The 56,687-nt window shown below is 50.4% G+C and carries 61 protein-coding genes, 2 pseudogenes and 1 riboswitch (1 of these 64 running past the window's edge); of the genes and pseudogenes, 20 read left to right on the top strand and 43 right to left on the bottom strand.

Features of this window, described 5'->3' with window-relative positions; genetic code table 11:
* The 17 genes from abc-f to E2980_RS16045 form a co-directional block, all read right to left on the bottom strand.
* Positions 1 to 1,275, bottom strand: the 5' portion of a protein-coding gene (gene abc-f / locus E2980_RS16120) for a ribosomal protection-like ABC-F family protein (protein WP_135153197.1). Its footprint begins 648 nt before the window's first position; only the first 1,275 of its 1,923 coding nucleotides appear in the window; its start codon is at positions 1,273 to 1,275; its stop codon lies beyond the left edge, outside the window.
* A gap of 95 nt (positions 1,276 to 1,370) precedes the next feature.
* Positions 1,371 to 1,514: a hypothetical protein gene (locus tag E2980_RS24295; RefSeq protein WP_167747153.1), complete on the bottom strand. Its 144-nt coding sequence runs from the start codon at positions 1,512 to 1,514 to the stop codon at positions 1,371 to 1,373.
* A 76-nt stretch (positions 1,515 to 1,590) separates the two neighbouring features.
* Positions 1,591 to 2,319, bottom strand: coding sequence for a 7-carboxy-7-deazaguanine synthase QueE (gene queE, locus E2980_RS16115; protein WP_135153196.1), 729 nt, complete (start codon positions 2,317 to 2,319; stop codon positions 1,591 to 1,593).
* A complete protein-coding gene (locus E2980_RS16110) occupies positions 2,309 to 2,755 on the bottom strand; it encodes a 6-carboxytetrahydropterin synthase (RefSeq protein WP_135153195.1) in 447 nt (148 codons plus the stop codon). Before E2980_RS16110 ends, queE begins: the two co-directional genes overlap by 11 nt.
* A complete protein-coding gene (gene queC / locus E2980_RS16105) occupies positions 2,752 to 3,417 on the bottom strand; it encodes a 7-cyano-7-deazaguanine synthase QueC (RefSeq protein ID WP_135153194.1) in 666 nt (221 codons plus the stop codon). Before queC ends, E2980_RS16110 begins: the two co-directional genes overlap by 4 nt.
* A 64-nt stretch (positions 3,418 to 3,481) precedes the next feature.
* A riboswitch (PreQ1 riboswitch) is annotated at positions 3,482 to 3,526 on the bottom strand.
* 86 nt (positions 3,527 to 3,612) lie between these two features.
* Positions 3,613 to 3,990, bottom strand: a complete 378-nt coding sequence (locus E2980_RS16100; protein WP_135153193.1) for an ArsR/SmtB family transcription factor — start codon at positions 3,988 to 3,990, stop codon at positions 3,613 to 3,615.
* Positions 3,977 to 4,405, bottom strand: coding sequence for an SRPBCC family protein (locus E2980_RS16095; RefSeq protein WP_135153192.1), 429 nt, complete (start codon positions 4,403 to 4,405; stop codon positions 3,977 to 3,979). Before E2980_RS16095 ends, E2980_RS16100 begins: the two co-directional genes overlap by 14 nt.
* Positions 4,406 to 4,599: 194 nt before the next feature.
* Positions 4,600 to 5,211, bottom strand: coding sequence for a flavin reductase family protein (locus E2980_RS16090; protein WP_135153209.1), 612 nt, complete (start codon positions 5,209 to 5,211; stop codon positions 4,600 to 4,602).
* On the bottom strand, positions 5,208 to 5,825 hold the full coding sequence (locus E2980_RS16085; RefSeq protein WP_135153191.1) for an alpha/beta hydrolase: 618 nt from the start codon (positions 5,823 to 5,825) through the stop codon (positions 5,208 to 5,210). Before E2980_RS16085 ends, E2980_RS16090 begins: the two co-directional genes overlap by 4 nt.
* Entirely contained in the window at positions 5,822 to 6,772 is a 951-nt protein-coding gene (locus tag E2980_RS16080) for a ring-cleaving dioxygenase (RefSeq protein ID WP_135153190.1), read from the bottom strand. The genes E2980_RS16085 and E2980_RS16080 overlap by 4 nt, the downstream gene beginning before the upstream one ends.
* 100 nt (positions 6,773 to 6,872) lie before the next feature.
* On the bottom strand, positions 6,873 to 7,316 hold the full coding sequence (locus E2980_RS16075; RefSeq protein WP_240703055.1) for a MarR family winged helix-turn-helix transcriptional regulator: 444 nt from the start codon (positions 7,314 to 7,316) through the stop codon (positions 6,873 to 6,875).
* 145 nt (positions 7,317 to 7,461) lie between these two features.
* The gene (locus tag E2980_RS16070; RefSeq protein ID WP_135153189.1) at positions 7,462 to 7,833 is read right to left on the bottom strand and encodes a DoxX family protein; all 372 of its coding nucleotides are present in this window, start codon (positions 7,831 to 7,833) and stop codon (positions 7,462 to 7,464) included.
* A 103-nt stretch (positions 7,834 to 7,936) separates the two neighbouring features.
* Positions 7,937 to 8,380 (bottom strand): Rrf2 family transcriptional regulator, encoded by a 444-nt coding sequence (locus E2980_RS16065; protein ID WP_135153188.1) that lies wholly within the window; start codon positions 8,378 to 8,380, stop codon positions 7,937 to 7,939.
* Positions 8,381 to 8,477: 97 nt separating this feature from the next.
* Positions 8,478 to 8,927: a Dps family protein gene (locus E2980_RS16060; RefSeq protein WP_135153187.1), complete on the bottom strand. Its 450-nt coding sequence runs from the start codon at positions 8,925 to 8,927 to the stop codon at positions 8,478 to 8,480.
* Between the two features lie 606 nt (positions 8,928 to 9,533).
* The gene (locus E2980_RS16055; RefSeq protein ID WP_135153186.1) at positions 9,534 to 10,025 is read right to left on the bottom strand and encodes a hypothetical protein; all 492 of its coding nucleotides are present in this window, start codon (positions 10,023 to 10,025) and stop codon (positions 9,534 to 9,536) included.
* 108 nt (positions 10,026 to 10,133) lie between these two features.
* Entirely contained in the window at positions 10,134 to 11,357 is a 1,224-nt protein-coding gene (locus tag E2980_RS16050; RefSeq protein ID WP_135153185.1) for an MFS transporter, read from the bottom strand.
* Positions 11,358 to 11,415: 58 nt separating this feature from the next.
* On the bottom strand, positions 11,416 to 12,306 hold the full coding sequence (locus E2980_RS16045; RefSeq protein ID WP_135153184.1) for a DMT family transporter: 891 nt from the start codon (positions 12,304 to 12,306) through the stop codon (positions 11,416 to 11,418).
* A 160-nt stretch (positions 12,307 to 12,466) separates the two neighbouring features.
* Between E2980_RS16045 and pepT the strand changes: the two genes are divergently transcribed.
* Complete coding sequence (gene pepT, locus E2980_RS16040; RefSeq protein ID WP_135153183.1) at positions 12,467 to 13,708, top strand: peptidase T; 1,242 nt, start codon at positions 12,467 to 12,469, stop codon at positions 13,706 to 13,708.
* Here pepT and E2980_RS16035 read toward each other — a convergent pair.
* From E2980_RS16035 to E2980_RS16025, 3 genes are all read right to left on the bottom strand, one after another.
* Entirely contained in the window at positions 13,674 to 14,003 is a 330-nt protein-coding gene (locus E2980_RS16035; RefSeq protein ID WP_135153182.1) for an MGMT family protein, read from the bottom strand. The two genes, pepT and E2980_RS16035, sit on opposite strands and share 35 nt — an antisense overlap.
* 21 nt (positions 14,004 to 14,024) lie before the next feature.
* Positions 14,025 to 14,657 carry a hypothetical protein gene (locus E2980_RS16030; RefSeq protein ID WP_135153181.1) on the bottom strand — a complete coding sequence of 211 codons (633 nt, stop codon included), beginning with the start codon at positions 14,655 to 14,657 and terminating at the stop codon, positions 14,025 to 14,027.
* 96 nt (positions 14,658 to 14,753) lie between these two features.
* Complete coding sequence (locus E2980_RS16025; protein WP_420808654.1) at positions 14,754 to 15,683, bottom strand: MBL fold metallo-hydrolase; 930 nt, start codon at positions 15,681 to 15,683, stop codon at positions 14,754 to 14,756.
* A 612-nt stretch (positions 15,684 to 16,295) separates the two neighbouring features.
* On the opposite strand from E2980_RS16025, the gene E2980_RS16020 reads away from it, so the two are divergent.
* A complete protein-coding gene (locus tag E2980_RS16020; RefSeq protein WP_135153180.1) occupies positions 16,296 to 16,514 on the top strand; it encodes a hypothetical protein in 219 nt (72 codons plus the stop codon).
* Here E2980_RS16020 and E2980_RS16015 read toward each other — a convergent pair.
* The 8 genes from E2980_RS16015 to E2980_RS15980 all read right to left on the bottom strand — a co-directional run bounded on the left by E2980_RS16015 (position 16,511) and on the right by E2980_RS15980 (position 24,848).
* Complete coding sequence (locus E2980_RS16015) at positions 16,511 to 17,755, bottom strand: alpha/beta hydrolase (protein ID WP_135153179.1); 1,245 nt, start codon at positions 17,753 to 17,755, stop codon at positions 16,511 to 16,513. The two genes, E2980_RS16020 and E2980_RS16015, sit on opposite strands and share 4 nt — an antisense overlap.
* Positions 17,756 to 17,927: 172 nt before the next feature.
* Complete coding sequence (locus tag E2980_RS16010) at positions 17,928 to 18,944, bottom strand: HD-GYP domain-containing protein (RefSeq protein ID WP_135153178.1); 1,017 nt, start codon at positions 18,942 to 18,944, stop codon at positions 17,928 to 17,930.
* Between the two features lie 92 nt (positions 18,945 to 19,036).
* Complete coding sequence (locus E2980_RS16005) at positions 19,037 to 19,957, bottom strand: polysaccharide deacetylase family protein (protein WP_135153177.1); 921 nt, start codon at positions 19,955 to 19,957, stop codon at positions 19,037 to 19,039.
* Entirely contained in the window at positions 19,947 to 21,233 is a 1,287-nt protein-coding gene (locus tag E2980_RS16000; protein WP_135153176.1) for an MFS transporter, read from the bottom strand. The genes E2980_RS16005 and E2980_RS16000 overlap by 11 nt, the downstream gene beginning before the upstream one ends.
* 293 nt (positions 21,234 to 21,526) lie before the next feature.
* Positions 21,527 to 22,324, bottom strand: a complete 798-nt coding sequence (locus E2980_RS15995; protein WP_135153175.1) for a hypothetical protein — start codon at positions 22,322 to 22,324, stop codon at positions 21,527 to 21,529.
* A 1-nt stretch (position 22,325) separates the two neighbouring features.
* Complete coding sequence (locus E2980_RS15990; protein WP_240703056.1) at positions 22,326 to 22,904, bottom strand: RNA polymerase sigma factor; 579 nt, start codon at positions 22,902 to 22,904, stop codon at positions 22,326 to 22,328.
* Between the two features lie 49 nt (positions 22,905 to 22,953).
* Complete coding sequence (locus E2980_RS15985; protein ID WP_135153206.1) at positions 22,954 to 23,661, bottom strand: DNA alkylation repair protein; 708 nt, start codon at positions 23,659 to 23,661, stop codon at positions 22,954 to 22,956.
* A 23-nt stretch (positions 23,662 to 23,684) separates the two neighbouring features.
* Positions 23,685 to 24,848 (bottom strand): iron-containing alcohol dehydrogenase, encoded by a 1,164-nt coding sequence (locus E2980_RS15980; RefSeq protein ID WP_135153173.1) that lies wholly within the window; start codon positions 24,846 to 24,848, stop codon positions 23,685 to 23,687.
* 161 nt (positions 24,849 to 25,009) lie between these two features.
* On the opposite strand from E2980_RS15980, the gene E2980_RS15975 reads away from it, so the two are divergent.
* Positions 25,010 to 25,654 (top strand): LysE family translocator, encoded by a 645-nt coding sequence (locus tag E2980_RS15975; protein ID WP_135153205.1) that lies wholly within the window; start codon positions 25,010 to 25,012, stop codon positions 25,652 to 25,654.
* A 288-nt stretch (positions 25,655 to 25,942) separates the two neighbouring features.
* On the opposite strand, the gene E2980_RS15970 is transcribed toward E2980_RS15975, so the two are convergent.
* From E2980_RS15970 to E2980_RS15950, 5 genes are all read right to left on the bottom strand, one after another.
* Positions 25,943 to 27,700 carry an ABC transporter ATP-binding protein gene (locus tag E2980_RS15970; RefSeq protein ID WP_135153172.1) on the bottom strand — a complete coding sequence of 586 codons (1,758 nt, stop codon included), beginning with the start codon at positions 27,698 to 27,700 and terminating at the stop codon, positions 25,943 to 25,945.
* Between the two features lie 34 nt (positions 27,701 to 27,734).
* Entirely contained in the window at positions 27,735 to 29,477 is a 1,743-nt protein-coding gene (locus E2980_RS15965; protein WP_135153171.1) for an ABC transporter ATP-binding protein, read from the bottom strand.
* Positions 29,478 to 29,746: 269 nt separating this feature from the next.
* On the bottom strand, positions 29,747 to 30,046 hold the full coding sequence (locus E2980_RS15960) for a DUF6509 family protein (protein WP_135153170.1): 300 nt from the start codon (positions 30,044 to 30,046) through the stop codon (positions 29,747 to 29,749).
* Between the two features lie 516 nt (positions 30,047 to 30,562).
* On the bottom strand, positions 30,563 to 31,444 hold the full coding sequence (locus E2980_RS15955; RefSeq protein ID WP_135153169.1) for a carbon-nitrogen hydrolase family protein: 882 nt from the start codon (positions 31,442 to 31,444) through the stop codon (positions 30,563 to 30,565).
* A gap of 16 nt (positions 31,445 to 31,460) precedes the next feature.
* Positions 31,461 to 32,999 carry a bifunctional GNAT family N-acetyltransferase/carbon-nitrogen hydrolase family protein gene (locus E2980_RS15950; RefSeq protein WP_135153168.1) on the bottom strand — a complete coding sequence of 513 codons (1,539 nt, stop codon included), beginning with the start codon at positions 32,997 to 32,999 and terminating at the stop codon, positions 31,461 to 31,463.
* 225 nt (positions 33,000 to 33,224) lie between these two features.
* Here E2980_RS15950 and E2980_RS15945 point away from each other — a divergent pair, with 225 nt between their 5' ends.
* From E2980_RS15945 to E2980_RS24745, 3 genes are all read left to right on the top strand, one after another.
* Positions 33,225 to 33,755 (top strand): MerR family transcriptional regulator, encoded by a 531-nt coding sequence (locus E2980_RS15945; RefSeq protein WP_135153167.1) that lies wholly within the window; start codon positions 33,225 to 33,227, stop codon positions 33,753 to 33,755.
* A gap of 172 nt (positions 33,756 to 33,927) precedes the next feature.
* Positions 33,928 to 34,878 carry a polysaccharide deacetylase family protein gene (locus tag E2980_RS15940; RefSeq protein ID WP_240703054.1) on the top strand — a complete coding sequence of 317 codons (951 nt, stop codon included), beginning with the start codon at positions 33,928 to 33,930 and terminating at the stop codon, positions 34,876 to 34,878.
* A gap of 704 nt (positions 34,879 to 35,582) precedes the next feature.
* Entirely contained in the window at positions 35,583 to 36,047 is a 465-nt protein-coding gene (locus E2980_RS24745) for a phosphotransferase (RefSeq protein ID WP_240703053.1), read from the top strand.
* 235 nt (positions 36,048 to 36,282) lie between these two features.
* Here the strand turns inward: E2980_RS24745 and E2980_RS15930 are convergent, their stop codons facing one another.
* Positions 36,283 to 36,888, bottom strand: a complete 606-nt coding sequence (locus E2980_RS15930; RefSeq protein ID WP_240703052.1) for a class I SAM-dependent methyltransferase — start codon at positions 36,886 to 36,888, stop codon at positions 36,283 to 36,285.
* A gap of 550 nt (positions 36,889 to 37,438) precedes the next feature.
* On the opposite strand from E2980_RS15930, the gene E2980_RS15925 reads away from it, so the two are divergent.
* Complete coding sequence (locus E2980_RS15925) at positions 37,439 to 38,245, top strand: DUF3221 domain-containing protein (protein WP_135153166.1); 807 nt, start codon at positions 37,439 to 37,441, stop codon at positions 38,243 to 38,245.
* Between the two features lie 91 nt (positions 38,246 to 38,336).
* On the opposite strand, the gene E2980_RS15920 is transcribed toward E2980_RS15925, so the two are convergent.
* On the bottom strand, positions 38,337 to 39,173 hold the full coding sequence (locus tag E2980_RS15920; RefSeq protein ID WP_205699983.1) for a BclA C-terminal domain-containing protein: 837 nt from the start codon (positions 39,171 to 39,173) through the stop codon (positions 38,337 to 38,339).
* 299 nt (positions 39,174 to 39,472) lie between these two features.
* Between E2980_RS15920 and E2980_RS15915 the strand changes: the two genes are divergently transcribed.
* The 3 genes from E2980_RS15915 to E2980_RS15905 all read left to right on the top strand — a co-directional run bounded on the left by E2980_RS15915 (position 39,473) and on the right by E2980_RS15905 (position 42,161).
* Positions 39,473 to 40,192, top strand: coding sequence for an AAA family ATPase (locus E2980_RS15915; RefSeq protein WP_135153164.1), 720 nt, complete (start codon positions 39,473 to 39,475; stop codon positions 40,190 to 40,192).
* A 195-nt stretch (positions 40,193 to 40,387) separates the two neighbouring features.
* Entirely contained in the window at positions 40,388 to 41,578 is a 1,191-nt protein-coding gene (locus E2980_RS15910) for an MFS transporter (RefSeq protein WP_240703051.1), read from the top strand.
* Between the two features lie 13 nt (positions 41,579 to 41,591).
* Positions 41,592 to 42,161 (top strand): GNAT family N-acetyltransferase, encoded by a 570-nt coding sequence (locus tag E2980_RS15905; protein ID WP_135153162.1) that lies wholly within the window; start codon positions 41,592 to 41,594, stop codon positions 42,159 to 42,161.
* A 278-nt stretch (positions 42,162 to 42,439) separates the two neighbouring features.
* Here the strand turns inward: E2980_RS15905 and E2980_RS15900 are convergent, their stop codons facing one another.
* Positions 42,440 to 43,552, bottom strand: a complete 1,113-nt coding sequence (locus tag E2980_RS15900; RefSeq protein ID WP_135153202.1) for an RNA-guided endonuclease TnpB family protein — start codon at positions 43,550 to 43,552, stop codon at positions 42,440 to 42,442.
* Between the two features lie 127 nt (positions 43,553 to 43,679).
* Here E2980_RS15900 and E2980_RS15895 point away from each other — a divergent pair, with 127 nt between their 5' ends.
* Both E2980_RS15895 and E2980_RS15890 read left to right on the top strand, forming a co-directional pair.
* Positions 43,680 to 44,210, top strand: coding sequence for a GNAT family N-acetyltransferase (locus E2980_RS15895; protein WP_135153161.1), 531 nt, complete (start codon positions 43,680 to 43,682; stop codon positions 44,208 to 44,210).
* A 14-nt stretch (positions 44,211 to 44,224) separates the two neighbouring features.
* Entirely contained in the window at positions 44,225 to 45,034 is an 810-nt protein-coding gene (locus E2980_RS15890) for a serine/threonine protein kinase (RefSeq protein ID WP_167747151.1), read from the top strand.
* Between the two features lie 38 nt (positions 45,035 to 45,072).
* On the opposite strand, the gene E2980_RS15885 is transcribed toward E2980_RS15890, so the two are convergent.
* Positions 45,073 to 45,255 (bottom strand): hypothetical protein, encoded by a 183-nt coding sequence (locus tag E2980_RS15885; protein WP_135153159.1) that lies wholly within the window; start codon positions 45,253 to 45,255, stop codon positions 45,073 to 45,075.
* Between the two features lie 82 nt (positions 45,256 to 45,337).
* Positions 45,338 to 45,451 (bottom strand): annotated as a pseudogene (locus tag E2980_RS24740) (DMT family transporter); the annotation flags it as partial.
* A 92-nt stretch (positions 45,452 to 45,543) separates the two neighbouring features.
* Between E2980_RS24740 and E2980_RS15880 the strand changes: the two are divergent.
* Genes E2980_RS15880 through E2980_RS15870 form a run of 3 tightly spaced genes read left to right on the top strand, consistent with a single transcriptional unit; the run spans position 45,544 to position 47,191 of the window.
* Complete coding sequence (locus E2980_RS15880) at positions 45,544 to 45,969, top strand: DMT family transporter (protein ID WP_135153158.1); 426 nt, start codon at positions 45,544 to 45,546, stop codon at positions 45,967 to 45,969.
* A gap of 18 nt (positions 45,970 to 45,987) precedes the next feature.
* Entirely contained in the window at positions 45,988 to 46,686 is a 699-nt protein-coding gene (locus E2980_RS15875) for a Crp/Fnr family transcriptional regulator (RefSeq protein ID WP_135153157.1), read from the top strand.
* Between the two features lie 25 nt (positions 46,687 to 46,711).
* Positions 46,712 to 47,191, top strand: coding sequence for a DMT family transporter (locus E2980_RS15870; RefSeq protein ID WP_135153156.1), 480 nt, complete (start codon positions 46,712 to 46,714; stop codon positions 47,189 to 47,191).
* Here the strand turns inward: E2980_RS15870 and E2980_RS15865 are convergent.
* A complete protein-coding gene (locus E2980_RS15865; RefSeq protein WP_135153201.1) occupies positions 47,155 to 48,942 on the bottom strand; it encodes a DNA/RNA non-specific endonuclease in 1,788 nt (595 codons plus the stop codon). The two genes, E2980_RS15870 and E2980_RS15865, sit on opposite strands and share 37 nt — an antisense overlap.
* Before the next feature lie 210 nt (positions 48,943 to 49,152).
* Here E2980_RS15865 and E2980_RS15860 point away from each other — a divergent pair, with 210 nt between their 5' ends.
* Positions 49,153 to 49,629 (top strand): YqeG family HAD IIIA-type phosphatase, encoded by a 477-nt coding sequence (locus tag E2980_RS15860; RefSeq protein ID WP_135153155.1) that lies wholly within the window; start codon positions 49,153 to 49,155, stop codon positions 49,627 to 49,629.
* A 47-nt stretch (positions 49,630 to 49,676) separates the two neighbouring features.
* Here E2980_RS15860 and E2980_RS15855 read toward each other — a convergent pair whose 3' ends face one another.
* The gene (locus E2980_RS15855; protein WP_135153154.1) at positions 49,677 to 50,657 is read right to left on the bottom strand and encodes a BadF/BadG/BcrA/BcrD ATPase family protein; all 981 of its coding nucleotides are present in this window, start codon (positions 50,655 to 50,657) and stop codon (positions 49,677 to 49,679) included.
* Between the two features lie 113 nt (positions 50,658 to 50,770).
* Between E2980_RS15855 and E2980_RS15850 the strand changes: the two are divergent.
* Positions 50,771 to 50,887, top strand: a pseudogene (locus E2980_RS15850) (SDR family oxidoreductase); the annotation flags it as partial.
* A gap of 48 nt (positions 50,888 to 50,935) precedes the next feature.
* Here the strand turns inward: E2980_RS15850 and E2980_RS15845 are convergent.
* The 3 genes from E2980_RS15845 to E2980_RS15835 form a co-directional block, all read right to left on the bottom strand.
* Positions 50,936 to 52,198, bottom strand: a complete 1,263-nt coding sequence (locus E2980_RS15845) for a hypothetical protein (RefSeq protein ID WP_135153153.1) — start codon at positions 52,196 to 52,198, stop codon at positions 50,936 to 50,938.
* Complete coding sequence (locus tag E2980_RS15840) at positions 52,185 to 52,730, bottom strand: RNA polymerase sigma factor (protein ID WP_240703049.1); 546 nt, start codon at positions 52,728 to 52,730, stop codon at positions 52,185 to 52,187. Before E2980_RS15840 ends, E2980_RS15845 begins: the two co-directional genes overlap by 14 nt.
* Before the next feature lie 127 nt (positions 52,731 to 52,857).
* Positions 52,858 to 53,424: a hypothetical protein gene (locus tag E2980_RS15835; protein ID WP_135153152.1), complete on the bottom strand. Its 567-nt coding sequence runs from the start codon at positions 53,422 to 53,424 to the stop codon at positions 52,858 to 52,860.
* Positions 53,425 to 53,663: 239 nt separating this feature from the next.
* On the opposite strand from E2980_RS15835, the gene E2980_RS15830 reads away from it, so the two are divergent.
* The 3 genes from E2980_RS15830 to E2980_RS15820 all read left to right on the top strand — a co-directional run bounded on the left by E2980_RS15830 (position 53,664) and on the right by E2980_RS15820 (position 56,252).
* Positions 53,664 to 54,413 carry a YheC/YheD family protein gene (locus E2980_RS15830; RefSeq protein WP_167747150.1) on the top strand — a complete coding sequence of 250 codons (750 nt, stop codon included), beginning with the start codon at positions 53,664 to 53,666 and terminating at the stop codon, positions 54,411 to 54,413.
* Between the two features lie 146 nt (positions 54,414 to 54,559).
* Positions 54,560 to 55,564: a MerR family transcriptional regulator gene (locus E2980_RS15825; RefSeq protein WP_135153150.1), complete on the top strand. Its 1,005-nt coding sequence runs from the start codon at positions 54,560 to 54,562 to the stop codon at positions 55,562 to 55,564.
* Complete coding sequence (locus E2980_RS15820; RefSeq protein WP_135153149.1) at positions 55,557 to 56,252, top strand: class I SAM-dependent methyltransferase; 696 nt, start codon at positions 55,557 to 55,559, stop codon at positions 56,250 to 56,252. Before E2980_RS15825 ends, E2980_RS15820 begins: the two co-directional genes overlap by 8 nt.
* Positions 56,253 to 56,687: the final 435 nt, after the last annotated feature.

The following is a 56,687-nucleotide window of genomic DNA, read 5'->3' as shown; positions in this document are numbered from 1 at the left end:
CGCCTCCTGGCGAAAATACTCCAGAACGCTTTGCTTCGGGTTATCCGGATATTGCTGCTGGGCCAAGTACCCGACATCGACGCGCGAACCGAGCATAAGCTCTCCTTCGTCAGCCGGTTCCTCGCCGAGGATAAGCTTGAGCAGCGTTGTTTTACCGGAGCCGTTGTGACCTACGAGCATGACCTTCTCCCCGTATTCCAGCATTCCGCTGGCACGATCCAGGACAACGGCCTCTCCGTACCTCTTGCTTACGCCGGCAAACTCGATCACCCGCTTGCCCGACCGGTCCACAGGCTTGAGCTCAAACTCGGCTTCCCTGCGATCTATCGCCGGTCGCTTCAGCTTCTCCATCCGATCGAGCGCCTTCTGCATGGAAGCTGCCCTGCGGAAAAACTTGCCGTTCCCGCCGATTTTGCCCCATTCCATCAGCTGCTTAATCGTTTCCCTCATCTTCTTCAGCTTCTTCTGCTGCTCTTGATAGTCCGCGAATTCCTGAAGCAGCCTCTCTTCCTTCTCCTTCAAATATTTCGTGTAATTCGTATGATAAATCGAGGATTCTCCATCCTCAAGATCGATTATCTTCGTCACGACCCGATCCAGAAAATAGCGGTCATGCGATACGATCAAGCAAGCCCCATCGTATTTCAGCAGGAATTCCTCCAACCACTCGACACCGCCCAAATCAAGATGGTTCGTCGGTTCATCGAGCAGCAGCAGATCCGGTCTGAGGATGAGCTGCGAGGCTAGCCCCACCTTTGTCTTCTCTCCTCCGGACAGCGAGGAATAAGGTCTCCCGTACCATTCCCGATCGATTCTAAGCCCATTTGCCACCTGGTCGATGCGCGCATCGAGCTCGTAGCCGCCATCTCGCTCGAAGCTCTCTTGCAGCGCGGAATACTTTTTGAGCAGCCCGTTCAGGAGATCGGGGTCATTCCCCGCTTCCGGTTCGGACATGCGCAGCTCCAGCTCCGCCATCGCCGAACGGCAAGCGAGCAACTCCCGATATCCCATCGCCAATACGTCGAATACCGTACGCTCGGCAACATCCGCCGGAATTTGCTCCAAATAGCCGATTCGGGCTTCCTTGCGAATGGTCAGCAAACCTTCGTCCGGCACATCTATCTTGGAAACCATTCTTAGCAAGGTCGATTTGCCGCTTCCGTTGCGGCCGACAAGTCCTGCCTTCTCACCGTGGTGAAGCTCGAATGTAACATTTTCCAGAATCAGCTGGGCGCCGTTATATTTTTTAACGTTTTGACAATTGATCGTTAACATGTTGGTTCCTCCAATTATAGAAGGCCCCCTCGCCCGAGAATACAAAAATGACGTAGGGAAAATTCCCTACGCCCGTTCGGACTAATCCGCCGTGGTCAAGGTAGGAGCCTTTTCGCGAGTTGTGAAATCGTATGGTTGCAAGCAGACAGACTTATCCCGTCTACGCGCACGCCATGAACGATGCCAGCCATCGCGATGGGCAGCCGGCTAACTTGGTTGTTCACTAACTCTCGATTCATCCTACCTTCACCTCCTTAAGCTCAATGTCTATAACGATACCATAACTTGCATTTTGCTGGCAACCGCATCTTACCATTAATATCCGCGCTTATTTCCCCATAACCAAGCATGCAGTTGGGGAAGCACGCGCACGTTCTTCAGCTCGTCCGAATCCATTACCGTTTCCACCAACCAGACGTATTTCTGCATGAGACGGTTTAATAGCAACGACGAATCTGGCTCCTTCACATCATCGTTGCCCGCTTGAAGAAAGAACGGAACGTTCTTATAGCGATGATGAACGGTTGCCGCATACCTTAAATCCAGCTCGTCGAATACGACGACCTTCAAGCTGAAATTGCGTCGGTTAGAGATTAACTTGCCTACGATAGCATCGAGCACGTTCCAATCAGTGCTCATCGTCGAACTCGGCGGCTTCGGCGATAGAGTAAGCTCATCGATGAGCAAGAACCAATCCTGCCACCTGCTGCCTTGGGTTTCCAATGCCACTTGGATTCCGTCCTCATGCAAGAGTTCGATCAACTCTTCCAGATGGGGCAGCAGCGCGGGATTACCTCCGGAAATCGTTACATGCGAGAAAGTATTGCCGCCGACTGCCCGCAACCCTTCCACGATTTCCTCTGCGGTAAGCAAGCGAGTCTCTTTCTTACCCGATCCGTCCCACGTAAAGGCGGAATCGCACCATACGCAGCTATAGTCGCAGCCGGCCGTTCGAACGAACATCGTCTTCTGGCCGATGACCATTCCTTCGCCTTGAACGGTCGGTCCGAAAATTTCAATAACGGGAAATTTACTAGCCGCCATAAACGCCTCCCGCAGCCGGACGGTAAACCACGTAGCTCGTCGGCGTCTCCCTTAGAAAAACTTGCACGCATCGGGGCTTATTCGCCATGCCGTTCAAGTGATCTTGGATCATTTCGCACAGCGTGCGGGCGACATTCTCCGTCGTAGGATAACGTTCCGGGTTATGTTCATCCGCGAACTCCGCATGCCCATTCAGCAGAGAATGATCGAAGCGGTCATGGACCAGTTTCTTGATCAGCGAAAAATTAACAAGAAATCCGCTCTCGTCGAGCTCGTTGCCTACGATCGTTACGTTAGCGAAATAGGTATGGCCGTGCAACTTGGCGCAATCGCCCGCTTGTTCGCTTGGCACATAGTGAGCCGCAGCGAAATGCATGTCTTTGTTCAACTCGTATCGGAATGGATGAGGGGTGGATGGATAGATTTGTTGAATCATACTCGCCGCCCCTCCTTGCTAGCTGCTTCGAACTCGCGAAGCCCTCTTGCGCGAAGCAAGCATGCCGGGCATTCCCCGCAACCGTCCGCCATGATTCCCTCATAGCAAGTCAGGGTGTTATCCCGTACGTACTGGAATGCTCCGAGCTCATCCGCAAGCTGCCACGTCTGCGCCTTGTTCAGCCACATAAGCGGCGTATCGATGACGAATTCATAATCCATCGATAAGTTAAGCGTCACGTTAAGCGACTTTATGAAAACATCCCGGCAGTCCGGGTAACCGCTGAAATCGGTCTGGCAGACGCCGGTTACGATATTGCGTGCACCTACCTGCTTCGCAAGCACGGCCGCGAAGGATAAGAACAACAGATTGCGTCCATCCACGAACGTCGAAGGCAGCTCGCCTTCCTTTTGTTCGATCGCCATGTCGTGCCTCGTTAATGCGTTCGGAGTCAATTGGCCGAGCAAAGACATATCAAGCACATGGTGCCTGATCTTCAGATCCGAGGCAATACGCGCCGCGCATTCCAGCTCCAACTTGTGGCGTTGGCCATAATCGAACGTGACCGCTTCTACTTCCTCGAACCTTTGCAGCGCCCAGAACAGGCACGTCGTACTATCTTGTCCGCCGCTGAACACGACGACTGCTTTTCCTGATTTCATCTGATGAAGCCTCCCGGGCAATAGAAAAAACGGTATCTTCCTTCATCGCACAAAGGAGATACCGCCTTCCTTAGTTTTTTATAGAGGGTGTGTCTAGAACCTCTCCCGATTCGCATGAAGCATACGCTTCCCCGCAGATTCGGACTTGTATTCTATTGCTTACATTGTAACAACAATGTGCCTTATGACGCAATGTTAAGACTTGGCTGCGTCCTCACCCTGCTGTTGCGGGTCCGTATCATCCGACTCCACGTACCGTCTAAGCGATTCGATTTTGTTCTCCCAGAACCGCTCGTAGAAAGCCAGCCAGCTCTTCAGCTCCCGCAACGGATCGGCATCCAGCCGGTATCTCGTCTCTCTGCCGACCTTCCTCTCCTTCACAAGCCCCGCCTCCTCCAGAATGCGCAGATGCTTGGAAACGGCGGTCCGGGTCATTGGAAAGTGACTGCTAATCGCGGTCACCGGCATCTCCTGATCGACTAGCAACAGAAGCAACCCGCGCCTGGTCGGATCCGCGATCGCTTGGAACACGTCGTGCTTTGGCGGGGAAGCTGCCGGATTAGGCTTCGACATAAGCTCCCAGCTTCTGCACGAGTCCGACCCAGCCTCCTCTCATCCGCTCGCGAACGACGTCATGCGGCTCTCCGAATTCGGTCGCAACATCGGCGGTCCATCCGCTGTGGATCAACGTAAACTCCGTTTGACCGCCTTTCTCCTCCAATTCGAAAGTAAGCGTCCAGTCTTTGCCCCAATTGAAAGAAAGCCGGTTAGGGGGATCGATGACGGTTACCTTGCAAGCGGATTTACCGAACGGTCCCGCGTCGAGATGGAATTCATGGCCGACTTCCGGCAAGAAGTCGTTGGGCATGAACCAGGCGGCGATGCCTTCGGAAGTGGATACGGCAGCCCAAACCTTCTGGACCGGAGCATTAAATACAGAAGTCTGGCGAATATCGGGCAGGGTATTGGTTTGCGCTTGATCGGACATGTTATTACCTCCTGTGATAGGAAACTATTTGGTTTCGCTTTTCAGTATACGAAACCATTTGGTTTCATGTCAACAACTTAGAATAGCCAATTTTGTGAAGATGGAGCGATAAGAAATAGTTTGTCAAATTCTAAAAACAAAGCCAACCAGACAAGAACTCTCCTGTCCGGTTGACTTTATTATGATCGTATTCTTTAAGGCCGTTCAATCTCGAACATCTCGCCAAGCTTGGAGTATGCATTACCCGCTAGCCGACTAACCGGTTTAAGCGCCGAAGCATCGATATGCCCTCTGTCGTTCGACAAAGCTTCATCAACGTGAAAGCGGACAACCCTTCCAATAAGCAGGTCGCATGCCGGGGAACCTTCGATGCCCCCGAGAGGGATCGCTTGTTCCAGCACGCATTCCATGCGAATCCTGGCTTCGGCGATACCCGGAACGGCGATATTCTCGCTCGCAATAGGGGTTAGTCCCGCAAGGGTAACCTCGCTTTCCTCCGGAGGCAAATTAGCCGCGGTGACGTTAATCTGGCTGATATACGATTCATCGGAGATATGGACGACGAAGGCGCCGTTCTCCATGGCGTTCCTCGCCGTATCCTTATGCTCTCCATTCTTTCTCTGCACGGATACCGAGACCATTGGCGGATTCGCGGTAACGATATTGAAATAACTATACGGCGCCGCGTTCAGCACTCCCGAGCTCGACAGGGTCGTCACGAAAGCGATTGGTCTTGGCAAGATACTTCCAACCAACAGCTTATAGTTATCCCGTTCGCTCAGGCTTGCCGGATCGATGCTCTTCATGGCCGTACCGCGATATTCGCCCTGAACCATTCCGCCGCGGCAACTACCTCGGTGTTGGTTAAGCGATGGCCGAACCGTTCCCAATGAATGGTTACTTCTGCTCCTGCATCCTTAAGCAGCGTATTCAGCTCCTCCGTCTCTTGAGGCTGGCAGATCGGATCGTTCTCCCCGGCGCCGATGAAGATCGGCACTCCCTTTAAGTCGGGCAGGTTAACCCCCCGAATAGGAACCATAGGATGGTGAAGAATCGCTCCCCTTAACGAACCTTCGTAGTGAAACAGCAGGCTTCCGGCAATATTAGCTCCGTTGGAATAGCCGATGGCTACGACGTTAGAACGGTCGAACCCGTACTCCGTGGATGCCTTATCCAGGAAATCTCGGAGCTCCTGCGTCCGGAAGATCAGATCCTCGATGTCGAAGACGCCTTCCGCGAGCCTGCGGAAATACCTTGGCATGCCGTTCTCCAGAACGTTGCCTCTTATGCTCAGTACCGACGACTCCGGTGATACTTCCGCCGCTAGCGGCAGAAGATCGTTCTCCGTCCCCCCGGTTCCGTGGAGAAGAACAAGTACCGGCGCCTTAGGATTCGAACCTTGCTTGAAAATATGCTTCATGATCGATCTCCCTCCAATACTCTCACTTCAATCGGCGGCAATCCCTCTACGATCTGGGCCCGGTGCGCTTCGAACCACTCCGGAAGCATTAGCTTTTCGCCCATCGTTTCGACTGATTCATCATGGGCGAAGCCCGGAGGATCCGTCGCGATCTCGAACAGAATTCCGCCTTCTTCCCGGAAATAGATCGCATTGAAATACTGACGGTCAATGATCGGCGTCGGGTGGAATCCGCCCGATTCCACAAGGCTTCTCCACCGCGCATGGTCTTCGTCGTCTTTCGCGCGCCACGCGATATGGTGTACCGTACCCGCTCCCCCCACTCCGGGCTCCATTGCCGTAGCATTAACGTCGATCAGGTTGCCTAAATCCCCCGTCGCTTGGAACCGGATGAACTCCTCATCGCGGGCGATTTCCTCCATTCCCATTACTTTCGTAAGAACCGAGGCGGTCCTTTCCGGTGCGGTGCTGAATAGAACGGCGCCTCCGAAGCCTTTAATCGCTTTGTCCGCGGGTACGCCCCCGAACTCCCATTTGCTAGCGGGCCCTTCCTCTCTTTCGACGAGTTCCAATCGCAGTCCATCGGGATCAGAAACTTGAACGAGCGATTCGCCGAACCTCGTAGCCAGAGTCATTGGAACGTTAAACTTCTCGAAGCGCGTTTTCCAGAATTCAAGGCTTCCCGAAGGAACGACGTAGGTGGTGATGCCCACCTGACCGCCGCCTATCCGTCCTTGGCGCGAAGTTACCCACGGGAAGAAGGTGATGATCGTCCCCGGGCTGCCCGCTTCATTGCCGAAGTACAAGTGGTACACCTCAGGCGCATCGAAGTTGATCGTCTTTTTTACCATCCTAAGCCCCAATACCCCGGAATAAAAGTCTACCGTAGCTTGTGCATGTCTTACGAATGCGGTGACGTGGTGAATACCAGCTGTTTTTTGTTCCATTTTAATCCATCTCCTCTAGTATATTAATTAAAGATTCTTTACTTAAAGATATAAAGCGTTCGGATCCGAGTTATCTAAGCTTTATGTTATCCCAACTCCGCTACTTGAATCCCTCTTCCGCGTACTTGCCTAGCTTCTTAAGCAACTTGCTTGCGATCTTCTTCTCTTCCGCGGTAAGTCCGTTGACGGACCGAGCAATAACCTCTGCATGCTTGGGGAACACTTCTTCCATCAAGTTCTTGCCCGCATCGGTTATTTCTGCAAAGATTAATCGTCTATCCTCTAACGACGCCCGGCGTTTCACGAGATTTTTCTCTTCCAGCTTATCCATGACATAAGTAATGTTGCCGCTGCTCATGAGCACTTTGCCGCCGATTTGCTGCAAGGGCTGAGGACCTTTGTGATAAAGGAGCTCGAGAACTCCGAACTCGGTACGGTTCATGCCGTATTGCTTGATATCCCGGTCGGCATGAGCGTTGATCCACTGACTCGCCCGGTTAAGCGCTATGAACAGGTCTAATGAATCTTCGTTATGGTTTGACACGCACGCTGCCTCCTTTCAATGATCACCGGCTGGCGATCAAATCTCTTAAATTTAAGATAATACAATTCGAAACGAATGTCAAGCGGATAAAAAAGAAAAAGACACCCCATCGGAATGAGGTGTCCATGAAGCATCTTACGATCCCTTAGAATCCAGGGAATTCGGACAGTTCGGACATTCGCAAGAAGAACGCGGCCAACGACAAAAGGGTTAGTATTATTGCCGGGAACATGAGCTTAACCGGGTCCTTTACCCGAGCGTGCGCCAGAGTAGCCCCGATCATCATAGCTCCGAGCCATAATCCGCCTGCAGCCGCCCAGCTAGGTTCCCAGAAACCGATAATAAGCGCCGTTACGCCTACCCATTGGACCAATCCGGTAACTACGCGAAACCATTGCGGCAGCTTCAGGTGGTTAAAGCTGTCTACTTGCATTTTCATGCCCGAGATTTTCGTGAGACCCGACATAAAGAAAGCCGCGGCCAGTAATGCTTGCAATACGATTGATACGATGTCCATGAATGGATCTCCTCTCTATATACTGAGCTTATTTTAAGCACAGTATGTACCAAGATAAAGTGCAGTCAACATTGTAGTTAACTGCACCTACTGTAAGCACATATTATAACGTACAGTTACGGAAGTCAATCCCCAATAATAAGCCGGCAATCGTATGTCCTCTTAGATACTCTAACGATCGATTCTCGGCTTTATTCAAGATTTCGGCTAGAGTATTGTCCAACTGCTCGCCTTCCGCGCCGCATTCCGAGTTATCCGCGATCTCGGTGCCGTCGCATTTCACTGCCAAGTATACATCGGCTAACGTAATTTGGTCAGCCGGCACCTTCAAGCTATAACCGCCTTCACGGCCTTCGCGAGCTTCTACGAGACCGGATTGCGCTAAAGTAGCCAATACTCTCCTCATGAAGGTCGCATGCGAATTGACCTGATCGGCAATGGCGGCGCTGGATAGGAAGCTCCCGCTTTTGGCAAGCCATACTAAACTATGGACGGCAATCGTGAAACGCGGCGGACCGATCTGGTTTCCCCGATTCGATGTGTTCATGAGCTCACCCCTTATCTATCCATTGTACCCCTGCGAAACGCGGCTTCGCAAGAAAGAGGGTGATGTCGAGACCTATAGAGTAGCTTTCCGAGATAAATTAATGTCCTGCGAATGCGTTCAGCATCCAAGCGTGTTTTTCCAATCCGGTCTTAATGCCAAGCAGCAGATCCGCCGTATCTTCGTCGTCGAAAGACTCGGCAATCTTGATCCCCTGTCTCAGCTCCAAAGCCAACTGGGCGAAGTCGCTCGCGATAGATGTCGTCATTTGTTCGGCCGTCTCCTCACCGGTTGCTTCCTTGACGGACGATAGACGCAAGCTTTCCAATAGCGTTGCTACCGGGCTCCCGCCCACCGCAAGCAGCCGTTCCGCCAATACGTCGATATGCGTAGCCGCTTCGGTGTAGAGTTCCTCGAATTTTGCATGCAGCGTAAAAAATTGAGGACCTTTCACGTACCAATGGTAGTTGTGAAGCTTCGTGTGCAATACGTTCCAATTGGCGATCTGTTGGTTGAGTACCGCGCTAACGGTCATCGTGTCGGTGTTCATATCGATCTCTCCTTTAATTTAGACTTAATCTAAATATAAATCTATCATAGCAGGAGAGATCGACCGAATCATGAACATAGCATGAAGGTTCGATGAAGATTTGATGAAGGCGCGAAAATAGTCCGCCGTAGAGCCGCCGCTAAGGGATAACGCCCTCCTTCTGCGGAGTCTCGTTCGACTTGCAGAGACTTATTTTCTCCACTTTGAGCAAGTACTTCCGCCCCCTCAGCCGCTTTGCGGACGTGTCATTGAACCACAGGGAGATTCGACCGAAGAGGGTAGAGTTAGTAAAGTTTCGTTACTATCCCGGCTAGATTCGACCGAAGAGGGTAGAGTTAGTAAAGTTTCGTTACTATCTCGGCTCGATTCGACTGCAGAGGACGGAGTTAGTAAAGTTTCGTTACTATCTCGGCTCGATTCGATTGCGGAGGACGGAGTTAGTAAATTTTCGTTACTATCTCGGCTCGATTCGATTGCGGAGGACGGAGTTAGTAAGTTTTCGTTACTATCTCAGGGAGATTCGACCGCGGAGGGTGGAGTTAGTTCAGAGCGCGGAGATAGTCTCCAGGCTTGTACAATCCGTGCGCCGTATCCGCAGCGCGCTTCCTATCCGTATTGAACCTCGCACCGGCTTCCGAGCGGAATAATCTCCGAAAGGTACCATCGAATAAGCTCCTTCTCTATTCCCGTTAATGTATTGGTCGTGTGTACATTGAAATGAAGCGTTCCCGTATTAAAGTCGTACCTGCTGAACGTCATTCCGCCGCTCCCCAGCATGGTGTTAATAAACGCGACGATGCCGTACTGGTCCAAATCTCTCTTCATAGCCGTTTGCACGATCGTATCGGGCAACTCGCATTCCCTTGGAACGCCATCCGCTTGAACCATGGAATAAGCTTTAATCTGATAACAGACATGCGGAGGCAGATATCCGGACACAAACCGCTTTAACGTATCGACGTCGCTATCAGGCAGCTGCAAGTCTTCATTCCATGCATATAAAGTGGCCTGATTCCTCCCACTCGTATGAACTCTCACGTATCTGAGCTGCGGATGATGCTTCTTGATTAAATATTCGGACAGCAAACGCGTTCCCATCGCTATCGCCCCCTACTTCATGGTATAGGACTATACATGGTTGCGCTTACATTATATTCGGCTCTTTTATATCCTATTCGCGCGAACTATTTTCGGAAAATGCTCCGTCTAGCCCTGAGGAACAAGAAGATTGCGCATGAACAGCCAACTAAGCAGAGGCGAGCTTCCCACGACGAGCATCATGACATTGATAACGCCCGGCGCATGGCTGAAGATGAGCGTTGTAATGAAGATCGCCATTCCGGTAATCCTGCCTATGTTCAGCGCCAACTCCCTCATGACCACGTACTCCACCCGCTGCTTGGCGCTTTCCTCGTCCGACCCGATAAGATCGAACACCGACGAAGTCATCGGGATGGAAAATAACGGAGTGAATAGCGCGGCCCCGATACCGAAAATCAATAAAGTGAAGAAGGTAACGCCTGTAAAAAAGGGGAGTATAACGGCGGTCATAACGATCGTTCCGATAAGCATCCCCCTTCTGCGCCAAGCCGGCTTCAGCCATTTTCCCACCGCAAAGAAGCTGACGAAGGACACGGCCGATACGATCAAGGCATAATTGCCTAACTTCCACTCGCTGCCGGTACTTATATAGACCAATAAACCGATCATGAGGCCAAAGACGCTTTCGCGGACTCCTTGCGCGGCAAGCGCTCCGAATACCGGTCGCCAAGGCGATCTCCGCTTACCCAACGTACGAAGCGTTAAGCGCCAATCATAGCAACCTTCCGTTTTCCTATTGCGAACCCAGAAGCTTACACCCATTCCCGCCATGAATACGAGCAAGGATAGGAGGAAAATAAGGCGATAACCTCTCCCGCCACCCATGGAAGCAATGATGGCGCCCGAGCTCCATGGCACGATCATCCCGACAAACGAGCTGAATACGCCCGTCATGCCGTTGAACCGATCCCGGTTCCTCGCATTCGTCAGCTCGAAATAGATCACGTTAAACGCCAGCCAGAACAACCCGTTCGCCACTCCTTGCACGATGCCGAGCAGAATTAAGTAGTGGAACGCATTCTTTCCCAGGAGAAGGACGATCGCGTAGAATGCGGCGGATACTCCGATCCCGAGCCTAAGGCAGATCATTTTGTTCCCTTCCTTGACCCCGTTGCCCGCGATCCAGAAGGTCAACCCCATGGAAATATGACTTAGCAACGTAAACCAACCAAGGATTACGAAGTCGTTCGTCGCTTTCCAGATGTATACACCAAGATAAGTGGCCGATAGCGCCGTTGCCATGATGAACAACACGTTCACCGTTAGCAATAAAACCGTCTGACCGTCTAACTTACCCTTGACCTGATCTGCTTCGTGACTCCTGTGCATGCGTATCCCCTTTGAACGGTATTTTTTCAAATACCGTCTTAAACTACCCCAAAAAGCGCTAGGCCAATCCCCCTTTTTTCCTGCTTGTCCTACTGGCCAGGAACACGCCGCCCAGAATGATGACTAGTCCCGCTAACATGTTCCAGTTAATCACTTCGTCAAGCAAAGTGTAGCCCCAAATCAACGCCGTGCCCGGAACCAGATAAGTAACCATGGAGGCAAACTCCGCGCTTCCCTTCTGAACCATGTAATAGAACAATATGTAAGCAAAGCCCGAGCCGAAGGCCCCTAATCCGAGGATCATGGGAAGATTCGCAGCGGATACGATGTCGGTCACGGAAACCGATTCCGTCGTGAAGGCCATGCTTCCGCTGGCGACCACGCTCGTCAGCAAGGTGCCGAAGCTAATCTGATACATGGAATATCCGGTAAGAAGCCGTTTGGAAAGCTGCGATCCGATAGCGTAGCAGAACGTGGCCGCCATCATGCAGATAAGCCCAAGATGATTGACGGATACGAACGTTCCCGGCTTGATGCCGAGAAGAACAAGCAGTCCGATCGTGGCAACGCCGACGCCGATCCACTGATTGCGGCTGGATTCGCTTCGGAACAAAACGATGCCGACGACGATCGTCCACACCGGGGTAGTGGCATTCAGAATGGACGCCATGCTGCTCGTCAGATGGGTCTCGCTGAAGGCAATGAGAGACCATGGGATGGCGGTATTGATCAATGCCATCACGACCATCGGCATCCACGGGATCGATCGGAAACCGAACGGCTTCTTGAATAGAAGCATAATGAGCACAACGACAAAGAGCCCGCAGCCCGATCGCAGGAAAGAGATCGTCCACGGACCGAAATCGTGAAGCAGCACCTTGATAAAATAAAACGACCCGCCCCAAATGAGGCTTAGAAGAATGAGGGCAACATAAACTAGACGCGGCACTGGAGGTCCTTCTTCCGTGTTATAGGTACGTCTAGTATAACCTTCTCTTGCTAGGGTCGCTATACGGGATCTTTTCGCGCATTCTTTAATCAAACTTCGAAGTTGGATTTCAATCCCGCCCGGAACTTTGGTAAAATAGCCTCAAGGAGCTGAGCGTCGCATGAAAAAAGAGATCATAGAGAGATTCAAAACTTACGTGCAAGTCGATACGCAATCCAATGAAAGCAGCCAGACCTGTCCGACTACGGAAGGACAGTTAACGCTTGGACGAATGCTGGTGGACGAGTTGAAACAGATCGGCATGGAGGATGTGACCATAGACGCTAACGGTTACGTCATGGCCACATTGCTCGCCAACACGGATAAACCCGTTCCGACGATCGGATTCCTGGCGCACATCGATACGGCAACCGATTTCACGGGCGAAGGCGTTAATCCTCAGATCGTCGAAGACTACGACGGCGGGGACATCGTCCTCAATCAAGCGCAGAATATCGTGCTGTCTCCGAGGGACTTCCCCGAGCTTGCCGACTATAAGGGACAGACTCTTATCACGACGGACGGCACGACATTGCTCGGCGCCGACGACAAAGCGGGCATGACCGAGATTATGACCGCAATGGCTTACTTAATCCAGCATCCGGAGATCAAGCACGGCCGCGTCCGGGTCGCTTTCACACCGGACGAAGAAATCGGAAGAGGACCGCACCGTTTCGACGTAGCCGCGTTTGACGCCAGCTATGCTTACACGATGGACGGCGGACCGCTTGGAGAGCTGCAATACGAGAGCTTCAACGCGGCTGCAGCGCGAATTACCTGTACGGGCAAAATCGTTCACCCCGGCACGGCCAAAGGCAAGATGGTGAATTCGGCGAAAATAGCGATGGAGATAAACAGCAGATTGCCCGCGGAGGAAGCGCCGGAATATACGGAAGATTACGAGGGATTCTTTCATCTGATCTCGATTAACGGGAACGTGGAGGAGACTAAACTTCATTACCTCATTCGGGATTTCGACCGGGAACGGTTCGAAGAGAGAAAAGCCGAGCTGCGCGGCATCGTGGAGGAATTGCAAGAAACGTACGGGGAACAACGGATCACGCTGGATATCAAGGACCAATACTTCAACATGCGCGAGAAAATCGAGCCGGTGAAGGAAATCGTCGATATCGCCCACCAGGCGATGGTGAACCTCGGCATCCAGCCGATCGTGCGCCCGATACGCGGCGGAACCGACGGCTCCCAGCTGTCGTACATGGGATTGCCGACGCCCAATATCTTCACCGGCGGAGAGAATTACCACGGCCGCTATGAATACGTATCGGTAGACACCATGCTTAAAGCGACAAGCGTGATAATCGAGATCGTTAAGCTTTTCGAGATGAAGTCGGCGGAGGTATAAACCGATATACGTCGAGATCGATGAGGCCGCCCAAGCCGATCTCGACGTTCTCGTTCTCCAGATAGAGCCTCTGCATATAGCGCGATTCCTCTTCTTGGATCGCGATCTGCCCTTTTGCGTTAACGACTCTATGCCAAGGCAGGCCGTGCTTCTCGCTAAGCGAGTGCAAGATTCTGACGACCTGCCTGGCCCCTCTCGGGCTTCCGGCGCACTCCGCGATCTGCCCGTAAGTCATCACGAACCCTTCCGGAATGCTTTTGATAATCTCGACCACTCGTTCCGTAAACGGCTTCATTCGTATGTTTTTCCTCCTGCCCTAAGACAAGTAAGCTCCTGCGGCCGAGCTATAATCGGTCCCCGCTCCTCTATGCCTGCCCTTGCTGCGCCCCGTCGTATCTCTAATGAAGGATAAGGTTACGCAGAGCATGGCAATCAGATAGACGCCGGAGAAAATATAGAACGTTAGCTGAAAAGCAGACTCCGCGTTAAACCATAGGTATGCCATTAACCCCGTGCAGACGACCCACATCACCCAGAGGAAAAAAGCCCTTCGAGAACCGTATCTGCTCATTTTATAACTATAAGACTGCCATTCCCGCGCCGGGTCGATCCGGCAAAGCATCGCCAATTCGGGCTCGATTACCTCCCGCAAATATCTGGCAAGCAGGTCATGCTTCCGGTAACTATGCAGGATCATCAACGTGTAAAAAACCGATAGCATGGGAGCCGCGACTAGTATCAGGTTATAGCTTTCCTCCGCAAAAGCGACCGCGAACAAGAGCGTGAGCATCGTAATCAGATGAATAGCGAACCTGTCCCTTTGCCGCATGCGCAGCTTTATCTCGTTCCTTACATCTTCCCTGACTTTTTCGTAATGGCTAAGCTTCTTATCGTCGTCGCTCTGCAAGGTCGCTTGATGTAGAGTTTCTGTACCGGAATGATCATTCACCGCGTTCTCCCCCAATAGACAGACTTAGTAAGCCTATTCTAGCACATAACCCCATTCGAAAGACTAGAGAACAATAACTGCTAACGGCGTATTCTCCTATTTCCACCAAGTCGAAGCAGGATATGCCGGGGATCCGATTCGAACGACCTCGCCTATCCCGGGCGTAGCTATTGCGGTATTCCGCATAATGGAGGCTTTAACCGCTCGTTCTACGGGATCGTACCAATCATGCAACGCAAGCGTAAAAGCACCCCAGTGAACGGGAATCATGACTTTGCCTCCGACGTCCATATGAGCCTGGACGGTTTCCTCGGGCAACATGTGAATCGCTGCCCAACGTTCGTCATATTGGCCGCATTCCATTAACGTCAGATCAAAGGGGCCGTATTTGTTCCCGATTTCCTTGAAATGCGGCCCGTATCCGCTATCCCCGCTATAGAAAATCTTTGCCTGCCTCCCCTGAATGACCCATGAGCACCATAAGGTCTTGTTACGGTCACCAACGCTTCTTCCCGAGAAATGGCGAGCGGGCGCAGACGCAAGCTTGAGTCCTTCGAACTCCAATTCATCCCACCAATCATGCTCCGTGATGATGGACGGATCTACGCCCCACCTCGTTAAATGAGCAGCGACTCCTAACGGGACGATGAATCTTTTCGCTTTAGTCTTCAGCTTCATGATCGATCCGTAATCCAGATGGTCGTAATGATCATGAGAAATCAGTATCGCGTCGATGGAAGGGAGCTGGTCGATCTCGATCGGCAATCGATCGCTGTAGCGTTTCCCTCCGAATATCGGAAATGGAGACGGCGTACGGCCTAGCATCGGGTCGATGAAAATCGTTTTGCCATCTAAGCGGAGCAGGATCGCGGAGTGGCCAAACCACGTAACCGACGGCAGCTCGTCGGTTTGAAGCCGATCTGCGTCTAGGAGCTGAGATTGCAGGGGAGTCGATGGTTTTCCCTTTGGATTCCCTTTAATGAATTCGAAGATGACTTTGGCCGTCGTTAGCGGGTTAAGATTCATGACCGTAGGAATTTGATTCACGAAAATCCCATTGGCGCGATTAGCGGATTGGTTTATTCGCTGCAAGCTCCCATGCGAGGCTCTTCCCCCTAGTGGAGGATAAAATTTGACGACGAGAACCCCTGCGACGATTATAATGGCGATTATGGCTAGTATGGTCATTAACATTTTCCGATTCAACCTCTTCCGTTATTGTTCGACAGCCAGCCACGCTTGCAGGTAGTCCGTGACGGTCAATATGACAGTTTCATTACTGTGGAATTCGTCGTTGCTGAGCTAATGGGCTAGCCGCTTAATCCATTACGATGAAATATATCGTTATTCCTGTTGACGCTACCCGAAAGGTGGAATAATTACGATGAAATACATCGTACTTTCGTCAGAAATCGGTAGCTTCAAGGAGAATTCAATCACATTACGATGTTTATCATCGCTATTAACCTAATCTTTGCTTGGAACTAGGTGAATAACGATTTTTATCATCGTTATTCACTGTCGTTCATACAGGGGATCTAGTCGCTCCTGAGCTAACGGGATAGCTATATACATTTAACTATAGACCATACGTGATTAGGTCGGAAACGTTTCATGGACTCGAGAGGAGGGATAGCTGTGCTCCATTTCGTAAACGGAGGGAAGGGGAAAATTTACGGCGAAATTCTGGTTTGGAGAGAGCTTTGCACGGAAGTTCGGAAGTACAGAAGTACGGAAGATGCGGATATGAGGAAATCTCTGGATGAATCGATCTATGGCTGGGCGGCGTTCGCTTGCTTGGAAAGGAGAACGTCTGGCGCTGGCGGCCAGACGTTCTCCGTCATTCTCCTATCTTAGGAATGGAAGCTCAGCACGTCGCTCCATCTCCACTGCTGATAGAAATTAGCCCCTAAGTCGATATTCTTGATGTAAATAGAGGGTTGCTTGCCGCTTCGGCCCGACAACAACACATTGGCGATGCTTTGGTTCGATCTCACCCAAGCTAACCGGTCTACGCGCTGAAGGAATTGAGGGTTAAAGTCTCCAAAGCGCTTGGGCGGCTCGGTGATCGGCTTGTCTCGGCGGCCTTGGAGCTTAATCTCCACAAGCTTAGGAAGATCTGGAGCTTGGGCTGCCGAACCGTCGGATGGCTTCCGTTCCTTGGCCCGGGACACCACGACATGCTGCATGCCCTCCCAAGTAAAACTCTGATCCACGTAACCCGCCGGGGTGTAAGTAACCGGCTTTCCTTCTGGCGCCTCAAGTACCCTTAGCTGCTTGTTGCTAGTCGCTTCCCTACCCACGCCTCCGATGTATGCCAGCCTATCCTTCCGATCGGACCACTTAAACCAGTCCTTGTTATTAGCCATCCGATCGACCTTCCTGAAGAATGCTCCGTCGGCGGACAATAGGACCAAGGTGTTGCTATCTGCCGACAACGAAGCGGTAGGCGTAGCCAAGAAAGCCATCCAACGTCCGGAGGGCGAGAATTTGAATTCACTCGTACCCACGGCGAAGAAATCGTCGGATTGCTTAGGCAGCACGTACAAGGTTTTCACTCGGTTCGGTTCGTTTAAAGGAATTTCAAGAATAGGAACTGGCGTCCATCCCTCCGGGAGCAGCTCCGCGGCGCCCGAAGCGACGAAGCCGTTACCATTAGGCAACCATGAGTAATTGCTGATTCCATTGGCGGCTTCCATTTGTTCATCCGGCTTGTCCGGCCTGACCCAGACCAGCTTCCGATCAAGCAGGAAAGCGAGTCTGTTCCTATCTGGAGACCACTGGAAATTGCTTCCTCCCCGCTCGGACACGAGCTCGCTTTTTCCCGTCGGAACATGCCACACCCTGAGCTCCTGCTCATCTTCTCCCCTCGCGTAGGCGATCCATTCTCCGTCGAAGGACCACTTCGGATTGCGAACGTTATCCCCTTTGGTCAGCTGTTGCTCGATTCCGCCGGCCTTCATCCATAGATCTCCACCCCGAACGAACGCCGCTTTAAGGGATGCCGCCGGCTTGGCGGAAACCGTAAGCGGGAGTCCCAGCATGATACATAGCGATAATGCCGCCAGTACTAGGCAAATTTTCTTCATGGCTCTCATGCTCTGTCTCCTCTGAAGTTGGTTTATTGGTTGGAACACGTTCTACTTTTTCCTCCGGTTGGTAAATTTATACGGCTGCCCTCTCCGCTGAGACAACAAAAAACCCGCAAGGGCTGCCGATTCTAATGAATGGCAACTCCTGCGGGTTTGTTGCTTGCGCTAACGATCGTCCTTAAACGACGATCTCTTGGATATGAATATGGCGGGCTTGGCTAAGATCAATGAACTTGTCATCTACTTTGACCAAGGGGTGCGTATCGTCGTGCGGGTTAATGTATACGACTTCTCCCCATCTGCCATCCGATAGCTTTACTTTGCTGCCGATCAAGTGCCGGATCATCATTTTCAGGAACACCGAAACGACCTTGGGGTCGAGCTCGCCGAAGGAGCCCTTGCGCATCTCATTGACGATCTCATGGAACGGAAGCGGTTCATGATACGGTCGCTTGGAGGACATCGCGTGAAACACGTCGGCCACCGCTACGATTCGGCTGAATGGATCTATCTCGTGTTCTTTAAGCCCGTTAGGGTATCCTTTCCCGTCTAACCGCTCATGGTGTTGCAAGGCAATGAGAGCAACCCGCGGGTCCAATCCCGCGGTTTCCTTAAGAATCTCGTACCCGTATGTCGTATGGCGCTTAACCTCTTCGAATTCTTCCGCGGTCAGCTTGCCTGGCTTCATTAGGATATCGTCCGAGACGTGGATTTTCCCGACGTCGTGCAGCGTTGCGGCCATGGACAATAGAGTCAAGTCCGAATCGTTCAGCTTCATCCACTTTCCGATGAGCGTTGACAACACGCCGACACCGATATTGTGCTGATGGGTATACTCGTCCTTAGCTTTAACGGATTCGAACAGTTGAAACACGTCGGGATGCGCGGATACCTGGTGCACGATGGGGAGAAGCTCATTCGTAATTTCATCTAACGGCAGCCTATTCTCGGACTTCACCTGGTCGAACAATTGCTTGGAGTAACCCGCAGCTTGCCGGACTAGCGCCGCAGTCGATAGGGGTGCGGCTTCCGCCCGTTCGCCCATAATAAGAATTTCGGATTCATGAATATGATGCTGCTCGAGGAGGCGAATGTAACCTTCGTCAATAGTAACCCGGGCAGGAACCAGAAGGAGACCCGCTGAATTCAAGACATCGTGCTTCGATTTCTTGCCAAGTAAATTGTCTAGAGACAAGTTCTCCGTCAACTCCGCTCTGTTGTTCCGTATGATTTAGCCTGCTTTTACAGAATATACCTCATTGATTGTCATAATTCTACAATATTTTTTTATGATTTCCGAAGCAGTTCCCGAACCAAGGTCAACGCGGAGCCGAATCGGGATGCGCGTCCGTGCTTGCGTACGTGATTATAGTCCGTCAGGATAACCCCGGCGTCTTGAACGGAATAAGAGAAGTCTTCATCCAGCATCAGCTTGTATTCCCATACCCGCTTCTCCCAGTGCGGCACCTGCTCAAGCATGCAGGCATCCTCCACTGCCGGGTGAATATAAGTTTCGCTAATTCCATCCGGAAGATCGTACATTTTCGCAATCATGGACTGTTTAAATCCCTCGTACGTCTCTCCTTCTTCAATATGAAAAGAATGAGACAGCAAATAGTCGGGGATGGCCACGCCAAGCACGCCCGCTAGAGAAGATGCCTTGGCGACGACGCTTTCTACTCCGGGAATGGCGGCTAGCAGAGGATCCTTGGCATGAACTTTGCGAAACAACCGGAACGGTAAATCCCATTTCGCGCATTGTTTCAAAACCTGAGGGATGTGGCTTCTTCCGGTAGCCATGCCGTACAAGCTTCCCATATGATTGTCGGCATGGGTCAATCGGATTCCATATCGCCGAGCCGCCTCGTATTGGGCCGCAAGCTCCTTTATGACGGCTCCCGTGTCGGCATGACGTTCGAAAGCTTCGACCGTCTTATGCATAAAGCCGCTCTCATCGTGCAGCGATGGATGACCCGTTAGGCTGCTCCACCGGATGGCATCGAACTCGCTTGTCAGAGTCAAGTGAAGTCCGATATTCGCTTGCCCTCTCCGCCGGATCCACTCGGCGGCTTCTTCGAATCCCGGAGCCGGAGCCATGATCGTCGCCGACGAGACTTTGCGTTCCTCGAGCAGGTGCATGATCGCTCGGTTCATCGGCTGGCTTTGTCCGAAATCGTCGCAATTAATGATGAGATACCTAGCGTTCATCCGTAGGCTTCCTCTCTATCTTAACGAACAAGGATAGGATGATGGATATGACCAGGAGGCCGCATGGAACGACGCTGATCAAGTAACGGAAGGTCGATTCCGGATCCGGTCCCGGATTATCGCCGCTCTCGTATCCGAAGATGATACCGACGACGAGAAAAGCAAGGGCGGAAATCAGTCCGCTAGAGCGCGTGATAAAGCCGCCGACGGCCGTGTAGATCCCTTCTCGCGGGCTGCCCGTCTTAACGAAGTCCTGATCGATGATCATACTGTTAATGATCGGCGGCGTAACAAGGAAACCCGCTAATCCGAAGCCGACCAATATGCCCGCGAGGATCCCGCTCAGGAGGCTCGTTCCGAACCACAGCGGAATAACGGACAGCGCGTACGCCACGAACGACAATCTCCATGCCTTTAACGGATCCATCTTGCGAATCAACCAGAACCAGACGGCTACGAGCGGGATGACCGAGACGAAGATGGCGGCTAGCAGGATGGCGTTCTGTTCCTCGGGAATCTTCAGTACGTATTTGGCGTAAAAGGGAATCATCGAGCTGAGCAAGCCGTTGACGGTTTGGGCGAAGGAGTTGGCGATGTTGACCGTCCAGAAGGTTTTGTTCTTCAAGGTTTCCCGGAACGCTTCTTTGAAACCGAGTTGAGGAGCCTGGACGGCTTCCTGGTCTTCCTTCACGTTGCGCAGGAATATAAGCATCAGTACGCCAAAGACCACCGCGTAGATGATCGACATATTACTGAAGCCCATCGCATTGAACAAGACCGGCGTAAGGGCCGTTCCGATCAGAAGCGCGACGATCTGGAAACCCTGCTGTACCGCGGACGCCTTGGCGCGAAGACGATCGCCCTTGAATAATTCGGGGAAGAGAGCACCGTAGTTGACCCATATTACGGTAGCTACCGCTTCGAAAAAGACAAGCGCGATAATGACCCATGTGAACAAGCCCGTCTCCGACAAACCTTGCGGCGGGGAGAATACCATGACGAACGACAGCATGAAGAGCGGAGTCGCCCCGAAGATCCACGGTCGTCTGCGACCGTACTTCGTGTTCGTCCGATCCGACCAATAGCCGAATAACGGTTGGTTAACCGCATCCCAGATAAGAAAAATCGTACGCGCCAGAGTGAACAAGCCAAGGCTAAGCCCGAGAGTATCCACGTAATAATAGCTGTAGAAGGAGCTGAAGGCTTGACTCGGAATCATCATGGCCAGCATCCCGATTGCGTACATCATCGGGGAATTCAGGTACCTTTTCCTCATGTTATACCCTCCGCCATGTCGTTAAGAATGAATGCTCTTCTATTCTCTTTCATGTATGCGTTTTCCTTCTTGGAACAAACCAAAAGGAGCCTACTTCAGTCTATGACCGTCGCAGACTCCTTACCTTATTTTTTCATTATTTTCCGGACGTTCTCGGCGAACATTAATCTCTCAAAAACTCCTCCAAACGAGATTTGACGTCGGGCCTTCGATATGCCCGGCTTCCATTGGCATTAATTCTACTTTATGACCTGTTATTACGATTGGTTTCACTTCCACTGCGCATCCGTCCTTTATTTTTGGCCGAGGGTTCCCTCGCTTGCTTTAGGAATTCCAGAGGTATATTCCTTCGTATCCAGCGACTTCTCCTCGATCACGCGCCCGTCAGATCCTATCGCTTGAATGTTTATTGGGTTACCGGCTGATTCAGGCAAGTAAGCGAACCATCCAATCTGCTTTTCGGAGGGGAATGCCGTCGCTTCAACTTTGAATCCTTGCCGCCCCGTGATCATCACCTTCGTTGCTTCACCTACAATCGTACCATACAATATTGGAAATGGCGTTCGGGTATGCAGAAAAACGTCCGGGCTTGGATGATATTCAAAGAACAGAGACATACGGCTGTTACCGTAGGATGCGCTCATACCTCCGCCATGAATCCATTTCCACCCCCAAATAGTCTTGCGCATGTATTCGACGGAAATATCCGTTTCGTTTTCCTTGAAGAATCGTTGGTAGAACACGAGGACGCCATCGCTCACCGGGACGACATGCTGGACATCCATTTGACCCGCTGGAAATCGTCTGAAATTCTCCACCGCATGCTGTACGTCGAACCATTCTGTGGATTGCGGAATCGTAGCCTGCTTGATATCGGAGCGGCGATCTTCATAGAAACCGTATATCCCGCTCGCAATAAGCATGATCAACACGGCTGTTGCGATGGTTATAGACCAAATCAACTTTCTTTTGGATCTTCTATGGATTGAACCCTTCATAATCGCTTGTAATTGGGAGATGCTTGGCGCAGCTTGCCGTATAGGTCCGTCCGCCAATCTCCCGTACCATTCCGGTCGAATGGAATCGCTCATCTCACAACTCTCCCTTCAGCCTTTGAATCATTTGGCTTCTCGCTCGATTCAGCCTCGATTTGACCGTCCCCTCGGGGAGGCTTAGCAGCTCCGCTATCTCTTTAATGGACATGCCATACTTCGCTTCCAGAATAAGCACCTCACGCATTTTAACGGGGAGTTGGAAGATGTACTTCCATATTTCATTAACTCTTTGCCGCTGCATAAACTCCGCTTCGGCCGATGCCGTTTCACGGCTGGCAACAACATCCCCCATTAATACTATCTTGCGAAAAAAAGCGGAGCGTCTATGATTAAGCGTCAGATTCCGGGCAATCCGAATTAACCATGTACGATAAGAGGACTGCCCTCGAAACGACGAAAGCGAACGAAAAGCTCGGATAAACGTCTCCTGGGTAAGATCGTCCGACGTATCTCGATTACGAGTCATCATATATACGTAATTCCATACATCGCTCCAGTGGGCGTTTATCAGATGCTCGAGCTGCCCATCCTCCAGAGCCATCGCATCCATTAGATATTCCTCATCCAACCGATTCACCTCATGCAAATAGACACCATAGGAGCTCGAAAGTTCCATTTTACGCAAAAAAAACATCCCCGTGCGGGGATGCTCTAATCTGTCTACCTTAGCAGATACAAGTCTTTTTCTTTTTGCCGGTCTTGCCCATCTGCTCGATTTTCTCGATATACTCGGTTGCGAGAGGGACTTTGCACGCGGTCTGGCCCATATTAACGCTGACCTTTCCGATCTTCTCCGCGATTCTGAACGCCTCGCCGACTAGCGGAACCACATAGGCCCCTACTGCGATAATGAAAGCATTCATGTTATACCTGACCCGATTCCGCTCCTCGTGGATGCCGTCTTCGATACGACGCATGAGAGCGCCAATCTCCTCTAAATCCAATTGGTTATCAGGCGTGATCGAAATATAATTCGCGTACGTACTCCACCCGCAAGTCGCGATCTGCTCGTCCGGGGATTCGATCCACTCTCGGGCTAGCTCGACCGCATAGGGACTTTCCGCGGCTATCCATGCCACGGTGTACTCCGAAATCATGTGCCAGTAAGCCTGCTTTACCCACTCTTGCAGCATTTCCTTAGTGGCCGTCTTTGGATCCACGGTTAAACCCGCCAAATACATCGCGTCGCTATTCCCCGTTGCGTAAAGCGCTCGCGCCACATCCTGATTCTTCTTCACGTCCTTGACCAGCTTCTTCATGTCGCCGACTTTAACTCCGAAGAAAGGCTCTTGGGCACCATGACGAAGAAAGGTCATCTTCGTCTGCTCGGTGCCCATTTCCTTCAGCTTATCCATCACTTCGTCCAGCGTAATCGTCATCTGAACCTCTCCGTTCCTTACAGGCTTGCAACCAGAATACTCTTCACATCTTCCTTCGTCAGCTGCCTGAAGGAGCCGATCGGACCGAATTGAGTGGCCTCTTCGGCCATGCGGTCGAGATGCTCGTCGTTAATGTCCAGCTCGCCGAGCGTGGCCGGTGCGCCGATCCGCGTGAAATACGCGCGGGTCGCCTCGATGCCTTCCAGAGCGATTTCATCGTCGCTCTTGCCGCTCGGGTCGACGTTCCATACGCGTACCGCGAATTGCACGAACTTGCCAACCCGCTCTTGGTAAACGTACTTCATCCAATTCGGGAAAATAATCGCCAAGCCCGCGCCGTGAGCGATATCGTAGATCGCGCTCACCTCGTGCTCGATCCCGTGCGTAGCCCAGTCGGGCGTCACGCCGGTAGGAAGCGTTCCGTTTAAGGCATAGGTGCCGGCCAACAGCAGATTAGCCCGGGCATCGTAATCGGTTCCGTCGGCGATTGCCTTCTCGCCGTTCTCGATGACCGTGAGGAGAATCGATTCCGCGAACCTTTCTTGCAACGGGATGTCCGTCGTCAAACTGAAGTATTGCTCGAAAACGTGGGACATGATATCGACAATGCCGTTAACCGTTTGGTTCGCGGGCACCGTATAAGTTAGCTTGGGATCCAGGATCGAGAATTTCGGATAGACGAGCTTACTGCCGAATGCCCGCTTCTGTTTCGTCTCCCAGTTGGAGATGACGGCATTGCCGTTCATCTCCGAGCCGGTTGCTGCGAGCGTCAATACCGTCCCGATCGGCAAAGCCTCTTGGATGATCGCCTTGTGCACGGTGAAATCCCATACGTCACCATCGTACAAAGCACCTGCCGCGATCGCTTTCGCCGCATCGAGGACGCTGCCGCCTCCGACCGCGAGAACGAACTCTATTTTTTCCGCGCGGCATATTTCGATTCCCTTGTTCACCGTCGTCAGCCGCGGATTCGGTTCAATGCCCGAAAGCTCGCGGACCGTTGCGCCTATCCCGTTCAGTTGGAATAATACGTCGTCGTAAAGCCCCGATTTCTTGATGCTTCCTCCGCCGTATACGAGCAGGATCCGCTTACCGTATGGTTGAACTAACGCGCCTAACTGTCCCACTTTGTCCGCTCCGAACACGATCTTGGTTGGGTTGTATAATTCAAATGCGTTCATGCTCTTATTCCCTCCTAGGCACAATAAGTTTACGTTCTGATCCTTAGTGTACCATTCTCGGGGAGGACTAGCACATTCGGGTGAGTTTTCAGAAAAAAAGGGGTGCGGTAACAAGGGAAATTCAGTTACAATAGTCGATAAAACGTGCCAGAGGGATGCAGATGTTCGCCGTACTCGCTTTTTTGGAAGGATTTTTGTTTTCTTTATCGCTTTGCTTCGACCTTGGAATGGTGAACGTCGCCATTATGAAAACCGGAATGGAACGAGGCTTCAAGCCCTCCTTCATGATCGGATTCGGGTCTTGTTTCGGGGATTTGTTCTATCTCTCGCTCGCTCTGCTCGGGGTTAGCGTTATTTTCGAATACGCGGTCGTAAAATGGATCATGTGGATCGTAGGCTCCGTCGTGCTGTTCTACCTTACTTACAAGATGCTTAGGGAGACGTGGCGCGCGAAAAGTCTGGATACGGACCAAACCGTCGTCGTGGAGCGCCCTCTATTCCGCGACTGGGTAGCGGGGGTGGGTTTGGCCATGGCTTCGCCAACGGTCATCGCTTGGTTCGCCTTCGTTGCCGGCCCCATCATCGCAGGCTCGAACATCAAGGAACAAGGGGGTTTAGCGTACTTTATCGCCGGATTTTTCGTTGCCGGATTGGCCTGGTCGTTCACCGTTGCCTGGATGAGCAGCTTGTCCGGTGCTTTCTTCAAGAAATCGATGGTCAAGGTACTCTCATTCTTGTCCGCACTGCTGTTCCTCTACTTCGCCATTAAAGTATTTTACGGCGGACTGACGGATATTCTGGATTAACGGGCTCAGGGAGAAACCTTTGGAAACACAGACGTACAATCATAGGCATGGCTTCAACGCAGGATGAACGTTTCATAGTCCAGACGGTCAAAATGACCGTCTCAAATGCGATATTGGCTGAGTGAACGTGTGAGGTGGTCAAAATGACCGTTTCGGCGTGCAAATTGAAACATCGATGCCTAGTTTGGGCGTCAAGACGGTCAAAATGACAGTATCAAATGCGATATTGGCACAGTGAACGTGTGAGGTGGCCAAAATGACCGTTTCGGCTAAAAAAAACTTCTTCGCCTAAACCGGCAAAGAAGCTTTTTCTCCTTTTTGCAGCTGGTACATCTTGTAGTAACGGCCGCCGAGTGCCATGAGCTGATCGTGATTGCCGCGTTCGACGATCTCTCCGCGATGCAGCACGAGAATTTGATTCGCGTCTCGGATCGTGGACAACCGATGCGCGATGATAAGCGTCGTCCGGCCTTCGCTCACGACCTTGAGCGCTCGCTGGATCAAGCCTTCCGTCTCGCTATCGATGCTGGCGGTCGCCTCGTCGAGAATGAGGATGGACGGGTCGAATGCTAGCGCCCTAGCGAAGGAAATGAGCTGCCGTTGGCCCGAGGAAAGCGTGCTGCCCCGTTCCACCACCTGCTCGTCGTAGCCGTGAGTAAGCTGTTCGATGAAGGATGCCGCACCGACGTCCGCCAGCGCTTTTTTCACCCGGTCTATCGTGATCTCCTCATTGTACAGGCTTACGTTGAACTTGATGTCTCCTGCGAACAGATACGGATCCTGCAATACGATGCCCATATGCTTGCGTAAAGTCTGCTTCGAGAAGGAGCGAATATCGGTTCCGTCGATGGTGATCTTGCCTTCGCCCGGTTCATAGAAGCCGAGCAGCAAGTTGATGATCGAGCTCTTCCCGGAGCCCGTATGGCCGACTAACGCCACCGTCTCGCCTTTGCGCGCCTCGAAGGAAATGCCTTTAAGAACATTATCCCCTTCATTGTAGGCGAACGTAACGTCATCGAATTTCACTACGCCCTGCGGTCGGCTGATTTGTCCGGCGTCTTCCACGTCCTTGCCTTCCATGTCCAGAATCGCGAATACTTTATCCGCGGAGACGAACGCTCTCTGGGCATTGGTAAGCTGGTCGAAAATTCCGATAATCGGATGAAACACGCGGCCCAAGTAATCGATAAACGCGTAGAACACCCCGAACGAAAGCGTGGCTTCTACTAGCGAAGCTTTACCGAAATACCAGATGACGAATGCCGTGACCAGGCTTCCGATCGTTCCCACGATATTACGGGAGGATAGGGAGAACACCCGGAATTGCTTGACTTGGTTCACGTACCGGTCGTTGTTAAGGACTTCGAACTCTTCCAGCATGTGCTTCTCCCGGCGAAACGCTTGAATGATCGGCATGACGGCGATCGATTCGTTAATCATGGCGTTCATGTCGCTTAACCGGGCGCGCATGATTGTAATGTATTTCTTCGAATATTTCAGGTGGACGTACATGATAATCGCGAATAATGGCGGAAGCATCAAGGTGTACAAGGCCAACTGCGCATCCAGGATAAATAACGCCGTGAAAATACCGATCAATTGAATGAAGCTCACGACGAAGGTGGCCATGAAGCTCATGAACAAATCGCGGATCGCTTCGGTGTCGTTGGCGATTCGCGAAACGACCTGCCCGATCGGCGTGTTGTCGAAGTAACGGAGCGGTATGCGCTGGATATGCCGCATGAGATCCATTCGCATGTTCTTGATAATTCTTAACGCCGTCGATTGCAGAATGTAAGATTGCGTAAAGTTACTGAAGCCTGCCAGTAAGAGCAATCCGATAAAGAGGGCAAGCAACCCAAGCACGGGTTCTATTTCGTTGGTTGGATTCGAGAGATGCTGATCGATGATCGTCTTAATGATATAGGGTCCGCCAAGCTCGGCGCCTACCGCGCAGCACAGTATCGCGATCGCGCCTATAATCCGGTATTTGTAGACGAGGGCGTAGGAAAACAGCCTGCTCGACGTTGATCGCGTGGGATTCATAAGGGCCTCCTTCTTCGGGTGGGCTTAATCGATATTATTCCTCTAGACTTGCTTCCATTTGCTGGCGCTCCCACTGCTCCTTGTACCAGCCTCCGAGCTGCATCAACTGCTCATGCGTTCCCTCTTCCCTGATCCGGCCACCTTCGAGCACGAGAATCCAGTTGGCATGGCTGACCGCGGACAACCGGTGAGTCGTGATCAATGTCGTCTTGCCGGTACGCTCTTGCCTGATCTGATGAATGATCCGGCTCTCGGTTCTGGCGTCAACGGCGGACAAGGAATCGTCCAAGAGCAGGATTTCCGAGTCCAACAACAATGCGCGAGCAATAGCTAACCTCTGCTTCTGTCCTCCGGACAGCATAACGCCGTTCTCCCCGACTATCGTATCCAGTCCTTCCGGCATCTGGGCGATATCCTGCGTGAAGGATGCCATCTCGATCGCGCGCGCTATCTCTTCCGGAGACGCCCCCGGCTTGCCTAGCGCGATATTATCGCGGATGGACTTCGATAGCAGCAGATGTTCCTGCGGAACGTAAGCCACCCAACGTTTCATCTGGTCTATGGCTATGTCTTCAACGGGAACATGAGAGAGGAAGAGCTTCTCCCGGTCGACCGGATATTGTCGAAGCAGTTGCTTCAGAAGCGTACTTTTCCCGCTGCCGGTCTTTCCGACGATGCCAAGCGTCTCCCCTTGACTCATCCGGAACGAAACGTTAATTAAGCTAGGTTGATTCGCTGTCGGATAGGTAAACGTTAGTCCCTTCATCTCTATCGAGGTCGGGACTTCGATATGCACGGGGTCTGGCGAATCCTTCAGATCCGCTTGCTCGGCCTGGACGGTCTGCAACCGGTCGGCCGAAGCGCTTCCCCGCTGCAGGACGTTGATGAATTCGCCGAATGAAATCATGGGCCAGATCAGCATCCCAAGATAGATGTTGAAGGAAACAAGCTGACCGAGAGATATCTCGTCATGGAATACCAAGTAAGAACCATATCCGATTCCGATGCAATAGCTGATCCCAACGATGATCGAGATCAGAGGCTGGAATAACGCATTCACCACGGATACCCGTTTATTCTTATTCATTACGTCCGTCGTCATCCGATCGAAAGCCCGAAGATCATGGTTTTCCTGCACATAGGAACGAATGACGCGTATGCCGGAGATGGACTCCAGTACGTGATCGTTCATGCGGCCGAAGGATTCCTGCGCAGCCATAAAGCGGACCCGCACCTGGTTGCCGAGCTTACTGATGACCAGTACAAGGAGCGGTAACGGCACCAAGGCGGCAAGCATCAGCTTCACGCTGATGAAGGTGGACATCATCACGATGACGACCGAGGCGCCTACCAAAGTATTAACCAGCGTCATGACGCCATATCCAGCCGTCTGTCCAATCGCTAGTACGTCGTTGGTGGCCAGAGCCATCAATTGACCCGTGCTGTTGCGCTGGAAGAAAGCCGGCGTCATTTTCGTGAGATGCTTAAGCAGCCTAGACCTGAGAACCATCTCGATGAGAATGGAATTACCGAACAGGGTCGTAATCCATATGTAGACCATGAGGTACATGATCAAAGCCAAACCGACGAGCAGAAAAACGGATTGGTTTAATCCCGAGGACGTTAACGTTCCATCCTTAATTTGATCGATCGTCTTCCCGATGAGTTGCGGCGGGATCATGGATAACAAACTAACTGCGGTCATTAGGCAGATCGCGACTGCATAACTCCCCCATCGTTCCTTGAAAAACCACTTCAATCGAAGCACGAAAGACATGACGCTCACCTCTGTTCCTTTTTTCCAATTTCAATCGTTACTACCTGATTTTACAATTCCATTCGAACCGCGTCTACGTTAAAAAGTAACATCTATTATCGTGGTCCCACCGATTGAGAGCAGGGGATTTGTTCATTATACCAAACAAACGTTCGCGTATGCATGCTATTTTCTTAATAATTTACGGAATACGTTTGAATTCACCGTGACTAGAAGAACCTCGAGCGACGAGCCCGAGGTTCTTCTTCTATTGAGCGGATAAGCTCGTGTTATTCTTCGGCTTCGGAGTAATGCTCTTGGCAGAACGCGGCCAGCGCCGCTTCCTCTTCGGCCTCCATGTCGAGGTCGAGATATTTGCCGGTCGACTTCTCGATGAGATCGTAGTTCACGATGCTGCCTTGTTGCTCCGCGTCTACTTTGTAAACTGCCTTGATGGCAATTCCGTTAGCGGAGTATAGTTCATCGTCCTCCTCGAGATCCAAGTCGAGCAGAAACTCGTATCGCTTCCCCGACAGGATTTGAAAAGGATCCTTAACCAGCTCCACGCTGTATTCGGTAATCGTAAGCATATTCTCAATCCTTCCTGTTCCGCATCCATGAACCCATTATACACGGAACCCGCGGCGGCGACGAGGAGCCTTGTTGGCGTTGGCTTATCGCTTTTGGCGGGGTGGCTCGATGGCTGTCATCGTCGCAGCGGGCGGCGGGTGAAAGTAGTCTACGTTCAGTAAGCTGAAATCTAAGTGGAAAAAGTACACTTAGTTTCCCGAGTTTGTGCCGATAAATATGATTAGTTGCATAAAGTGCAGTTATTTCGACGTAAAATTCCGTATCTCGGTCGCCGTGGCTAATCTAGATGCACATTTTCCACTTAGACTTACCGTGACGGGTTTCTCGTCATTTCTTACTGCCATTTTTACACTTAGATCAGTGTAGGGGCCTCATCCCCCGTCCCTCACCTGAGCAAGCGGGATAACTTCTTCTCCGTGGGGATTCAAGGAGACCTAAGTAGTAACGCTTCCCTCAAACTAAAAGCCGTTTGTCCCATCCATCCCTTAGGAGGGGTCAAACGGCTTGAAACCGTCTTAAAGCAGAGTCTTCCGATGCTCATGCTCGTACAGATCCGGTCGGCGGTCATAGAAGGGCGCTACAGAGCCGCGTTCGCGATTCTCACGGAGCCTGTGGAAGTCGATTTCGACCAGTACCGTCATGTCCTCGTTAACCTCCCCGATCTGCAATATGCCATCCGGCGCAAACGGGAGGTCGCACGGCGTGAACACTCCGGCTTGGCAATACCCCGTATCCACCTGAGGACGATCCTCGGATAACGAGCCAACGAGACCGCTAAGAACGACAAACAGCTGGTTCTCGATGGAACGCGCCTGGCAGCAATGCCGCACGCGGTGGTATCCATAGACGCTGTCGGTATAAGAAGGACATAGAATCAGTTCCGCGCCGCGAAGCGCGGCGGCCCTCGCCAGTTCGGGAAACTCGATGTCGTAGCAGGTCAAGATCGCCATCTTGCCCCATTCCGTCTCGAATACGTTGAGGTCGTCGCCCGCGACCAAAGGCCAGCGAATCTGCTCCTCCGGGGTGAGATGCACCTTGCTCTGCGTTTCGACCCGGCCGTCCGGGAAGAAGAGAAACGCCATGTTTGCGTATTCGCCGTCGTCTACTTTGCAAATATGCGTCCCCGCTTGAATGACTATGTTCCATTCCGCGCTTAACTCTCCGAAGAAGCGAGTATATTCCTCCGTCAATTGATCGAGATAATGACAAGCTTCATCGTGCAGCATCGAAGGCTCTAAGCTCAGCAAGTGAGCGGTCATGTATTCGGGGAATACGATCATCGAAGCACCGCGCTCGGCAGCCTCTCGTACTTTTAATCCGATTCCATCCCAGAACTCTTCCTCGGCTCGAATATCCGTAAGTCCGTATTGGGTGGTGGCCATCATCAGTTTTTTCATATGCACCTCTGTATGTTTAAGAGCGAATTTGCAAGGAATAAATGTCGGTTCTTCGGTCCTTGAACGACAAGGCGTCGTTGGATTTACGATACCGCTCCAGCGTCTCCATGTCTACCTCTGCCATGATGACCGTTTCCGTGTTCTCGCTGCACTCCCCGGCGATGCCGTCGCGCGGGAACGAGAAATCCGCAGGCGTATAGATGCCGGACTGGGCGTACTGAACGTCCACGTTATCGACGTGGGTTAAGTTTCCTACCGTTCCGGAGGTGACGATGAATACTTGATTCTCGATCGCCCTCGCCTGCGCGCAGTACTTCACCCGAAGGAACGTTTGTCTATCCTCCGCGTTGAAGGGTACGAAGATGATCTGAGCCCCCTCCTCCGCTACGATCCGGGACAATTCCGGGTACTCGATGTCGCTGCTGAGTTGGATCGATATTTTGCCGCAATCCGTTTCGAACACGCCCAGCTCGGAGCCCCCGTTAATGCCCCACCACTTGCGCTCGTTCGGTGAAATATGCAGCTTGTATTGCTGCTCGATCGTGCCGTCCCGGCGAAACAGATGGGCGACGTTGTAAATACGGTTATTGTTCTCCACGAAGTGGGAGCCGCCCACGATATTCACGTTGTATTTGACCGCAAGCTCCGAGAACAGCTCCATATAGTTGGTCGTAAAAGTCGTCAGCTTCCGGACGGCCAAGCTCGGAGAGCGCTCATCCAAGAAGGAAAGCAGCTGCATCGTGAAATTCTCGGGAAAGACGGCGAAATCCGATTTGTAGTCCGAGGCCACGTCGACGTAATGCTCGCATTGCGTGGCGAATTCCTCGAAGGAATCGATCTTCTTCATCATATACTGGACGACGCAGATGCGGACGGGGAACGACATTTTATAATGCGTTTTGTTGATGCTCGGCCTGTATTCGATATTATTCCATTCTAACAGAGCCGCAAAATTCTTGGAATCCGCATCGTCGGACAAATAGTTGGTGATGATCCGTTTCAGAGTGAAGCCGTTCATCATCTGGAAAGTAAGCACCGGATCGTAGATGTTCTGCTGCAGCACTTCCTCCGCGTACTCTCTCGGCGTCATTTTATCGCTATAGTTGTGATACCCCGGGATGCGTCCCCCAACGATAATGCTCTTCAGATTAAGCTTCTCCGCCAGTCTCTTCCGCGCCTCGTACAGCCTTCGGCCGATCTTCATGCGGCGGAATTCCGGGTGCACCATGACCTCCATCCCATACAAGTTCCCGCCCCGGGGATTATGGTTGCGAATGTAGCCTTTGTCCGTAATTTCCGAATAGGTGTGCTGCTCCAAGTAATCGTCGAAATTCACGATTAGGCTGGAACAGGAACCGATAATATCCCCTTCCGATTCCACGCAGATTTGCCCTTCGGGAAAATAGCGGATATGGCTCTCCAACTGGTCCTTCTTCCATGGACTCATGTTCGGGAAGCAAATTGTCTGCAGCTCGATGATTTTATCGAAATCTTCGCGTTCGATGTTGCGGATAATGACCTTTTTCTCAAACTGAGAGATTTGATCGGTTGTCATAGAGAAAGAGACCCCTTTATGAATCGTTTATCTTTATTGTACCCAATTGTTTCTTATCGCTATTATCGCGCTGTAGCCGTTTTGTAATCTTTTGCGGGATCGGTGCGGCTGCGCCCCTCGTATTAACACTTTGTTTGGCGAATCGGCACTTCCTTTGTCAGCGTCGCAGGGGGCTGGGAGTCGACCTAGAATAAGTAAGCAACACTTGCGAATGGAGTGATTGCCGTGAACGTGAAAACCATGAAAACAAAGGAAGCATCCGAGCTTCTGGGCGTCAGTCAAACAACCGTCAAAAGATGGGCCTCTCATTTTCCCCCTTCCTTTCCGAAGGACCGCCTTGGCCACTATGTTTTCTCGGACAGCGAGATCAGTCTGCTTCTATATATGAAGGAACAAGTCGACAAGGGAAGCTCCTTAGAGCAGATCGTTCTCCCCGAACCCGACGTTGCCGAGCCTATTCGCAAGCCCGAGATAGTGTCATTTTCCCTGGATGAAAACGAAGTGTTCTCACGAATCCGCGAAGTCGAGCGCTCGCTAACCCAGAAAGCCGATGAAGTCGTGTCCGCGCAAGTGCTGCAGCACCGCTCGGAATTGGACGAGCTGCGCTTGATGGTCGCCCAGTTGGCCGCTACCGTCGAGAACTTGCAGGGGAACGGCGTCAAATCGACCTTGCCGCTAGATGAATTCCGCTTTCCGGCCATGGGCGAAATCTCTGCTCCTGCAAAAAAACGCGGTTTTTTCCGCACATTCTTCTAAAAATCGACGAAAACCATTAACTTTTTTCCGCCGTTCTCGTCTAATAAGTAACCAAAGAGAACAGATTGCGAAATCGGTCTTAGCAGGCGGGGATGGGGATCCCTCCTGCTCGGATCATCCCCAAGCGCCTCTCGTTTCTGAATTGGAAAGAGAAACCATGGAGGAACTTGCGATGCGGGGAAAACCGAATAGAAAAACCAAAAAACGTGCCCTTCCGGGTATGCTTGTCTTCATCATGCTCGCTTTAAGCTTATGGGGCTTATCCATGAGTCAGGAATGGAGTCTGAACGGGCTGATCGGAGGAGCGGTATTCGCGGATACGACCACTCCGACCGAAACTGCTTCTCCGGCACCGACGGTTCCGCCTACGGAATCGAATGCTCCAACAGGAACGGCACCGTCAACGGAATCAGAAACTCCAACGGAGACTGCGGAGTCAACGCCTCCTTCGGCTCAATCTACTGCGCCCCCGGTGACGGATCCTCAGGAGACGAACCAAGACAAGTATCAGGGACGCAAGCTCATCGCCTTAACCTTCGATGACGGTCCCGACAGTAAGTACACGCCTCAAATTCTCGATATCCTGAAGAAATACGACGCCAAAGCCACCTTCTTCGTCGTCGGTCTTCAGGTCGCGAAAAATCCGGATGTCGCAAGACGCATCATTAAAGAAGGCCATACGATCGGCAATCATTCATGGTCTCATAGCGACCTGACGAAGTTGTCCGAAAAGAAACTGAAAGCGGAGATCGAAAAGACTCAGCAAGCAGTGGTAAAAGCGACGGGGATTGCTCCCGAACTTGTACGCGCTCCATACGGCGCCTATTCGGATAAGGTGTTGAAGTCGATTCGCTTGGAGCATATGAAGCATGTCTACTGGACCGTGGATACGAGAGATTGGGCCGGCACCTCAGTATCGGATATGCGCAAGAACGTGCTGACCAACGCTCATAAAGGGGGCGTCATTCTCATGCACTCCTTCGGCGGCCGCAAGCATGCGATCGAACATACGATAGAGCTGTTGCCCTCCATTATTGAAGAGTTGGGCGATAAGGGCTATGAGTTCGTTACGGTCGAGGAATTGATCGAATCCGGACAGTTCCATTCTTCGATTATTAAGTAACCTTACAACGCGAAGGCTAATCAAGATACGTCTGCCACAAGGATAGGATATCGCTGCTCATTACTAGACCGCAGGCGTAGCCTTGCGGTCTTTTTTGCGCGCAAAAACAGGGGTGAGAGCAAATTTTAGTACTGCTCAGGCACGTTGAGCCCCGAAGAGCGATGTTTTGCACCGTATTTGAAGCAATGATGACTGTTAAAAGAGTTGATAAAGATGTTTTTCATCGCTGTCGGCGCATGATTTTACAAGAAGAGAAATATATTCACCCAATAACGATGATATGAACCGTACTTTGAGCTTTGACATGGTTGTATCCCATGAATAACGATGCTTTTCATCGCTGTTCGACACTTATGAAAACTAGAGGGAGCTGAAGGCCTATTTTAAAGCTGAAGTATCTTTTCAATAATGTAAGTTTAGCCGAAATGATTTTAGGAAATTGGGATTTCGATAGAACGTCATTAGAACTGTTTCAATATTACCGAATATCATCGAATGCGATTTATCCGTTTCGATTCGAAGGTAAAACTCGACTACTAAGATTTGCCCCCATCGCGGAAAAGCTTAAAGAGAACGTTCAAGCGGAACTGGATTTTATCGCTTATCTGCGATCTAACCAATATGGGGCATTGGAGTCCGTGGCGTCCATTAACGGGGAGGAGCTCGTTGAAGTGCAGACTCCATAGGGAGGGTACTATGCATCCGTGTTTAACCGAGTGTCCGGCGAACAGATAAACAAAACCGATTTCAGCGATCGCGTTATTTTCAGCCATGGCAAGGCCTTGGGAAAACTTCATTATTTGTCGAGTTACTATACTCCCGATTCGCACAAAAGATGGTCATACAGCGATGTTCTATTTGATTATCCACTGGAAACCGCGGCATTAGCAGAAGCACGATTACTTCAAGACTACTTCTCGACTATACCGATCACCAACCGTAATTTCGGTCTTATTCATTATGATTTCGAATATGACAATGTCTTCTACGATGAAGCGACAGACTCTTGTAACGTCATTGATTTCGATGATTCGATGTATCACTGGTATGCGATGGATATTGAACAAGCGCTCGATAGTTTGCAGGACTATTTGCCGCCGGAGATGTTCGAGTTTAAAAAACGATGTTTTATGGATGGTTATTCTCACCGAATTCGAAATTTCGGATGATATCGAGTCTATCTTACCCGCATGCAGGCGTTTCGCGAATTTATACGGGTATACGCGGATTCTGAGAGCCATGGCGGAACAATGGGCTAATGAACCTGAGTGGTTAATCCGCTTAAGAGAGAAGTTATCGCAGAATTTGAGAAATAGATCGAATAGCTTTGGGACGAACATATAGAGCCAATAGGTCAGAAAGAGGCTATAGCTAGCCATTCCTTATTGCTTAGGGCTTGGCTAGCTATTTTTCGATTCTCCTCGGTTGTGCCGAATAAACATAAACTTTGGTCCGATAGAGATCCCCGCAGGTGATCACTCTCTCCGGCTGCCAGCCCGGCAACGCGAAGCATACGCTGATCACGAAAGCATCGGACCTGAGCTGTTGCTGAAGCATTGGACTCAACCGATTCATCGCCTCAGGGTATAGATAACAGACGACCATGCTTGCTTCCGAATAGGAATACCGATAGATATCGCCTCGTTGAAAAGATACCGAAGTCCGCGATGAATCAGAAGAATCCCTCCTCGCTTGTACCCCGAAAGTCAGCCAAGCCAAGATCTTCGATATCCCCAACGGTAACGTTGAGTTCTCGATCCCGACCAGTCGCCAGCCTCGGCAATATCGGCCAATGTGAATTCCGAGCGTCCCCCAACCCGAGCCAGCCTCCACGATCAACCCTTTTTCCGAAAGCCGATGAATCTCCGCCACTACCGCCCGACGAACCGGTGCCGATGACGGCATAGGAGAAATCCCGTTCATCCAGCTGCGATGGACGATAGACGCCAAGGCTAGCAATAGTATGGCTACTAAAGAGAACGACATGATCTCTTGGAGATGATTTCTCATATCGCTCTCTCCCCTCCTATGAGCAGAACTAGGAATGTGTCCCTTTATTATAGGCTAAACAAGTAACCATTTCCCGGATGATTCAAGCTTAATTAAACGAAGGAACTTTGCTAACTCCGTCGGCCACTGAAATATCGTGCCAAGATAGAAACGAAGGAACTTAGCTAACTCCGCCCTCCGCAGGCATATCGAGCCGAGATAGTAACGAAATCTTACTAACTCTATCCGTCGCGGGCAAATCGAGCCGAGATAGTAACGAAATCTTACTAACTCTGTCCGTCGCTGGCAAATCGAGTCGAGATAGTAACGAAATCGTACTATCTCCGTCCGCCGCGGGCGAATCGAGCCGAGATAGTAACGAAATCTTACTATCTCCGTCCGCCGCGGGCGAATCGAGCCGAGATAGTAACGAAATCTTACTAACTCCGTCCGCCGCGGGCGAATCGAGCCGAATTAACGGAGGAACTTAGCTAACTCTGCCCTGGCTGACGCAACCAAAGGGTCTACCCCACCGTCTGAATAGGTAAAGGAACGAGAGGATGTATACCTTATGAATCGATATATCTCCCTTTTCTGCATACCGCTAATGTTGGCGTCTTTGCTCATAGCCGGCTGCGGCGCTAGACCGGAAGCGGGTACCAGCGGCAACGATGATCACACCATACAACCGAAGCTCCAAGAAGAAATACCCGCAGGCACCACGAATCCGCTAACTGCTCCGGGTCAAGTCCGGGCTTTTCTGGAGTCGAAGGATATCCCTCATGGCGATATTTATTTGCAAGACGGCTTGCTCTATATCAACGTCGTCGGGCTCACCGAAGAAATCGAACACATAATCGCTGAGAAATACGCTGCTGGGACATACCAAACCGTGGACGTAACCTATACGCTTAAAGAGTTAGAAGCCGCTCAGCAGCAGCTGTTCGATCAAAAGCTGTACCAGAAGCTGAATATGTACTCCTCCGGCATCGACGTCATTAAGAACAAATTGACGATCAGTATGCCCGATACGAGCGAAGCCGAAGCTAAGCCGGAGATCGAGAAGCTAATTGATCCCGATATGATTTCTTACGATATTCAGCCGCTGAGCGCGAAGCCGGATGTCGTAGGGACAATTGTAGAAGTTGATACTACGGGGAACCGCATTCTGATCTTGGCGGACGGCGAAGAAGAACCGAGCTACTATTTCAGTTTCTCGGAGCATTCCGAATTGTTTGATGAAGCCGGCGAGCCGATCGTTTACGGCGATCTGAAGGAAAAGCAGAAGGTCCGTCTCTGGTTCGGCGGTGCGGTAGCAACATCTCTTCCGGCGCAGGCCATGGCGCGGAGGCTGGAAATCGTAAGCCAGGGCAAATAACACAAAAGGAAACGAAAGCAATAAAACGGTTGCTTTGGCAACCGTTTTATTTGCTCGTTTAGGGAGACTGCCTCTTACATTTCATGAAATACTAATTTAATTTCTTGATTACAACAGAAGCGTTTACGCTTGCTTGCGTGCCTCCGATCGGAGTCGCAAGGCCAACAGCTGCAGCAGAAGAATGATTTCTAAGAGTAATAACATCACCGGCTCCTACAGCGAATATGACTTGACCAGTGGTCTGCTGCGTTCCGGCACCTGCAGCATATATGGTTCCCGGTACCAGATTGCCGTTAACAAATAGTGCAAATTGATTCGGCTCTGAACCTGATACGGAGTAAGTAACCTCGTAAATGCCCGCAGAAGTAACCAAAATCTGAGTGGTTCCGGGGGCATGCGTAATTCCAGGTGTAAGGAAACCGTTTGTATCAAAAACAACATCAGCTTCTATCGCAACCGTTTGAGCACTTAAGTTGTAAACGTACCCGAACTCGGATAACCCAGCACCCGTGGCTCCTGTGGCTCCTGTGGCTCCTGTGGCTCCTGTGGCTCCTGTGGCTCCTGTGGCTCCTGTGGCTCCTGTGGCTCCAACTGCACCTGCAGTGCCTACTGCGCCTGCAGTACCTACTGCTCCTGCAGCACCGACGCTTCCTGCTTCACCAACGCTTCCTGCTGTCCCCGCGGTACCAACGCTGCCCGCTGACCCTACACTGCCCGCCGACCCTACGCTGCCTGCTGACCCTACACTGCCTGCTGAGCCTACAGCTCCAACGGCACCTACTGCACCTAAAGCCTCTGGAGGAATATTTACCTGTACAATTTGCCTTTTGACGACAATTTTCTTGCAACAACATTTTCTCTTAGTAGGGCAGTCAATAACTTTTTTCTTTTTGCAGCCCTTTTTTCGCTTAGTTTGAGGACAACCCAATTCCAGCACCTCCAATTAGATTTGTTGTATACTACTCCACTTGTCTATTGGGGGCATGGACGCTTGTCTTGCAACTCATGGACGACTATCTATTTCTAACCAAAGATAGGTAATTGTACAAGGGAGATTCATCTAGTAAGAATTGAAAAATGTTTATATAACCAATTACAACTACTTCAGAAAATTATATACTAAGAGAGGACAACTCATTAAAGCCCTAAGTTATGACCCTCCTATGAAATATCAGTGAGGGTCATTTTTTTCATAAGGAAGACAATCCTAAGGAAGGAGATTAGGCCATGTTTTTACATGAGATAGTTATAATGAGCGAGAGAATTCCGAATCCAAACGTATATCCGTTTCATATTCCATCGATCAAACACCTGGACAGATTGTCATTGAATAATAACGTAACGTTTTTCGTTGGGGAGAACGGTTCGGGGAAATCTACGCTTCTAGAGGCTATTGCTTATCAGTGCGGCTTTAACCCTGCCGGCGGCAGTCAAAATAACCAATACGAGCTGGATTCGTCGGAAGCACAGCTGGGGGATTATATTCGGCTCTCTTGGATGCCCAAGATCAACTCCGGCTTTTTCCTTCGGGCGGAGACGTTCTACAGCTTTGCCTCGCATATCGATGAACTTGCAAGGGAACATCCCGGGGCGTACGACCCCTACGGCGGGAAATCTTTGCACCATCAATCGCACGGGGAGTCCTTTCTCTCCTTATTCCAGAATCGTTTCGGGAAGCGGGGGATCTATTTATTAGATGAACCGGAGGCCGCCCTCTCCCCGCAAAGGCAGCTCGCGTTCTTAAGCATCATCCACGACCTGCAGAAAACCGCTCAGCTCATTATCGCGACGCATTCGCCGATCCTTCTCGGCTATCCGAACGCCGACATCTATCACTTCAACGAAGCATCCATTCAGCCCATTCGATACGAGGATACGGAGCATTATCAGATCACCCGGAGGTTCTTGGAGAATAAAAGCTTTTATTTGAAGGAGTTAATGGATTAAAGCCGCATTTCATCGCATTTGACTCCCCCTATTTCGCGACTTATGATGGGAATTACAACCAACTTTCGAAGGAGGACCTAACATGATTCCATTCGCAAGACCTCCCTGCTAAGACATAATCGCCAGCCCGCCGCGAGCCCCCCCTATTCCGATTGAGCCTGCAAACCCAATCGGATTATGGAGAGGAGCTCCCTCGTGGACTATACAAGCAATTTATGGAAGCTATATGCCTTTCGGTTTATTTCCAGCCTCATCCCGGCCTACGTTATCGAAAGGCTTTACTGGGAAGAGCGAGGCATGACCATTCAGAAGGTCGTTTTTACCGAGATTATTTATGCGCTGACGATCGTTCTCTTGGAGGTCCCGACAGGCATTATGGCCGACAAATGGGGACGGAAAAGGATGCTCGTACTGAGCGCTATTCTCGGATGCAGCGAGTTTCTAATCCTTCTGTTCGCGACGGAATTCTGGCACTTTGCCACGGTCGTGTTCTTAGCCGGCATCAGCCGCGCTTCCAGCAGCGGATCGGAAAACGCCCTTCTCTACGATACCTTGGCGTTGCAAGGAAAAGCCGCATCGTTCGAGAAGCAATTAGGCAGATTGAACGCTTGCGACTTCGGATCCGCCATGCTTGCCGCCCTGTGCGGAAGCTTGCTCGCCAGTAAATTCAACTTAGAGCTGAACTATTGGATATCGCTCGGAAGCGCACTAATCGCACTACTCCTCTCGATATCGCTTATCGAGCCTCCAGAAGCAGCCGGTGACGCCTCGGACGAGGACGAGGACGAGGACGACGTTCCGTTCAAGCGATATGTAACTGAATCCCTGCGCTTCTTTCGGGTGAATCCAGGTGTCCGCCTGATCGTACTCTCCGGAATGATCACGGGAGCAGCCATGGGATACATCTACGAATTCTGGCAGCTTTACGCGAACAGACTGGAAGTGCCGATCATCTTCTTCGGCGTGCTGTCGGCCGCGATCATGCTTCTGCAGCTGCCAGGAAATCTTCTGGCCCATCTGCTCATACGCCGATTCAGCTACAGGACGCTGATCTTCATCGTTATAACCGTGATCGCTATCGGCTTCACCTATGTGGCCGCAAGCATGGACTACATCGGTCTCGCGGCGATGCTCGTCATCTGCTTGTTCTCCGGCGTGATGGAGCCGATTGCTGCCGGATACTTGCATCACCGAATCGATTCCTCCATGCGGGCAACGATCGATTCCTTCCGGTCGTTAGGGGAGAATGCGCTGAGTATCATCGTAGGTCTTGGCTTCGGGTACTTTTCTACCCAATATGATGTGTTCGGAAGTTACGGCTTCATCGCATTCGTGTGCTTTGCGTTCCTTATTTGGTTCATTGGCGCATCGCGTAAGTTCGTATAATAGGAGTCTCATTATGACAGAACCATTGAAAGAGCCTCGGATCGATGGTAAGAATATGAATTTACGCTATGCACGGGAGTCTGATCTTGAAGCGTATCTCGCTTTTTTGCAAGATCCTGAAATGACGCGGTTAACGGGTTCTCAAGCAGAATTCACGCGTGATCAGATTGCGGATTGGATCAGGAAAATTGGTGTTATCCATGAGGAGCGCGTCGATTTCATGATTGCTTTGAAGGAAACCGATGAATTGATAGGAGAAGTCGTGTTGAACGAAATCGACTCCGTCAATCGCAGCGCGAATATCCGTATCGCCATTCAAGGAACCTCCCATCGCGGTAAAGGATACGGAACGGAAGCGATGATTCATATGCTCCGGCACGGCTTCGAAACGTTAAAGCTGCATCGCATCCATTTGGGTGTCTATGCTTTTAATCCCCGGGCGATCCATGTGTACGAGAAAATCGGCTTTCAACGGGAAGGCGTAGAACGAGATGCTCTTTATCAGGATGGGGAATTTCATGACATGATCATGATGTCCATGCTGGAGGATGAGTACCGTTCCTTGTACGGAAAAGCCGATTAAGTTAGTGACACCAACGAAACGGTAGCTATAAGCAAGCGGTTGCTTGGGCTGCCGTTTTTAACTTCAGGAGGCATTTTGCTATGAAAGTACTAGAAACGGATAGGCTGATTCTTCGTCGGCAGACGCTTGAAGATGCGTTTTATTTTGGAGCTCGTCAACAACTCACGACTAAAGTCGCAAGCTTGTAACTGCCCGGAAGTGCGAACGGCGAAGAGCCTCCTTCCTTAGGGTGGCGTTACAATAGGCAGGCTGACATCTGCCCGATGGTATAGGTTTACCTACACAACCACTTCAGCGATGTATTTGATTCCCATACGCTGAAGATTCATGGCGGCGACACGATCATCATTTGAGCTGTAGCCACATGCGGTGCAGCAAAAGCGATGCTTCTTCTTATCTCGATTCGCTTTTGCAGCGCGCGTACACTTCGGACAGGTTTGCGACGTATAACGGGGATCGACCGCAATCACCCTGGCACCGCGATGATTGGCCTTATACTCAATCATCTGCCGTAACTGGTAGAATGACCAAGATACCGTTTCATAGCGATCTTGTACGCGCACACATTCTGTTACCTTGCGAACGCCAGATAAGTCTTCCACAACAAATAACGTGTTAGGATCATAACGGTGAACGAGTGCCTTCGAAATGCGATGATTCACATCCGTCATCCAGCGGTTTTCTCGATCTCCGATCCGTTTTAACTTTCTGCGGGAGGAGGGGGTACCCACTTTCTGCAGGTTCTTACGCAGATGCTTGTATTGCGACCGCTTATCCTTGATCGATCTGCCAGGGTAGAAGAGGCACTTGCCTTGGGTATCATAGCTCGTCGCCACAAAGTTGATGCCCAGATCAATACCGACAACCTGATGGATCGATTTCCAAGCTGTTTCATCAACCCCTTTACGCATGGGGATATGTAAGAAGAACTTCCCGCGCTTATAGATCAGTTTGGCGGTGCCAAATACCCAAGTACCGTCAAAATAGGTTTCCATGCCTTTGGTTTCATAAGGCACTTTGATCCGTCCATCTAGCGTGTTCACCGAGAACAAGTGCTTACCCAGCGAATAGTCGCGATGCCATACCAAATCGTACTCAGGTTTCTTGAAGCAGATGGATGTCCAAGGGTGACCGTTACTGATTAGCGACTTGTATCTGGCAACAACTGTTTTAATCACGGACTGCGCCATCTGCGATCGCAAGGAGAAGGTGGCGCGTAATTCCCGGTAGACCATGGTGTGCAGCGCCGATAAAGAAAGAATCTTCTTCTCAAACACGAGTCGAGAAACAAAATTACTCGCTTGTCGATACGCGCGAGAGGTCTGAAGTAGCCAATCCATCTGTTCTGGTGTGGGCATGATTTTCACTTTAGCGGTCAATGTCACCTGCAATGGATCACCACATTTCACGAGGACATAGAAGTTAAAACCTCAAGAAGAACAAGGTTTTCTCTACCTCTATTATACCAAACATTCGTTCGTATTTAGAGTATTTCGTGTAAATAACTACAACTTTTAGATGGGAGGAAGTAAAGGGGCTGGGGCAATTTCAGGAGGACGAAGAGCACGCAAATTCCTCTCACGACTAAAGTCACGAGTGTCCTTTACGCAAATCATGAATGATCCTTCATGGATCCAGTATATAGGCGATAGGGGCTTAAGAACCCTAGACGACACACGTAAACAAATATTAGAAGGTCCTATAGCTATGTATGACCGCTTGGGTTATGGATTCTACATAATGGAGTTGAAAGACGGAGGTATTCCCATCGGAATATGCGGACTCGTCAAACGGGATTTCTTGGAGGACCCGGATGTCGGGTATGCTTTACTCCCTGCGTTCTGGGGAAAAGGGTACGCCTACGAGGCTGCTTCCGCAGTGATGGATTATGCAAAATCCGTTCTTGGGCTAAATCGAATTGCGGCTATTACGTCCGAGGATAATCATGCGTCCGCCAAGCTGCTGGAAAAACTGGGGTTGCATTATGAACGCATGATTCGGTATGCGAATACCGACGAAGAAGTCCGCCTGTATACGAATTATTTATGAGAAAGAACCTCATCATGAGTCTGTTCGAGTATTTGAAAGGGGTATATGAAGCTTGGATCGACTATCCCCAAAGAGAAGGCGCCGTCATCGCTAACAAATACCGAATTCAACGATTCCTTGGCATTGGCAGCTACGGCTTAACCTACATATGCCTGGATGCGGATTCCGGTCAAGAGGTCGTTCTAAAGCAAGCGAAGCCAAGCAAGGGAGCGGTCGGTCGAGATTTATTGTACCGGGAGATTAACGTTCTGGAGCGGCTGCGGCATCCTTCGATTCAGAAATATTTAGCGTCGTTCGAATATAAGAACAAGTTGTATATGGTAACCGAGCACGTGAAAGGCCAGACTGTGGAAGATTTGATTTTCGAGCGAGGGGCAGTGTTTTCCGAAAAAGAGGCGCTTCGGTTCGTTCGCAGATTGATGGAGATTTTAAGTTATGTTCATGAACAAGGATTCGTTCATCTTGATATCCGGATACCGAACGTCATATTAGATGGCGATCAGATCCACCTCATTGATTTCGGCTTGGCCCGTCGCTTGGGAGAGCCGATTCGCACGGATTTCGGATCGGATGAGAAGACAACGCTAAGTAGAACCGCCGAGGTTTCAAACGATTTATATGCGGTTGGCCATTTTATTCTTTTTATGCTTTATTCCGGTTATGAATCGTCCAATTCCGAATCTGAATCAAATTTAGGATGGGAGGACGAACTGAATATATCGCCGATGACCAAGCATATGCTTCGCAAACTGCTCCAGATTGATCCTCCTTATAGGAATACGCAACAGTTTGTGCGGGATTTGGACCTTTGGTTGTATCAATGAGGACATAAAAAAGAGCCGCGGCACGCGGCTTTTTTTGATTAGCTGGAGCTTCTATATTTATTTTTGTAGTAGCCTTGGCCTTGGTTATGGTGGCCGTAACCTTGGTCGGACGAATTCCGACGACCGTAATGTTGCTTGCGACCGCTGGAACTATAGCGATGACGTCCATTCTTGGAATGTTGGACGGACCCTAACAATTTTTGAAGCAACCGCTTGAGCATTTCTTCATCCCTCCTTCGGCTTAGTTTTTACTACGGGTAGCGGGTCGCGAAGTTTCATCATATAACCTGTTCTTAGAACCCAAAGTTTAAAGAAAGCGAGCCAGCCCAGAGCGGTAACGAAAACCGAAATAAACAACAAAGTCGATATAAACGGCAACTTCCATACGATATCATTCCAGTTTTCAATGGAAGAACCCGTAACTAATACCAGTCGAGGACATATGTCCTTCCCAAACCGCTTGGATTTATCTTTTAATTAGGGAGAAATCTAAAGTGAGGAGAGTAAATATGAGAGGGAGTCTATTTGCGTTTTTAGGCGGAGCCTTTATCACTTTGCAAGGAGTAGCCAATTCCCGAATCAGTCAAGATATCGGCACATGGCAAGCGGCGACGATTACCCAGTTAACCGGATTTATTATGGCCTTGCTTATCCTGATTTTCGTCCGTGATGGAAAATGGCAAAAGCTTAAGCAAGTAAAACCGTTGTATCTGACTGGCGGCGCCTTTGGGGCGGTTATTATTTTCAGCAATATCACGGCTATTCATCGGATCGGTGTTACTCTTACTATATCTGCTCTGCTGATTGCCCAACTGAGCCTGACCTTTATTATTGATAGTAAAGGATGGTTCGGCGTGGCGAAGATGAAGATGAGGCTGCCACAATTCATCGGCATCGGGATGATGATAGCCGGCGTGGTGATACTGAGGTTTTGATTGGAGATGAACCGAGTAATGAAAGAAATCAATGATCGGGAGCAACTAAATCATTATTTGCATGCTCATCAAATAGAATCCGTATTTAACGAACAATTACAACCCTATTTGTCGCTATACAGCTTTGATCAAGGGGAACTCATCTGTTCCCAAGGAGAACCTTCGCAGTATCTGTACGTGCTTGTTAAGGGAAAATTGAAAATCTATACTACCTCTGCGGAAGGCAAATCGCTTATTCTCTCTTTTAAGACGCCGCTTGAGGTGATCGGGGATATTGAATACGTTCGGGGTACTGACATAATCAATACCGTTGAGGCGGTATCGTCTGTCTCTATGATCGGCGTTCATCATCGTTGGTTGAAAAAATACGGAAGAGATTATTCGCCCCTGCTCCGGTTTTTGCTGGAAATCATTACGCGAAAGTTTTACGTGAAGTCCAATTCTATGAGCTTTAATCTGATGTATCCGGTAGAAGCGCGATTGGCTAGTTATCTATTATCCGTCTCCTTTGATGAATCCGATTCTCAATATAAAGGACAACTAAGCACTGCCAGTCTCAGGGATGCAGCGAACTTGATCGGAACCAGCTATAGACATCTGAATCGGGTCATCCAACAATTTTGTACGGAGGGACTGATCGAGCGTAATAAAGGGTTCCTCTTTGTTAAGGACAGGGATGGATTAAGCGCGCTGGCTAGTCAAAATATCTACGAATAACTCAACATATGGGAGAGAAACAGTCATGATTGCGGGACTATTATTGGCGCTAATCGCAGGTTCGCTGGTAAGCTTGCAAAATATTTTCAACAGCAAGGTGAACGAGCGCGCCGGGTCCTGGGCAACAACAACCATAGTATTAGGTTTGGGTTTCTTGGCTTCGCTAACGATCGGTCTAATCTTTGAAGGGAAGCATCTATTTATTTTGCAAAATATGCAGCCCTGGTACTGGATCAGCGGTTTGATCGGAGTAGGAGTAGTCGTCTGTCTGGTGCAAGGGATTAGACTACTCGGTCCTACGTATGCCATCTCTATCGTTCTGACATCTCAGCTCGGGTTTGCTTTATTGTGGGACTCCCTAGGCTGGTTAGGTCTAGAGAAGGTCCCTTTTACTTTCAAGCAATTGATAGGCGTGCTGGTCATCGTCGGCGGCATTATTGTATTTAAAATAGGCGGTCGACGCGAAAGTCAAACCTTAATATCGAGAGCCACTTCAATAACCTGAACTTCCGGGGAATCGATGGGGTCGTGATCTCGTAATTCGCCGAATTGCAAACCCGTCAATTCTTCGATGCGGGAGATGGGAACCTGGTACGTTTTGAAAGCTCCGTAAGCAAACTCCAGGTTCTCGATCAAGTTCTTCTGCGTCTGCAAGTAGGCGGTAGCGGACAGCGTTCCGTCTACCTTCACCATTGCTGCTACCTTCCAGAATTCGGCCGGGATTTGAACGCCTCGATAGACCCTGTCATCCGTCCTAAACACAGGCCCGGTAAATACGGTAACCTTAAGTTTGTCGTTTTCCGCATGGTCCAGAATATAATTCTCAAGCTCCAGCCAAGTATTTTGATTCAAATAAGCATGTTGGGGGGAACAATTCGTGAAATGGAACGTATCTCGATTCGCCTCCTCGGCCTTGTCTCCCCATACCGGATCGCGTCTTCGTACGAGATGTCCCCGATCCAGCGAGTTACCGCTGTACAATTCTGGACCGCATTGATAGAGGCGATCAATCCGAGGATCGAAATACCATTTGTCATTGTCGCGCTGCACATCGATTAATTGATTGCCATCGATATTCACGACTGTGTAGTAGGCGAGCCTGCGGGTTTTACTCATCACGATGGAAAAATGGGTATAGTGTAAAATAGTGCCGCCGCTGCTCACGGGAGCCAAATCTTGAACCACGTTGGATGAGTACGTAGGGTGGGGTACGGTATATTCTTCGCCGAGAAATGCCGGATCATATCCGGTTAAGCCATCATAGCTATCGATGCTTAGTTCTTCCGCCGGCATCGTTTCCGCCTTAATGTCATTGAATTGCCACTGCTTCATCATCGCGTCGAGAAGCATTTTCCGATCATCCGCAAGCCCGGATTGCTGGCTTCGGACAAAATCTACGATACTGCTGATACGGATGCCTTCGTTGGCTATGTATTGTCCGTTGCCTTTAGGATCCGGTACGCCTGCATGATGAAGAGCAACGACAATCCATTCGTCATTAAACACAGGCGAGCCCGATGAGCCTTCCATCGTATCCGACGAGTATTGGATGTAATCGTCCACGACATCCGTTATTTTGTTTTCTCTGATGGTTACGGCTTTAGGCGCTCCTCCCGGATGTTGGATGATAGATACGTATTCACCTATTAACGCCTTTCCGGATGGCCTCAAGAGCGGCAAAAAACCGAATTCGCTTAATGGACTTTTATCGGAAGATAGTTCCTCCAAAGCGACGAGCGTGAAATCCAGCTTGGCATCGGTCATAAAAAATCTTCCGGGTACAAAACGAAAGTTCACGGCACGGCGTTCTTTCAAGTCGAGACCTAGCTCATAGTTAAATTGTCCCAGACTGAACAGCGCGGCGTCTTCGTTCTCCAATACATGATTGTTGGTTAACAGCAAACAAGGAGAAACAAGAAATCCGGTACCATAACCTAGGACCCTTCCCAGGCGATCCCGCACTTCGATCCGACAGACCGCTCTTCCCGCTTTCAAACCACCCTCCAGATAGGAGATTGGAAACAAATCATTATTCCCGATAATTCGTTCAATAGCCAATCCGTCTAGGGGATTAATGATGGCTCTGCGAAAAGAAGCGCGTTCCCGCGTATCGACTTCCAGCGGACTTTTCGATTTGAGTTCGTGCGCGCTATTTTCTCGTATACCGGTTCGCTCTATATAGCGCCGTAACGCCTGCTGTTGTTGCATCGCAACAAGATCTCCATTAATCTGCGGCAATTGGTCCCCACGTAGCATTGACACTTGGCATCCACTCCTCGATTATATTTTTTTGCGATGCAGGATCGGCTTTCATCTCCTATGATAGGACATTTAATGAATGCGTCCATCGGCAGAACGAATCAATTATGGAGTACCCATAGGTTACAAATGGCATGATTTTAACCAAATGAAGGCAAACTATATGTGACTGGTTTACTTATATCACCACTGTAACGGAGGAAGCTTATGCCTATTTTCAAACCTTCCCAAATTGCGCGCTCGATTTATGAAGTAGACGGAGATGCACTTCAGCGGGCAGGAATTAAAGGAATAATACTGGACTGGAATAATACGTTAATCAAAAAGAATGCCGAGTCTTTATCGGATTCGATGAAAACATGGCTGAAAAACTTTCAGTCCCGATATGCGATAAAGCTGATTATCGTCTCAAACAGCAAACCTCCGGCACAAGAACACGGGCTGGTTAATGAGTTTCCGACTCTGTTCAAAGCGGGGAAACCGAAGAAAAAAGCATTTCTGGCCGCATTGGATGTACTTGGAACCCGCAGAAACGAGACGGCGGTTATTGGTAATGGTATTATCGCCGATTTATGGGGCGGAAACCGGTTAGGGATGCGCACGATTTTCGTGTCTCCTATTTGGACGAGACCTCGATTACTTGGAATGGTAAAACGGCTGGTGGTAAAAGCGCTTCGAGTATAGACGCACGTGATACATTGGACCAACTCAAACAGGGCAGCCCATAATGATTATCTTGGGAGGTGGTCGCTTTTATGCAGGTTATTAATAATAGCTTTATCAATGGGGATGTTGAGGTTTTTTAATGCTAATAATACGGAGCCTGCGACCGGTGAGAACTGTGGCTTTACAACGGTATAGCGCTTATTGCTTCCGGCGGTGGAGAGTTGTTCACTTAGTGCTCGATAGAAATATGGACTATTGACGACACTGCCAATGAATGTGGCCGCGACCTCATTGCTTATGAAGGAGGAGGCTATAAGCTCAATGCCGACCTTCATCTGGTCAATCGCCCGATTGCACACTCGCACGGCAACTGAACTGCCATGTTCTGCCGCCGCGGTAATGAAAGGAGCGAACTCGCCAAATCGTTTATCGCGCTCTCGTCTATCCTCGGTAAATCCTCGTATAGCTACCGCAGCAAATTCGCTAATGGATGACACGTTCCAATGCTCCAGCATGAGTCGAATAAGATTACTGTCCGTTGCGTTTGAATGACCCGCAAGCGTTTCGTATACTGCATCATACGAAATAAATCTTGCAGCACTCGTTGCATAATGGTGAAAATCATAATTGCGGATGAATTGCCCATCCTCTGTGATGCCTGCGATAATAGACCCGGTTCCCGCAATGACAACAATACCCGGCTGCGTCATTAACGCGCCGGAATGAGCGGATACGGCGTCATTCACATGCCATTTTGGACATGTTAATCCGGGAAGATCCGTTAAAGGAATAATCCAATCCAGATCGGATGGATTGTCATATCCGGCAATTCCAGCTGCAAGAGCTTGTACCTGCTCGCTTGTTCTGCCTGTCATATGCAACGCTTCGGCAATCGCTTCATGTACATTAAGAGTAGCTTGTTCGTCTTTATAAATGGAGGCGGAGCCTCGCTCTATGTAAGAAAGCACGTTTCCATCAAGGTCACTGACCATGACGCGGGTATACGTCCCGCCGCCATCAATTCCAATTACAACCTCTGAACTCATGTGAAACCCTCCTTAAAATTTTAAGAATGCAAAAACAGTCTCATGTACATCCGCTCTTATTGTTTCATATGTCATTGTCTCTTGACAATCCGATGGGAGGAAACTCCTATGAACGCACCGGACAGCCGTTCGAGCTTGCTCCGACCTACATTTACTTGGCGTCTGATGATTCCTCTTTCGTAACGGGACAGGTACTTCACGTCAACGGCGGCATCATGACGGAAACCTGAAATATTATCTGACCTGAACCGAAAGAAGGGCTGCCAATTGGCAGCCCTTCAAGGAATCTGTTCTTTACTCTCCAGCACCAGTTGGTGAGTCGCAAGATCAGGATCGTATACATACCGGGTGGCGCCGTCTTGGCCGGCTCCTCTGCCGCCTTCGACCACCAGTTTTCCTTCGACGGCTTGAGGCAGGTTGTTGGGCGACGTAGTCCAATTGGGGTAGGTTTCCTCCCCATTTAGGAATGTGAAGTTCGATACCTCGCCTGTTTCTTTATCGATGCCGTAAGCGTAGAACTCCAAGCCATGGCAGTCCGTGTAGCGCGGAATGAACAGGTATAACTCGAGTTTTGGGAACTCCAATTTCATGAACTCTATGGTGTTATTTTCTCGTTGGATCATTTCCAGCTGATTGAATTCTTGTATAAGCGTTTCATCGCCAGATCTCTTATGAAAATAAAGCTCGTAGTCGCCCGAGTACTGGAGATCGTTCTCCTGTCCAAGGCAGCTTGGCGCACCCAACGCCTGGATTTTTTCATCGCCGCCTTTTGCGGGACGCAACTGGAATAATCCGAAAGAAGTGTCCCCGACTGCCCGGACGCCTTCGTTAGGGGGAGGCATTTCAGGGTTGCCCGACGGATCGTCGTTGGCAGGCGGCTCCGTAGGCGGAGCCTCTTCAACGCCCGGCCCGATTTGCGTGGTGAGGATGTTGCCCTCGATGTCCATGTCTTTGAAAATGGCGCGTTCTACTTTCCGGTCTTTCCAATATACGACCAATTGAGATTCGATCTTTCCATTTCGGATTCCTTGAAGATCGAAGATTGCCTCTTCGTCCGTGTCCCCGCTGTTCTGTGCAATCACGTACCCGTCATTGACGCCGAAGTCGTAACGCCACGTATCGACTGCGCTCCAAGTAGACATGTCGTTTGGATCTTCCTTATGACCTTGCGCGAAATCCCGACGGACGCCCTGCCCATCAAAGTCGTCGCCGAAAGCCTGCTTGACCCCTTCCTCCGACATCCCGACTTGCAAGTGATCCAGCACGTATTGTATGGGCATGACCGGCTCATCCGCGTTGCCGCCAGACTGACGGAAAGAACCGAAGGGTTGGCTCGCCGCAGGAACCAGAGCAATAGCAATGAATAGGAAAACCGCCGCCACAACAGCCGCAGCCCAGGGATTCAAACGTCTTTTGGGGCTTTTCGACCATTCCGCCTTCGTATGCGACTCCATTTCTTGCTGCATTTTCGAATCGAATATGGCTTTTTCGAACGGACCTTTTCTTAGTCGCGCATACCACTCCGGTTTATGATCGCTCATGGCGCTCCACCTCCTCCAGGAATGCCTTCATTTTGGCGCGGGCCCTGTGCAGCCGCGACTTCACGGTACCGATCGATATTCGCAGCAATAATGCGATCTCCGTCTGAGGCATTTCATAATGGGCTTCGAGAATCAGAACTTCACGGTATTTCGTCGGGAGCTTCATGACCAGTAACCAAATGGAGTCCGCATAGGTACGATTCAAGTAATGCTCCTCCGCCGACGGGGCGCTTGGGGCCGGGTAAAGGAAGTCGAGCAGCGTTACCTTCCGGAAAAAAGCGGATTTCTTCTGATTAATGGCTATGTTCCGCGTGATGGAAAAAAGCCAGGTCCGCACGGACGACTGACCCCGAAAGGAGGAAATGTGCAGAAACGCCTGCAAAAACACATCTTGTGCGATATCGTCGGAAACGTGGTGGTTCTTGGTCAACAGGAAGGCGTAATTCCATACATCCTGCCCATGCTCCCGCATCAGATCGTTCAGGGACGGGGACTGTATGCTGGTTACGTTTTTCAAATAATCGTGCGCCAACTTGCTCACCTCGATAAATTAGACAATTCAGCACGCAAAAGGTTCCCATTTTCTATTTGAATACAATAATTTAACGGCTACCGCAGAGGTAGCCGTTAATTCGTTAACCGTGTTGGCCGATTCGCGCTCACACGACGTTCACGAATCTAGCGAGGGCACGGATGCTATTGAGAGGATTTTGATCCGCGCTTCCGTCCGGATTCGTTGAAGTGGAAACCACGAGAACGGCCTTTACTCCCGGTCGCGTATTGCTCAGCGCGATTAGGCCAGCCCTGAAGCTGAACGTAAACGACTCCCCGGGAAAAAGAAGAGCAACCTGGACGCCCGGCACCACGATGTTAAGAATCCCGGCGAACTCGCTTTGGACATTCAGCCGTACGACGGCTATCGCGAGTTGCGTTCCTACATTTCTTGCGGTTACTAATACGGTGCGCTCTGCTCCGCTTCCTCTCGCCAATGTTAGGATCTGATTCGTATTGTTCCAGTTGACTGTACGAAGGCACGTAATCGCGACATCAGACAGTCGTTGTTCCTGCCTCGCGCCGGCATACTTTTGGAGCAGTTTGTTTCTCAGCGTTTTGTTGCGGATATATTTCGAGCTGAGAAGCCGGCTTTTCAACCCCTTGTTCCTGGATGCGACATCCGTTGCTTTCCCTTTCTTTATATTGACATTGATCCTTTTGCCTTTTCCCATCATGCATCTCCTCTTTCGGAACGAACCAAGGTATACGGCATTCTATGTGCCGCACGGACGGGCCCGAATGGGATAAATCTTCTAAGTTTATGAACTTGTATGGTTGTCCAAAGGGTAAAAACGGGTTAGTGCCCATCATCAAATGCCGTCGATTTTTAAAATGCTTTTAATATGTTAGTTAGTGAACTTCAAGAAAGGCAAACAAACATAAATAGCAGCACAGGAGAGGAATGGCACCCTTGGGAAAATGGTTTCTTCATCGCTTCTATTCAAGAGACTCCGAAATCCGAAAGCATTTGCCTCCAACCTCGATATTTAATGCGCAGACTTTGAGAATATTTATGAAGAAATATGGAGCAGTCTATATTAAACCCGATAATACCCACATGGGTAAAGGAATTATGAAAGCTTGGAAAACTCGCGGAGGATACGCCTTTGTCCTTTTGAGGGGAACTACCGTAAAATGCGCTTCCTTGGATGCGCTGTACACAGAGATCAAAAAACGGTCTTTTTCCCAGCCATACATCATTCAAAAAGCCATTCCTCTTGCCCGCATTAAAGGCAGGCCTTTCGATATCCGGGTTATGATGATGCGCAACTTACGGGACCGCTGGCAGTTCTTCGGGCTTTATTCGAAAGTAGCAGGGCCCAACAGTATTGTCACCAATGTATCCAGCTCGCGAGGCTATGTGACTCTCTTTGAAAAATCGATGAAGCAGTCGCTGGGGTACTCAAATGAAAAAGCTGCGAGAGTCAAAAACCGGCTTATTCGCCTAAGCCACAAAATCTGCAAGCGGGCCGGAAAGATAAGATATTATCAAAAGATCGGTAATGATTTCGCCGTTGATAAGAAAGGAAAAATAAGCCTTATCGAAGTGAATTTTAAGTATCCGGGCTTCACAGGTTTCTCCCGACTACCCAATCAAAAATATTACCTGGGCATCAAACGAATGAACAACATCCTCCGTAAAAGGCGGCGGCGAGGTTAACTGGTGAATTGCTGTCCAACTCAAACTTAAAATAATTCATTTACCGTCTTATGATAAGGCGGTTTTTCTTTTGGATTAGAAAAAACCTCCCCCCTTTACATTCACGCTGCGTGAACGTTTACAATGGTTATGCGGGGGTGATCGACATGAAAATAAAAGAGGTGGCAAGTAGGCTTAACATTTCGCCGAGAGCGATAAGATTCTATGAGGAGAAAGGACTGCTGTCTCCTATCAAGGAGCCAGCCAACCTCTATCGGACATTCTCCGAGAAGGATATCTGGAGGCTTCAAACCATCATTTCCCTTAGAGAAGCAGGAATGTCCGTAGCGGATATACGACTGGTTTTGGAGAAATGGGACGAGAACGACAAAGAGGAACTACAGTATTATCTAGAGCTGCAACGATCGGTCATGATGTCGGAGTGGCTGCAGATCAAGCAGGTCGTCGAGACGACGGACCATATGATCGAGCTTCTCAAAACGAAACAATCGCTGCCTCTCGAGCATATTTTCCGACTCGCCGAAGCGTCCAAACAGCTGCGGGAGCATCGCGGCAACTGGAAGGACAAATGGGATTACAATCAACAAGCGCCTACTCACGATGAGCGGGTAGCCGCCAATACCGGGAATTATGCCGATTACGACAAAGCATTGGATCTTATCGTGCGATTGGTGTCACCGTCGGGAGACGAACAGGGGCTCGACATCGGAACAGGGACCGGAAATTTAGCCGCTAGATTTATGGAACGGGGCATCTCGATGTCGGGGGTCGATCAGTCCAAGGAAATGCTCCGGCATTGTCAGAGAAAATATCCCGCTCTAGAAACGAGAATAGGCAATTTCCTAGCGTTACCCTACCTCGAAGAGCAATTCGACTTCGTCGTATCCAGCTTCGCCTTCCATCATCTAACCCCCGACCAGCAGCTCCTTGCTCTAGAAGAAATGCGCAGGGTGCTAAAGCCGGGAGGACGCATCTGTATCGCCGATCTCATGAATTCCGAAGCTCATGAGGGTTCAACCAGTCCGAATTACCCTGCTATTCTAATGCTGAGGCATTGGTTCGAGAATAGTGGTTACCGCGTGGAAATTACCCCAATGAACGAATGGCTTCATATCATCTACGCCTGCAAGGAGGAGAGAAATCATGCCTGATCACGAAAGCATCTATAGGCGGGAAGCATCGCAATATCATGAATTAATCGCCAAGCAGCCGGGTTTAAAAGAGACCATCGAGGAAATCAAGCCGGTTAGCGGACTCGATATCGTGGATATGGGAGCAGGTACGGGCAGGCTGACGACGGTACTCGCGCCGGAAGCCCGCTCCATCATCGCGTTGGATGCCTCCGCCGCGATGTTAGAAGTGACTGGTGAGCGGTTACGCGCAGCGGGCGGCCCGCGGAAGTGGTCTACGCATGTCGCCGATCATCGAGAACTCCCGTTGCCGGATCAAAGCGCGGACCTCATCGTCTCGGGCTGGAGTATCTGTTACTTAACAAGCATGAACAATCCGGATTGGGAGCGGAATTTAGAGGAGGTCATCCACGAAATCAAACGCGTTCTTCGCCCCGACGGGACGGTCGTCATTCTTGAAACGATGGGCACCGGCTTCGAGACTCCCAACCCTCCGGATTTCTTATTGCCCTATTACGCGGCATTAGTGGATAAGTATGGTTTCTCGCACCGCTGGATCCGTACAGACTACGAATTCGACGATATCGTGCAGGCCGAGCGGTTAACCCGCTTCTTCTTCGGGGACGAGCTCGCGAACAAGGCCGTTGAGCAGAACCTCGTCCGTCTACCTGAATGCGCGGGCATCTGGTGGAAACATAACGATTGCTAATTTTGCACTACGCGTCCTTTTGACGATTGTATCGCACTCGCAGGACCGAGTTGATACGCTTTCGTTACCATCTCGGCTCAATTCGATTGCAGCAGACGGAGTTGGTACGATTTCGTTACTTTCTCGGCTCGATTCGACTACGGCGGACGGAGTTGGTACGATTTCGTTACTTTCTCGGCTCAATTCGATTGCGGCGGACGGAGTTGGTACGATTTCGTTACTTTCTCGGCTCAATTCGATTGCGGCGGACGGAGTTGATACGCTTTCGTTACCATCTCGGCTCAATTCGATTGCGGCGGACGGAGTTGGTACGATTTCGTTACTTTCTCGGCTCGATTCGACTACGGCGGACGGAGTTGGTACGATTTCGTTACTTTCTCGGCTCAATTCGATTGCGGCGGACGGAGTTGGTACGATTTCGTTACTTTCTCGGCT

This window comes from Cohnella luojiensis (assembly GCF_004564235.1).
Lineage (GTDB): Bacteria > Bacillota > Bacilli > Paenibacillales > Paenibacillaceae > Cohnella > Cohnella luojiensis.
This window is presented reverse-complemented; position numbering and strand designations above follow the sequence as displayed.

Bases quoted from the DNA above. Each gene is read 5' to 3' on its own strand.
- E2980_RS15820 (WP_135153149.1), top strand. From the start codon at position 55,557: ATGCCTGATCACGAAAGCATCTATAGGCGGGAAGCATCGCAATATCAT.
- E2980_RS16055 (WP_135153186.1), bottom strand. From the start codon at position 10,025: ATGGGAACGCGTTTGCTGTCCGAATATTTAATCAAGAAGCATCATCCG.
- E2980_RS15875 (WP_135153157.1), top strand. From the start codon at position 45,988: ATGAAAGAAATCAATGATCGGGAGCAACTAAATCATTATTTGCATGCT.
- E2980_RS16025 (WP_420808654.1), bottom strand. From the start codon at position 15,683: ATGAATCTTAACCCGCTAACGACGGCCAAAGTCATCTTCGAATTCATT.
- E2980_RS16050 (WP_135153185.1), bottom strand. From the start codon at position 11,357: ATGCACAGGAGTCACGAAGCAGATCAGGTCAAGGGTAAGTTAGACGGT.
- E2980_RS16090 (WP_135153209.1), bottom strand. From the start codon at position 5,211: ATGAAGAGCATCGATCCGGCAAGCCTGAGCGAACGGGATAACTATAAG.
- E2980_RS15925 (WP_135153166.1), top strand. From the start codon at position 37,439: ATGAATCGATATATCTCCCTTTTCTGCATACCGCTAATGTTGGCGTCT.
- E2980_RS16070 (WP_135153189.1), bottom strand. From the start codon at position 7,833: ATGGACATCGTATCAATCGTATTGCAAGCATTACTGGCCGCGGCTTTC.
- E2980_RS15955 (WP_135153169.1), bottom strand. From the start codon at position 31,444: ATGAAAAAACTGATGATGGCCACCACCCAATACGGACTTACGGATATT.
- E2980_RS15915 (WP_135153164.1), top strand. From the start codon at position 39,473: ATGTTTTTACATGAGATAGTTATAATGAGCGAGAGAATTCCGAATCCA.
- E2980_RS16065 (WP_135153188.1), bottom strand. From the start codon at position 8,380: ATGAACACATCGAATCGGGGAAACCAGATCGGTCCGCCGCGTTTCACG.
- E2980_RS16100 (WP_135153193.1), bottom strand. From the start codon at position 3,990: ATGTCGAAGCCTAATCCGGCAGCTTCCCCGCCAAAGCACGACGTGTTC.
- E2980_RS15975 (WP_135153205.1), top strand. From the start codon at position 25,010: ATGTTCGCCGTACTCGCTTTTTTGGAAGGATTTTTGTTTTCTTTATCG.
- E2980_RS15965 (WP_135153171.1), bottom strand. From the start codon at position 29,477: ATGTCTTTCGTGCTTCGATTGAAGTGGTTTTTCAAGGAACGATGGGGG.
- E2980_RS16060 (WP_135153187.1), bottom strand. From the start codon at position 8,927: ATGAACACCGACACGATGACCGTTAGCGCGGTACTCAACCAACAGATC.
- E2980_RS15995 (WP_135153175.1), bottom strand. From the start codon at position 22,324: ATGAGCGATTCCATTCGACCGGAATGGTACGGGAGATTGGCGGACGGA.
- E2980_RS15990 (WP_240703056.1), bottom strand. From the start codon at position 22,904: ATGGAACTTTCGAGCTCCTATGGTGTCTATTTGCATGAGGTGAATCGG.
- E2980_RS16095 (WP_135153192.1), bottom strand. From the start codon at position 4,405: ATGTCCGATCAAGCGCAAACCAATACCCTGCCCGATATTCGCCAGACT.
- E2980_RS15960 (WP_135153170.1), bottom strand. From the start codon at position 30,046: ATGCTTACGATTACCGAATACAGCGTGGAGCTGGTTAAGGATCCTTTT.
- E2980_RS15845 (WP_135153153.1), bottom strand. From the start codon at position 52,198: ATGAGCGATCATAAACCGGAGTGGTATGCGCGACTAAGAAAAGGTCCG.
- E2980_RS16080 (WP_135153190.1), bottom strand. From the start codon at position 6,772: ATGGAACAAAAAACAGCTGGTATTCACCACGTCACCGCATTCGTAAGA.
- E2980_RS16015 (WP_135153179.1), bottom strand. From the start codon at position 17,755: ATGAGAGCCATGAAGAAAATTTGCCTAGTACTGGCGGCATTATCGCTA.
- E2980_RS15835 (WP_135153152.1), bottom strand. From the start codon at position 53,424: ATGGGAAAAGGCAAAAGGATCAATGTCAATATAAAGAAAGGGAAAGCA.
- E2980_RS15870 (WP_135153156.1), top strand. From the start codon at position 46,712: ATGATTGCGGGACTATTATTGGCGCTAATCGCAGGTTCGCTGGTAAGC.
- E2980_RS15855 (WP_135153154.1), bottom strand. From the start codon at position 50,657: ATGAGTTCAGAGGTTGTAATTGGAATTGATGGCGGCGGGACGTATACC.
- queC (WP_135153194.1), bottom strand. From the start codon at position 3,417: ATGAAATCAGGAAAAGCAGTCGTCGTGTTCAGCGGCGGACAAGATAGT.
- E2980_RS15890 (WP_167747151.1), top strand. From the start codon at position 44,225: ATGAGTCTGTTCGAGTATTTGAAAGGGGTATATGAAGCTTGGATCGAC.
- E2980_RS15885 (WP_135153159.1), bottom strand. From the start codon at position 45,255: ATGCTCAAGCGGTTGCTTCAAAAATTGTTAGGGTCCGTCCAACATTCC.
- E2980_RS15950 (WP_135153168.1), bottom strand. From the start codon at position 32,999: ATGACAACCGATCAAATCTCTCAGTTTGAGAAAAAGGTCATTATCCGC.
- E2980_RS16110 (WP_135153195.1), bottom strand. From the start codon at position 2,755: ATGATTCAACAAATCTATCCATCCACCCCTCATCCATTCCGATACGAG.
- E2980_RS15880 (WP_135153158.1), top strand. From the start codon at position 45,544: ATGAGAGGGAGTCTATTTGCGTTTTTAGGCGGAGCCTTTATCACTTTG.
- E2980_RS15930 (WP_240703052.1), bottom strand. From the start codon at position 36,888: ATGAGAAATCATCTCCAAGAGATCATGTCGTTCTCTTTAGTAGCCATA.
- E2980_RS15905 (WP_135153162.1), top strand. From the start codon at position 41,592: ATGACAGAACCATTGAAAGAGCCTCGGATCGATGGTAAGAATATGAAT.
- E2980_RS15825 (WP_135153150.1), top strand. From the start codon at position 54,560: ATGAAAATAAAAGAGGTGGCAAGTAGGCTTAACATTTCGCCGAGAGCG.
- pepT (WP_135153183.1), top strand. From the start codon at position 12,467: ATGAAAAAAGAGATCATAGAGAGATTCAAAACTTACGTGCAAGTCGAT.
- E2980_RS15865 (WP_135153201.1), bottom strand. From the start codon at position 48,942: ATGCTACGTGGGGACCAATTGCCGCAGATTAATGGAGATCTTGTTGCG.
- E2980_RS16085 (WP_135153191.1), bottom strand. From the start codon at position 5,825: ATGAAGCATATTTTCAAGCAAGGTTCGAATCCTAAGGCGCCGGTACTT.
- E2980_RS15860 (WP_135153155.1), top strand. From the start codon at position 49,153: ATGCCTATTTTCAAACCTTCCCAAATTGCGCGCTCGATTTATGAAGTA.
- E2980_RS15970 (WP_135153172.1), bottom strand. From the start codon at position 27,700: ATGAATCCCACGCGATCAACGTCGAGCAGGCTGTTTTCCTACGCCCTC.
- E2980_RS15980 (WP_135153173.1), bottom strand. From the start codon at position 24,848: ATGAACGCATTTGAATTATACAACCCAACCAAGATCGTGTTCGGAGCG.
- E2980_RS16000 (WP_135153176.1), bottom strand. From the start codon at position 21,233: ATGAGGAAAAGGTACCTGAATTCCCCGATGATGTACGCAATCGGGATG.
- E2980_RS16035 (WP_135153182.1), bottom strand. From the start codon at position 14,003: ATGAAGCCGTTTACGGAACGAGTGGTCGAGATTATCAAAAGCATTCCG.
- E2980_RS24295 (WP_167747153.1), bottom strand. From the start codon at position 1,514: ATGAATCGAGAGTTAGTGAACAACCAAGTTAGCCGGCTGCCCATCGCG.
- E2980_RS16005 (WP_135153177.1), bottom strand. From the start codon at position 19,957: ATGAACGCTAGGTATCTCATCATTAATTGCGACGATTTCGGACAAAGC.
- queE (WP_135153196.1), bottom strand. From the start codon at position 2,319: ATGGCGGCTAGTAAATTTCCCGTTATTGAAATTTTCGGACCGACCGTT.
- E2980_RS15940 (WP_240703054.1), top strand. From the start codon at position 33,928: ATGCGGGGAAAACCGAATAGAAAAACCAAAAAACGTGCCCTTCCGGGT.
- E2980_RS15895 (WP_135153161.1), top strand. From the start codon at position 43,680: ATGGGAGGAAGTAAAGGGGCTGGGGCAATTTCAGGAGGACGAAGAGCA.